Consider the following 56711-nt stretch of genomic DNA (forward strand, 5'->3'; position numbering starts at 1 on the left):
GCTACGCCGGCAAGCTCGTCTACGAGGTCCTCCCCACGGGCTATGTCCAGACCCTGGGCATGGCCGGCTACGCCATCACCGGCACCTCGGGCACCGACCAGACCGGGCTCGACTTCGCCAATTTCCTGCCAGATCCTGAAATCAATCTGACAAAGTTCGTGTTGACCGACGTTTCGGGGGTCTATGTGGATGCCAACGATCCGGATGGCCCGCAGGCCAGCACCAGCACCACTGTCTATTTCAAGGTCAGCCTTGAAAACACCGGCAATACGGCACTGACCGCAATTCACCTGACCGACAGCGTGATCCACACCGTAAACGGGGTTGTCAGTGCGCCTCAGGTCATCGACTACAATGATCCGGCCTTCAACGCGTGGGTCGATCTGGATGGTGATACCATGCAGGATGTCGGGGAAGAGTGGACGACGCTGGATGCAAATCACGATGGTACGCTCGACACGGTCACGCTGGCGGTCGGCAGTTCGCTGAACGTCTATTATTCGCTCAACTCGCTGCTTGGCCAGCACGAAAACACGGCTGTCGTGACCGCGACGGCAGTGCTTGGCGGTGCTTCGGTCGGCGACAATGACGATGCCAATTACTATGTGCTGGCAGAAGACTGCGTTGGTGTGGGCACGCCGGGGTTCTGGTCGAACAACGGATGGGTATTCTGGGACGGAGTATCCGGTAACGAGACCAAGCATGCCGGCCAGGCGGGATTTGCCGATGGCGAGCTGCTCTACGCGATCGATCTGAACAAGAACGGAGTGATCGACAACGGCGAAAAGATCGACAGCAACGGCGACGGCTTTGTCAATCTGTTCGCCAAGGACGGGATCAACGATGGCAAGCCGCTCGACAATGCGGGGGGTGTAGGGCTGCTGATCGGTGACTACAACCGGAACGGGATCACCGATGTAGGTGAAGACACGATCTTCATTTCACTTGCCAATGCAAACAGCCTGATCAACGCATCGAACCGCAATATCAACGGCGGCCAGGCTGACGGAATATGGATGCTGGGCCGCGATGTTGTTGCCACCTGGCTCAATTTCCTGGCCAACAACCAGGAAAATGACGGCGATCCGACATGCATCGGCGGGATCGCCAATGATGGCGCAATCGCGCCTCGCGAGGCGATTGACGCCGCCATCGACTGGTTGCAGCAATTCGCCAGCACGACCAACAGCGCCAATTCCAACACCAACATGACGACCAGTTTCCATGACGGTAACAGCCAGGCGGTGTTCCAGTTCGATGCCAAGATCGCGACCAGCACTGGCGCGTGGAATACAGCGGCAACAATGGGTGAGGACATTCCCTATTCGGGTTCCGTGCTCCATTCTGCCCTGGACCTTTATAACAACACCGGTACGATCGGCGGGATCGAATATTGCTGCGACCGCGACGATGCTGTCGCCATGTTTGCGGTGAACCAGATCGTCTGAGGGGAATTAATGCATTTGACACACAAGCGGCTAAGGTGACACCTCCGCAGATTAACTGAGGGCCTGCTCGTTGCTGTCGTATTCGGAAGTCGAAGTTCCAAAGGGCCGGATAGCCCCGTGGCTGGCCGGCCCGCTTCGCAAGAACCGCGCAATATACACTCGTGTCGCCCTGGCGGCGGTGATGATCAACGTGTTCTCGTTGATGACCTCGCTGTTTACGATGACGGTCTATGACCGCGTTGTCCCTAACAACGCCACGGATTCACTGATCGGGCTCACGGTCGGCCTCGTACTGATCCTGTGCTTTGATTTTGCACTGAAACTGCTGCGGGCTTACTTTGTCGACGTGGCCGGCGCACGGATTGACCGCGATATCGGCAAGTCGATTTTCCAGCAAATCCTTGACATGCGGCTTGACCTTGGGCGCAGTTCGACCGGCGGCCTGGCCGGTCTTGTCCGCGAGATCGAAACGCTGCGTGATTTCTTCGCGTCGGCGACAATGACCGCTCTGGTCGATCTGCCGTTCATTTTCATCACCCTTGCCGTCATTGCGGTCATTGGCGGCAATATCGTGTGGGTGCCGGTGCTGCTGATCCCGCTGGTGGTTGCTACGGCCCTGATTTCGCAGCCTGTCATGCAGCGGCTGTCAGCCGAAACGCTTGGCGAAGCCTTGGGCAAACAGGCCGTACTGGTCGAAACGATCGGCAGCCTTGAAACGGTCAAATCGGCAAACGCCGGCAATATGCTGGCCGATCGCTGGGACAAGGCGGTAATGGGCCATGCCGGGGTATCGCTGCGCCAGCGGCTGATTTCAACGATATCGATCAACATGGCCGGGACCATGCAGACGCTCGCCTATACCGGTGTGGTGATTTTCGGCGTCTACGCCATCCAGGCCCGCACCTTGACCATGGGCGGTCTGATTGCCTGTTCAATCCTGGCTGGGCGCGCGGTCGCCCCGCTGGGGACGATTGCGCAGCTGCTGACCCGGATCAATTCGGCGCGAACTGCCTATCGGCAGATCGACCGGATGATGGCGCAGCCCCCTGAAGGCCCGTCAGGCGAAGGCATTCGGCTGCAGAACGTGTCAGGCGGGATCGAGTTCCGCGACGTGGATTTCCGTTATCCCAATGCGCCCGAACTGGCGCTAACCAAGGTATCGTTCCGCATAGATCCGGGCGAGCATGTTGCCCTGATCGGACCGATCGGGTCCGGAAAATCGACCATCGCGCGCCTGATTATCGGGCTTTATCCGCCCAGCAGTGGTCTGGTGATGATCGACGGGACCGATCTGCGCCAATTCAGCCCCCCGTCGCTGCGGGCCAAGGTGGGGGCGCTGTTCCAGGATAACGTTCTTCTGACAGGGACAATCCGCGATAATATCATCCTTGAGCGTCAGGATATCGACGAGGCCGAGATGCTGCGCGCTGCGCAGGTCAGCGGGGCGCACGATTTCATTGCGCAATTCCCGAACGGTTATGACCTGCGTTTGCACGATCGCGGCGAAGGCCTGTCGGGCGGCCAGCGTCAGTCGATCGCAATGGCGCGTGCGCTGATCGGGCGTCCCCCGATCCTGGTGCTGGACGAACCAACATCATCAGTGGACACCGAAACCGAGGCTAAGTTGATCCAGCGCCTGAAAAGCGAGTTTGCCGGACGCACGCTGATCCTTATCACGCACCGTCCGTCGCTTCTTAACCTGGCGGACCGGATCATCGTGATGGCCCGCGGCCGCGTGGCGATGGATGGTCCGACTGCCGAAGTGATGCAACAGGTCACCCGGCCCCGCACCGCACCCCAGATTGCAAAGGTCTGAGCCATGGCCAACATGCTCGAATACCTGAAAGGCGACGAAGCCGATCTCGACGAACAAGAGTTCAAGGCCCGCCGTTCGGCCAATGTGCTGCTTTACATCATCGGCGGTTTCTTTGTTGTCTTCCTCCTCTGGGCGACCTTCACCAAGCTTGATCGCACGGTCCATTCGATGGGCCGGGTCGTGCCAAGTTCGAAAATGCAGGTGGTTTCCAACCTGGAAGGCGGGGTGATCGAGGAAATCCTGGTCAAGCCCGGTCAGGTTGTAAAACGCGGCGATATTCTGGTGCGGCTGTCACCCACGCTTTCAGGTGCCCAGTTCGGCAGTTCGTCGGCCTCGGTCGCGGCGTTAAGGGCAAAAATCGCGCGGCTGAATGCCGAAGTGCGCGGCACATCGCCCGATTATGGGGCCACAGGCAGCAGCCAGGTTGCGGTTGAACGCTCGCTTCACTCGGCCCGCAGCGCTGAATTGCAAGGCATGCTTGCCGCCGGACAGGCGCGCGCCGCCCAGGCCGAACGATCGGTCAACGAAGCCGAAGCCATGGTCGCGGCGCGGCGGTCCAACCTTGATGCAGCCGAAAACGAGCTGCGGATGATCGAGCCTTTGGCGGCCAAGGAAATCGTCAGCCGGGTCGATCTGATCAAGGCGCAGAATGCAGTTGCGGTCGCCCGAAACGATGTAATCGCCGCTGAGGCTGCGGTATCCCGCGCCCGGTCCGCAGTGGCAGAAGCACGCAGTGCCACAGCGCAAGCGCGCAGCGACTGGATGGGCCGCGCCGGGCTGGAATTGTCGCAGGCGCAGGCCGAGCTTTCGGCGCAGCAGCAGACCCTGCCCGCCCTGTCCGACAAGGTTGACCGTACCACGATCCGCGCGCCGATGAGCGGGCGCATCAACCGCGTGCTGGTTTCGACCGTGGGCGGTACGGTGACCCCGGGATCGCCGATCGCCGAGGTGGTGCCGACCGGCGATTCGCTGTTCATCGAAGCGATGGTCCGCCCTTCCGATATCGCCAACGTACGCATCGCACAAAAAGCGACGGTCGAAATCACTGCATACAATTCCGCGATATTCGGCAAACTGGATGGCAGGGTCGTGTCGATATCCCCCGATGCACTGGTCAACGAAAAGACCGGCGAAAGTTTTTACACGGTCGAGATCGAAACACCGGGACCTATGATGGACGGTGATGGCAACAAGTTGCCGATCGGCCCGGGGATGGTCGCGAACGTTTCGCTGTTGGGCGAAAAGCGTTCGGTCCTGTCCTACATCTTCACGCCGATCACCCGTCTCGCCGAAAACGCGTTCCGCGAATAGGGCGCGGCGCGGATTCCTGCTGGCATATCGCGGAGATGACGCTAGGTTCCCGCCTGCATTGAGCGGGATGGCGACCTTGCCGACCATTCCGCCTGTTATTTTTTGGAGGGACTGAACATGGCAACCGACTGGGCCGCAGACGTCAAGAAATACGCATCGAATGCTGACGACGGGGTCATCGCGGCGATAGTCCGTTACTGCGGCATCGCGCTGCGCAACCGCGATTCGTCGCTGGTCTCATTCAGTGACCCGACTGAACTTGCCCGGGTGCGGACCAATTACTTGCAAAAGAAACTGGGGTTGACCCAGGCCGACAGCGTGCTTGATGCAGCGATCGCCAAGGTCGGCCAGGCAATGAAGGCCGACCGCACCAAGAACCGCGTCACGGTTTACTACCTGCTGGCTGCCGAGTTCGGAAAGCTGGGGCTGTTTGCGCCCAAGGGCAAGGCAGCTGCCGTCGCTGCCGTGCCGGCTGCGAAGGCTCCGGTCGGCAAGGTGCCCGCCAAGAAAGCGGCAGCGGTCAAACCACCGGCAGCAAAGGCAACCCCTGCCAAAACCACAGCCAAGATCGCCGCCCCTGCCACCAAGGCTCCTGCGAAGACGGCGGTCAAACCTGTCAAGGCTGCGGCGGTCAAACCCGCTGCTGCTGCCAAGCCTGCTGGCAAGTCGGCCAAGGTTGCCGGCGCGGCCGTTGCTGGCGGCGCCGGAGTGGCTGCTCTCGCCAGCATGAACGGGGCCAAGACAGCCAAACCTGCCGTCAAGAAGCCGGCGGCCAAGCTGGCCACTACCAAAGCTGCTCCGGTCAAGGTTGCCGCAATCAAGAGCCCGCCGGCCAAGACCGCCCCGGCCAAGGCAGCCCCGGTCAAGGCCATCCCGGCCCCGGTTGCCGCGCCTGCACCGGCTCCCGCTCCGGCCCCTGCTCCGGTCGCCAAGGCGGCGGATATCCCGGTTGCCGCAGCGTCGGTCGCTGCACCCGTTGCGGCTGCAGCCACCATCGCGGCGACTGCGGCCGCTGCAACTGTGGCGCCTAGTGCTGCTGCCAAGCCAGCTGCCCCGGTGCAGCGCGCCGTAGCCAGCACTGACAGCGACGACAGCGGCATGGGCTGGCTATGGTGGGCACTCGCCCTCGCATTGCTTGTTTTCGCTGCGTGGTGGCTACTGGGCCGCGGGCCATCGGATGATGCCGCGGCAACCGCAACGCCGACCGAAGCGGCAAGCGCAGATGCAGCGGCGGCGGCCGCGGCCGAACCGTCCGCCCCGGCAAGTGCCACAACCGATCTGGCCGCCGCTCCTGCCGAAGGAACGGCAACGATCCCCACCGGCGCCGGCGTCACGGCCGAAACCCGTGACGGCAAGCCGGTAGTCAAGGTCTATTTCGACAGCGGAAAAACTGCAGTAGCCCCAGCTTTCACCGCTGCAGCAGCGGGACTGAAGGCATGGCTTGACGCTCATCCCGGTGCGGCACTGCAGGTATCGGGTTATAACGATCCAACTGGCAACGCTGCCCGCAATGCCGCCCTGTCCAAGAACCGCGCCCAGGCTGTGGCCACCGATCTGGTCAAGGCCGGTATCGCAGAAGGATCCATGGCCCTGGTCAAGCCCGAGGCGACCACCGATACCGCAGTGTCCAAGGAAGCGGCTCGCCGGGTTGAAGTGACGGTCAAGTAACCCGTTGCCCATGATAACGCTGGCGGAGCGTCTCGATCACGAGGCGCTCCGCTTTGCAATTTCGTCGTAACGCCTAACTCAGCGCAGCGAAACCACGTTATCAGTGCTGCGAGGATCGCGGCGGTTGCCAAGATACTGGCTGGCCATCGGCTCATCCGTGACATGGACCAGTTCGGCCTGGCCAAACCCGTTGAACGCGGTCTTCATTGCCGCGCCATAAGCGCCAAGCATGCCGATCTCGATATAGTCGCCAGCCTTGATGTCGGCGGGCAGCAGGAACGGACCTTCCATGTAATCGGCATCATCGCAGGTCGGGCCATAAAACGAGAAGCCGGTTTGCGCATCGCCCCGTTCATCGTTGAGGCAGCGCACAGGAAAACGCCAGCCGACATGCGCTGCATCGTACAGCGCACCATAAGCGCCATCATTGATGTAAAGTTCGTCCCCGCGGGTCTTCTCCACCTTGACGATCAGCGAGTTGTATTCGGCGCACAGCGCACGGCCTGGCTCGCACCACAGTTCGGACGAATAGGACACCGGAAGCGATTCCGCCGCGCGGTGAATCGCGCCGAAATAGTCTTCGAGCGGCGGCGGCTCCATCCCCGGATAAATCGAGGGGAAGCCCCCGCCAACGTCAACGATGTCAACGGTAACCGCCGCATCGACCACCGCCGCACGAACGCGTTCCAGCGCCTGGACATAGGCAAACGGGGTCATCGCCTGGCTGCCGACATGGAAACAGATGCCCAGCGCGTCTGCCACCTGGCGGGTCGCCTGCAGCAGCGGTGCAGCATCGGCAAGATCGACACCGAATTTGCTGGACAGGCTCAGCTCTGAAAACTCTGACGAGACGCGTAGCCGCACGCACAGCGACAGGTCGTCTGCACCATCCGTCGCATCGACGATCTTGGCCAGTTCGTCATGGCTGTCGAGGCTGAAGGTGCGCACGCCGTGCTGATGATACGCCTCGGCAATGGCGGCGCGCGCCTTGACCGGGTGCATGAAGCACAGCACCGCCTGCGGCAGAGTTGCACGGACCAGCCGCACTTCAGCGATCGAGGCAACATCGTAATGCGTTACGCCTGCGTCCCACAGGATCCGCAGCAAGTCGGGAGAGGGGTTCGCTTTTACCGCATAGAGCGACTTGCCCGGAAACTTCTGGGTGAAGAACTGGGCAGCGCGCGCCGCGGCGTGCGGGCGGTTGAGGATAACGGGTTCGTCGGGCGAAAGAGCGCGAACTACAGCCGATGCGTCGTTGAAATGGTGCAACTCAAGGGACCCCCAATAGGCCTTTCGGCCAGGTAACACAAAGACGAGGCTGCCTTGCGGTTATTGGAAGTCCCCTTGGGGCAGCGGTTGGGGGCTATAAGGGTACCTAGATTAAGTGCAAATGAATTTTTGTGACAGCAGTGCTGCAGATCGGGACACTGCGATTAACCGTACAAAATCAGGTGGTCAGCCACCGCTTTATAAGCTGGAAGCGACGTTGGATCGAACGCCGAGTTCGCCGCGACAGGATGGGAGCCGAATCGGGCAATAACCATCTCGGCCGCCGGGTCGACATAGATCGCCTGACCATGAATGCCGCGCGCAGAATAGGCGCCGTGATTGCCACCTACAAACCACCATTGGCTGCGGTACGATCCGCCCGCCAGCCAGGCGTAGCCGGCCGGCGCAAACGCATCCTTGCTGCCCCCTGCCCGGATCGCCTCGATCGCCGCAGCATGGATCGCCTGCCCGCCAGATGGCAGCATGCCGCCCAGCCGCATCGCCTCGCCAAAGCGGGCCATGTCGCGCAGCACCGGATTAAGCCCGCCGCCGGCAAAGGGCATGCCGGATGTGTCGATCAGGAAATCGGCATCCTGCTCCATCCCCAGCGGCTGCCAGATCCGCCGTGACAGCACCCGATCAAGCCGCTCACCCTCGGTGCGCGCCACGATCCAGCCCAGCACCTCGGTGTTGCAGGTGCGATAGGTGAAGCGCTGGCCGTGCACGCCGTTCTTGCGGACCGTAGGCAGAAAGGCGAAAACATCGTCGGGACCGGTATAGCCCGGCGGGCGCGGGGTGAGGCCCAGCGCATTGCTCATCGCGCCGATGCCCGAAGCGGGATCGGTGTATTCCTCGCTGAAATCGAGCGCTGTGGTCATGTCCATCACCTGGCGCAGCGTGGCATCGCCAAACCCGCTGTCCGCCAGCTCGGGGATCAGATCGCCCATTGGCGCTTGCGGATCGAGCCGCCCCTCGGCGATCAGCATTTCCGCCAGAGTGCCGACAAAGCTTTTGGTCACCGAAAAGGCAATGTGCGTCGTATCGCGGCGGGTCGCGCCGAAATAGCGTTCATAGACAACCGTGCCGCGGTGAAGGATCAGCACCGCATCGGTGAAGTTGACGTTACGCGCCTGAGCCCAGGTCAGGCTGCGGCCATCGTCAAGCGCCTGGAAACTGACGTCGTCCAGATCATCGCGCAGCGCCGTGGGCAAGTTCCACACCGCCGCAGGATCACGCCCGACCCGCGCGGTCGGCAGAAACTCGCGCATGCGCGAATAGGCATGGCGGTGCGTGGGAAAGCGCATATGCCCCGCATCAGCCCAGCGAATGCGCTTGTCGGGCGGCGGGGGCAGCCCTTCCATCCACCCCATGGTGACAGGATCGCTGCTGTCGCAATCAAGGATCTGGTCAGGCATGGCGCGCCCCTTCAGAACTGGACCGAGGGCACGGCGCCCACAGTTGCGCGCTCATCCACCGCGATCTGGTTAAAGTCGGCTGGCTGGAACCCAAGCGCATTGGCAAAGATCACAGCCGGGAAGCTTTCACGCGCAGCATTATAGCGCGCAGCCGCCGCATTAAGCGCACGGCGGGCCGCCGCCAGCTTGTCCTCGGTATTGGCGAGTTCCCCTTGCAAAGCCTGGAAGTTGGCGCTGGCTTTCAGCTCGGGATAGGCTTCGCCCAGGGCAAGCAGGCCCCCGATGGCTTTGGTCAGATCACGTTCCGCCTCGGGCGAACCTTCTGACGTAGCCCGGGTGCGAGCGGCAATCACCTGGTCGAACGTCGCCTGTTCATGCGCGGCATAGCCCTTTACCGTGGCCACCAGATTGGGCACCAGATCATGGCGTTGGCGCAATTGCGCGTCGATATCGGCCAAACCCTGACGGCAGTTCTGGCGCAAAGAAACCAGGCGGTTATAAATGCCCACTACGATCATCACGATCAGCAGCAGCACACCAAGGATGATGATGACGTTCATGGATCTTCCCCTGCGAATGTTCCGCCCTGATGGCTACCACCTTGCCGCAGAACGGCAAGGGCGATGATCGAACGTCCCGATGCCGACGCGCTGCTGGCGGGTGAGCTTGGCCAATGGCTGATCGCGCAAAACGCCGAACGGGCCGAAGTCAAGCGCAAGGCAGCCCACGCCCGGCGCAACGGCTTGATCGCCGCTGCAGTCCTGTTCGTCGCGCTGGCCCTTGCCGGGAGAATTGACTGGGGCTTCAAGCTGGCTTTCGGCGCGGGCGCCTTGGGCTTTGCCTGGGCGGAATGGTCGAAGCGGCCCATGCTGGCCAAGCTAAAGGGCGGGATCAACGGCGCCATCGCGCGGGCTATCGGCCTGGATTATTCAGCCGAGTGCGAGGCTGGCCAGACCTTTGATCAATCCTGTCTGTTCGGCATGGTTCCCAAGTTCGACAAATCGAACTTTTCCGATCTGTGGTGGGGGTTGGTGGCTGGCCAGCCGTTTACCTTGCACGAAGCCAGGCTGACCGAAACGCGCGGGTCGGGCAAGAACCGCCACACCGTGACTGTGTTCGAAGGGCAGATCCTGTCGATCGGCTTCAATCGCCGGTTCAATTCAACCACCCTGATCGAACCCGACAACGCGCGGCGGCGTTTCTTCGTGGGTGCGGAAAAAGAGCAGGCCACGATTGGCGGACTTGACCTGGGCCGGGTCGATATCACCAACCCGCTGTTTGAAGACCGCTTCACCGTCTGGTCCGACGACCAGGTCGAAGCGCGCTACCTGATCCATCCTGAATATGTCGAACGGCTGCTGGCGGTTGAAAAGGCCTTTGCCGGCGAAGACATCCGCGCATTGTTCCACGGCGGCGATCTGCTGATCACGCTGAAGACCGGCAACCTGTTTGAAAGCGGAACGCTGGATGCGGGCGAAGACCGGGCAATGGTGCAGCTGGCCATCAACCAGTTCACCGCGCTGGCCGACCTGGCCGAGACGCTCAACGAAAAAGCCCGCGCCTCGTTCAGCTGAGCCGGTCGCGAAAATCCTCGTAGGCAAACTTGCGGATCTGTTCGAGCGCATCGCCCTCGCTGTCCCACAGCCAGATCGACGGCAGCGGCACGCCGTTGAACGTGGTGGTCTTGACCATCGAATAATGCGCCTGATCAAGGAAAGCAAAGCGCTGGCCGACCTGCGGACCTTGCGCAAAGCGATAATCGCCGATCACATCGCCTGCCAGGCATGATGGCCCGCCCAGCCGCACCGCCCCGCCCGCGCTTTCATCAACCTGGGTATCTATCGGCGGCAGCTCGCCCAGCATGGCCGGACGATAGGGCGCCTCGATCACGTCGGGCATGTGGCAGGTTGCCGATATGTCGGTGATCGCCACCGGCATGCCGTTGTCCCCGATGTCGAGCACGGTGCCGATCAGAATGCCGGCATCAAGCGCGACAGCCTCACCGGGTTCAAGGTATACCTCGGCCCCGGTATCCTCCTTCAGGTCTTTCAGAAACTCCACCAGTTCGTCGCGCTGGTAATCGGCGCGGGTGATGTGGTGCCCGCCGCCCAGGTTGATCCATTTGAACTGGCCGAACCATGGTTCAAGATAATCGAACGCCACGTCCCAGGTTTCCCGCAGCGGCTCAAAATCCTGTTCGCACAAGGTGTGCATGTGGATCCCGTCAATCAGGTCGATATGCTCGTCGGTCAGCTGGTCGATCGGAAAACCCAGCCGCGAATGCGGGGCACAGGGATCATAGCGCGGCACTTCGCCGGTGGGGTGCTGGGGATTGATGCGCAGGCCGATGTCGAAGCTTTCCCCGCGCGCCTTGGCGGCTTCGATGATCGCGCTGCACCGCAGGATCTGCTGAGGCGAATTGAAGATCACATGGTCCGAAATACGCAGAATCTCGTCCAGATCCTCAGGCTTGTAGGCAGCGCAATAGGTGGCGATCTCGCCGTCGTAGAACTCGCTCGCAAGGCGGGCCTCCCACAGGCCCGATGTACACACCCCGTCGAGGTATTCGCCAATGATCGGCGCGACTTGCCACATCGAAAAGGCCTTGAGCGCAGACAGCAGCTTGATCCCTGCCCGGTCACGAACGTCGGCCAGGATCGCCAGATTGGCCCGCAGCCGCGCCGCATCAACCACAAAGCTGGGGCTGTCGACCCGCGACAAGTCAAATTGCGCAAACGCGCCCGGATCGCCAGCTCTGGTTTCCATCTAAAACGCCACCGGCCCGGGCAGTTCCTTGACCTGCCAAGGCAGTCCCTGGGCGTTGAGCATATCCATGAACGGATCGGGGTTCATCTGCTCCATGTTGAACACCCCTTTCCCGCTCCACGCCCCGGTCAGCATCATCGCCGCACCGATCATCGCGGGAACCCCGGTGGTGTAGCTGATCGCCTGGTTGCCGGTTTCGGCATAGGCATCTTCATGATCGCAGATGTTGTAGATGTAGAAAGTCTTCTCGCCGCTGCCGTCCAGCGCATCGCCGGTCGCGATATCGCCGATATTGGTCTTGCCCTTGGTCGTCGGGCCCAGCGTCTCGGGCTTGGGCAACACGGCAGCGAGAAACTGCAGGGGCACGATTTCCTTGCCCTGATACAGCACCGGGTCGATCCGGGTCATCCCGACATTCTGGAGCACGGTCAGGTGGGTGATATAGGCATCGCCAAAGGTCATCCAGAAACGGGCGCGTTCCAGTTCTGGCAGGAACCGGGCAAGGCTTTCCAGCTCTTCATGGTACATCATGTACATGTTCTTGGGGCCGACTGCTTCGAAATCGAAAGCCACCTTTTTCGACATTGCCGGGCTCTCGACAAACTGCCCGCCTTCCCAATGCCGCGCCGAAGCGGTCACTTCGCGGATGTTGATTTCCGGGTTGAAGTTGGTGGCAAAGGCCTGCCCGTGATCGCCGCCGTTGCAATCGAGGATATCGAGCTGGCGGATAGTCTTCAGCTTGTGCTTCTTGAGCCACATCGCGAACACACTGGTCACCCCGGGATCGAAACCCGAACCCAGCAGCGCCATCAGCCCGGCGTCCTTGAAGCGGTCGTGATAATCCCACTGCCACTTGTATTCGAACTTCGCCTCATCCTTTGGTTCGTAATTCGCGGTGTCGAGGTAAGCGACGCCGGCCGCCAGGCAGGCGTCCATGATCGGAAGGTCCTGGTATGGCAGCGCCAGATTGACCACCAGCCTGGGGCCGATTTGCTGGATCAGCCGGGTCAGCGCAGGCACTTCCTCTGCATCGATTTCATAGGTCGACACGGCCTGACCTGTGCGCTCTTTGACCGAGGCGGCGATCGCATCGCACTTGGTCCGGGTGCGGCTGGCGAGATGTATGTCGCTGAAAACGGACGGATTCATTGCCATCTTGTGGACGCAGACCGAACTGACGCCGCCTGCGCCGATAACCAGAACCTTGCTCACTACCCGAAACTCCTTTGCCGAAGCGCAGCGCGCCATATAGGCTGGCCGCATGACTTCACAACCGATGAGAACGCCCAGCGTTGCCGGTATCGCCCGTGCTGGCACCAAGATAGCCGAACTGCTGCCGCCAACGCCACTGCTGGAATGTGAAATATTCGGCCAGCGGGTCTGGCTGAAAGCAGAAAGCCTGCAGCCGATCGGGTCGTTCAAGATCCGCGGGGCGTGGCACCGGCTGACCGACCTGAGCGAGGACGAGCGCGGGCGCGGCGTGGTTGGCGTGTCCAGCGGCAACCACGCCCAGGGCGTGGCCTGGGCGGCGCAGCAATTGGGGATCGATGCGACCATCGTGATGCCGATCGATGCGCCGCAGGTCAAAATTGCCGCCACCCAAAGCTATGGCGCGCGCACGGTGCTGTATGACCGGCCCGGAGGAGAGGACCGCGATGCGGTGGCCCAGCGCCTGGTCGACCAAAGCGGATCCACCCTAGTTCACGCCTTTGCCGATCCCTGGGTGATCGAAGGGCAAGGCAGCATGGGGCTGGAGATCGCCGCGCAGATGGCGGCGCGCGGAAGTGCCGGGCCGACGCGGATTATCTGCCCTTGCGGCGGGGGCGGGTTGACCGCAGGCCTCTCACTCGCCTGCCCAGAGGCCGACATTGTGCCGGTTGAACCGGAAGGGTGGGACGATGTAAAGCACAGCCTGGCCGCCGGAGAGATCCAGCCAGTCAGCAAGGATGCCCCGCCCACCGCTTGCGACGCGCTCCAGACCCCCAGCACCCGCCCGATCAACTTTGCCGTTTTGAAGGGCCGTGTGCCGTTCGGGCTGGACGTATCCCCTGCCGAAATCCGCACGGCACAGCGCTGGGCATTTTCCAATCTGCATCTGGTGATCGAGCCGGGCGGCGCGGCGGCGCTGGCCGCGGTGCTGGCGGGCAAGACGCCGGTCGATGGCCGTACTGCGGTGATCCTGTCGGGCGGCAACACCGATACCGCCGCCTTTGCCAAGGTCCTGTCGTCCAGCGTTTAGTTGCAATCGGCAATCGTTGTGGCAAACCTTGCTTCCATCGGGTCGCGCCGATTGGGGGGAGAATACAATGCAGGCTCAAATACTGGCGCCGGGGGCAGCGCTGATCCTGTGGTCACTGGTCATGCTGATCTGGACGGCGGCAACGCGTTTTCCGGCAATGGCCAAAACCGGGATGAACGCGAACAACGTATCGGTTGGCGGACGCGGTCAGAACCTGGATGGTGTGCTGCCCGATAGCGTCCAGTGGAAATCGCACAATTATGCGCACCTGATGGAACAGCCGACGATTTTTTATCCGACGCTGGTGATCCTGGCGCTGATGGGGCCCAGCGCCCTGGATATCACGTTCGCCTGGGCCTATGTCGCGCTGCGCGTGATACATTCGATATGGCAGGCCACCGTCAACCGCATTCCGGTGCGATTGTTGCTGTTCCTGTTATCAACGTTGTGCCTTGGCAAGCTGGCAATCCATGCCGCCATGCTGACGATGTTCCCAGTCTGAGAAGGGAGAGAAGACGATGATTGGTATGGAAATACTCAAACCGCTGGCGGTGCTCGCCATGTGGACCATGATCATGTGGATCTGGATGTATGCGGTGCGTATCCCCGCGATCAACAAGCTGCCCAAGCCGACCGAGCCGGGCGGCGACCAGGGGTGGACCAGCGCCATGCTGGAAGGCCTGCTGCCCCGCGAAGTGCAATGGAAGGCCCACAACTACAATCACCTGCACGAAGCGCCGACCGTGTTCTACGCTGTCGCGCTGGCGCTGGCGATGATCGGTGCTGGCGACGGGCTAAATGCCACGATCGCCTGGGCTTATGTCGCCTTGCGGATCGTCCATTCGATTTTCCAGGCGACAGTCAACAAGGTGATGCCGCGCTTCCTGCTGTTCGCGCTGTCTTCGCTGTGCCTGCTGGCCTTGTGCCTGCACTTGCTGATTGCCGTGTTCCACTGACAACGGTCTGGGCGCGCTGGCCGGGAAAACGTCCCGGCCGGTGCGCCTAGAACAGCTTGCGGAAAGTCAGGTTGATCACCCGCCCGCGCGGGTCGAGGTAGTCGGGCTGGTAGGACAGCGGCACCGCCCCGTTGGCATCTGTCACGTTTTGCCGGGCGCCCAGCACATTTTCGACCTGCACGCCCATCCGAGCTCCTTTGAAAAACGGCACGGACTTGGTCAACTTGGACATCCGCCCCAGATCGGCGAACAGATTGACGTTGATCTTGGCCAGGCTCCCAAAGCGCAGGTCGCCGGTTCCCGGTGCGCCGCTGGCCCTGACCGTAGTCGGCGCCGACCACGTACCCTGGATGAATGTTCCGAAACCCTTGTGAAAGGCGCCGCCGTTGAACTCAAGGCTGTGGCGCGGCGTACCGCCATTGCCCGACAGCGCATCGCCGTCCAGCAGGTTGAGCAGCGCAGCCCCCGGCGCGATCAGCACGGTGCTGTCAAACTGGACCGTATGATACAGCCCCAAAGTCCAGCGGCCTTGCCCGCCGAACATCGCGCCCATCATGCCGCCACCACCACCGCCGCCGCCGCCGCGTCCACCACCACCACCAGCGCCGGGACGCGGACCGCCTGGGCCGCGACCGCCCCGGCCACCGCCGCCTATCATCCCCATCATCCCACTATCGCCGGTGGGCTTGCCGATGGTGCCGCCGATGTTCAGGCCCCAACGCAAGCGCGAGCCTTTCTGCTCGGCCAGCGTAACTGGGCGCTGGTCGACCGATGTGATTGCGCCTGATCCGTTCCGCACGACGCGTCCGGGATACGCCGCTTCGATAGCCGGGGTCAGCAGTGGAAAGCCGGACGTCACATCACTTGAGCTGTTACGGAAATATTCAACAAGCAGGCTGGAATTGGACATCCCCGGAATCTGCCAGTTGGCCGACAGTTTGAGATCGCGCTGCTGTTCCTTGACCAGATCGGGGTTGCCGCCGCCGATCACGGTTGCCAGCACGGTCTGACCGCTAGTGAAGTCATAAACCGGCACATTGAATGTCTGGGTCAGCGGCAGGCCCAGTTGCGACAGACTGGGGGCAACCTCGTTGACAATAAAGCTGGCCTGAAGGCCCAGCCGTTCGGTCGGATTCCAGGTCAGTCCGGCGCTCCAGTCAACTACCCCGCCAAAGTCCGAAACATAATCGTACCCGGCGCTGAAATTGAGCGAGAGATCGCCAACTGCGCCAAGGACGGCTTCGCGCCGGCTGGTCAGCGGCACGGCGATATTGAACCCGGCAAACAGCGTGCCGCGTGTCAGGTTGGTGGCAGAATTGCTGCGGGTGTCAAGGCTGTCGATATGGCCCCAGTTATAGCCGGTACGCAGCGTTGCAGTCACTTGCCCTGCGGGCAGGCGCAGCGGGCGTCCCGTCAGCGTGACCAGGCTGGTAAAACGCTTGGTATCGCTGGTCGCGGTATCAAATCCGGCGCCGGAAAAACGGTCGATCAGCGTCTCGTTCTTACCGAAGGTTGCATCGCCAGTAGCAGAAAACTGCCACTGGCCGAAATTGGTATTGAGGCCCGCCCCGCCTGACACTTCAGTCGTGTGGTTGACCCGCTCAAGCGGGGCCAGCAACGTGTCCAGCCCCGATCCGCTGCGGCTGTCAGCGCGAGAGACATTGCCGTTGAGGCTGAATTGCCCGCCCTTGCCATCCTTGCCCAGTCCCCGCGACCAGCTGAAGTTGCCGCCGAAGTTGCGCGAATCGGCAATCAGGGTGCGATACTGCGCCGGATCTGGGCTACCGGCAGCAGGCGGGCTGGCCTGGATCACCCCGCGCTCCGCTTCGGTCAGCGGGCTGGTGTCATCGGTTGACACTGTCACGCTGAGCCGGGTCGGCCCCTGGATCTTTAACAGGGTTCCTTCGAGCGACGACGTCCTGAAACCGCCGGAAGTCGGCAGACCAAGCTTGGTTTCGACCGAGCGGCTGCGGAAATTGTCCTTGAGGATGAAATTGATCACCCGTGCATCAGGCGCAAAGCCATACTTCAACGCGACTTCCTCGGGCAGAACTTCCATCCGCCGGATAGCTTCGGGCGGGAAGTTGCGCATTTCGCGAAAGTTGGTGATGCGCTGGCCGTTGACCAGGATCACCGGTTGCCCGCCGCGCCCCCGCCCCGATCCGGTCTGCGGGCTGACCCGGCCCAGCAGTTCGGTAATCGAACCCGCACCCAGCGCCGCAATTTCCGCCTCGTCATAAGTGGCGACAGGTGGCTGATCGGTTTCGACCTGCCCGCGCAGCCGGGTGGCGACGACCAGGATCTGGTTGCGATCCTTGCCGCCGGCGCCCTCGCCCTCGTCAGACTGCTTGACTCCGTCTTCCTGTGGGGCGGCGGCGACAGTATTGTCCTGCGCCAGCACGGGCCCGGCCAGCAAGACGCTGCCAATCGAAATTGCCGAAGAAGTAAGTCGAAGCATCGGGCTCCCTGTGTGCAGTCGCACCTGAACTGTCTGTGACCTATCGACAAAACGCTGCTGTCAGCGGTCAATCGACTTCGACCGGCCTTTCGCACTCGCAATTTGGATCAACAAGCTGCAGTCGGTAACATATTGTATCGCACTGACCATCCGTGCAGCCGCGTCCCGCACGGCCGCATGCTCTTTCCTTTTGTGCTGCTCGCGGCTATGGGGCGCCGCAATGTTGAAAAATCACGACGGAAATTGAGCGCGGATGGCGAAAGAAGAACTGCTAGAAATGCGTGGGTCGGTGGTCGAACTGCTGCCCAATGCCATGTTCCGCGTCCGGCTGGAAAACGATCACGAGATTCTGGGCCACACCGCGGGCAAGATGCGCAAGAACCGCATCCGCGTGCTGGTGGGCGATGAAGTGCTGGTCGAACTGACCCCCTATGACCTGACCAAAGGACGGATCACCTACCGGTTTATGCCGGGCCGCGGCGGACCGGGCCAGTTCTGAGCCATCCCGTCCGGCTTGTACTGGCGTCATCCTCGCCGCGCCGCCGCGATCTGCTGGCCCGCATCGGCGTAACGCCGGACCGCATCTGCAGCCCCGACATCGATGAAACCCCGCTGAAAGGCGAAGTGCCCCGTGCCTATGCCGTGCGTCTGGCCGAGGCGAAGGCTCGTGCCGTGGACCGCGCTGCGGATGAAGTTGTGCTGGCCGGAGACACCGCTGTGGCGCTTGGCCGCCGCGTTCTGCCCCCTGCGGAAAACGAGCTCGTGCAACGTCAGCTCCTGTCTCTGCTGTCGGGCCGGCGCCACCGCTGCATTTCGGCGATCTGCGCAATTGATGCAGCGGGCACTGCGCGAACGCGTACGGTGGAAACAATCGTAGCCTTCAAACGGCTGAGTGATGCCGAAATCGCTGCCTACATCGCCAGCGGCGAAGGCCTGGGTAAGGCTGGTGGCTATGCCATCCAGGGCCGCGCCGAAGCGCTGATCCGCTTTGTTTCGGGCAGCCATTCGGGCGTGATCGGTCTACCCCTGTTCGAAACGCGCGCGCTGCTTAAGGCATCGGGGATCACCCTTGACTGAATGGCTGGTCGAAGCCGGCATCGGCGAAGAGCGCGCGATCCTGATTGACGGCGGCGCGGTGATCGCGGCCCGGATGCGCTGGTCCAGCGGACTGGAGGCAGGCCTGATCGAAGATGCCCGGCTGATCGCCCGCACCGCCAATTCCAGACGCGGCACTGCCCGGTTTGCCAGCGGCGAGGAAGCGCTGGTTGACGGGTTGCCACATGATGCCTGTGAAGGCGCCATGATGCGCCTGATGGTGACCCGCAGCGCGATGGCCGAACGCGGCCGCTTGAAGCGCGCACAGGCCCGCCCGGCAAAGGAGGCACTGCGATCTGCGCCTACCTTGGCCGAGGATCTGGGCGCGCGGATCGTTCGGCGTTTTCCCGCCGGATTGTGGGAAGACCTGTTCGCCGATGCCTGGACGGGCGAAGCAGCATTTTCCGGCGGCGCGCTGACCATCACGCCAACTCCGGCCATGACCATGATCGACATCGACGGCACGCTGCCCCCGCGCGACCTGGCGCTGGCCGCAGTCGCACCGTTGGCCGATGCGCTGGCGCGGCTTGATCTGGCAGGATCCATCGGGATCGATTTTCCCACCCTGCCCGACAAGGATGATCGCAAAAGGATCGACGGCGCGCTGGAACGCGCACTGGGCGACTGGCCGCACGAGCGCACCTCGATGAACGGTTTTGGCTTCGTGCATCTTGTCGCGCGGCTGACCCGTCCTTCGCTGCTGCACCTGCTGGCGCGCGACCGGGCGGGTGCCGCAGCGCGCCTTTTGCTGCGCTCAGCCGAAGGGGTCGATGCGCCGGGAGCGGTGCTGCTGACCTGCGCGCCGGCGGTTAAGGCTGCCTTGCAGCCCGAATGGTTGGACGATCTGGTGCAGCGCACGGGACGCGAAATTCGCTTTGCGACCGATCACGGCCTTGCCCTGGCCGCCGGTTTCGCGCAGGCGGTGCCGCTATGACCGCCGCCACTCGCCGCTGCCCGATCTGCCGCAAGCCGCGCGTTGCCGAACACGCGCCGTTTTGCTCCACCCGCTGCAAGGACCGCGACCTGGTCCGCTGGCTGGACGATGGCTATGCTCTGCCCGGCCCGCGCGCTGTCGATGAAGACGCCGATAAGGCATAAGCCCCCTTGCCAAGCGCGGGACGGTTCGCCATAGGCGCGCTTCCAATCGCTTTGGCGATGCCCGGATAGCTCAGTTGGTAGAGCAGCGGATTGAAAATCCGCGTGTCGGTGGTTCGAATCCGCCTCCGGGCACCACTCTCCCCCAGATCACCGTTTGATCGCCGCGTAGGCCGCCAGCGCCCGTTCGCGGGCCGCGCGGTGCTCAATCAATTTGGCCGGATAGCCTTTGACCGCACACGGCGGATCATGGATATGATCGTCTCCCAAGTGCGCCAGTTCGGGCACCCATGTACGGATGTATCCTGCTGCATCGAACTTGTCTGACTGGCTTAGCGGGGCCATGATCCGCACGAACATATTGCTGTCCACGCCGGTCCCCGCAGTCCACTGCCAGTTGACTGCATTGCTGGCATAGTCAGCATCGACCAGCGTATCCCAGAACCATTCTTCGCCCCGTCGCCAATCGATCATCAAATGCTTGATCAGGAAGCTGGCGGTGATCATCCTTACCCGGTTGTGCATCCATCCGCTGGTCCAAAGCTGGCGCATTCCGGCATCGACGATGGGATAGCCCGTGCGGCCCTGCTGCCATGCCGCAAGGTCGGCGTCCGCTTCGGCTCCGCTGCGCCAGGACAATGCGTCAAAGGCGTCGCGGGCGTTCCGGCGGCCGTATTCGGGGAATTGAAGTATCACGTTGGCGGCATAGTCGCGCCAGCCGATCTCACCCAGGAAGGTGCCGACAGACCCGCCGGCAGCAGATACGGCATGCCAGACGGCGGCGGGCGAAACCTCGCCAAAGTGCAAGTGCGGGGAGAGCAGCGAGGTGCCCTGGATAGAAGGCATGTTGCGTTCCTGCGCATAACGCCGGGCATGGTCGGCAAAGTCGCCGAGACGTTCACGGGCGCCATCTTCGCCGGGCTTCCATTCGGCACGCATCCCCCCGGCCCAATCGGGCTGGCGGGGCAACAGATCCCACGACTTCAGTTCATCGCTGGCTGGCCAGGCATCCGGCGCAGCAAAACGACTGGGCGGCGGTAGCGGATCGGGCGGCGGCAAGCGCTCCTGCAAGGCGCGCCAGAACGGGGTGTAAATCTTGAACAGAGTTCCGCTACCGGTCCGCACCGATCCCGGCGGGACGAGGTAGTTGCCGTCATGCAATTTCAGGTCAAGCCTGGCGGCCACGGCCTTTTCCGCATTGCGCCACCATGGTTCGTAATGGTGCAGCGCGTGGACGGTGCGTGCACCCGTTTCGCCGGCAATTGCGGCCAGCACATCCGCGGCGCTTCCGCGCCGCAGGATCAGCCGCGAACCCGCCTTGGCCAGCGCTTTGCCCAGCCGATCGAGGGAATGGTGCAGCCACCAGCGCGAAGCGCCGCCCATTTTCCAGTGTCGGGCGCCCTCGTCATCCAGGACATAGACCGGCACCACTGGTGCGCCGCTTTGGCAAGCGGCCGTCAGCGCGGCCTGATCGCGCAGCCGCAAATCGCGGCGCAGCCAGACGATTACCGGGGGGGTTGTACTTATCATCCGCTTATAAACGTAGTCTGAGACATTTGTGTTGCAACCATGCCCCTTTTGCCACGTTGTGCGCATATGGAAACGCCGCGCCCTGCTGAAACGATTACGCTGCCTGCCCGCGGGTGGCAGATCACCCCGTACCATGCCCTGATAGCCGGACTGCTTTGCTGGGCCGGATTTGCGGCTGTGGCCTGGGCTGTCCACTCCGGAACCGCGGCGGGGCCCGACGCTGCGGGTCTGCGCTATTGGCGCAATGGGGCGACGCTGGCCTGGGCGGGCGGTCCCGCATCGCTTGAGGCTGTACGCGACATCACCGCGCTGGGCGGTGTTACTTTGCGCGTCATTTTCAGCATCGGCGCACTGCTGGCGCTCCTGTTCCTGCGCCTGCGGCGCGAGGCCGTGCTGCTGCTGCTGACGCTGGTTTCGGGTCTTCTGGTCGAACTGTCGCTCAAAGCACTGGTCGGGCGCCCGCGCCCGGCGCTGGTGCCGCACCTGGAGTACGCGGGGGGATCAAGTTTTCCCAGTGGTCACAGCTTCAATTCCGCGCTTGGCTTCATCGCCGTGGCCCTTGCCTTTGCCACGCTGAGCAGCCGGCGATCGGTGCGCTGGACGATAATCGGGGCGGCTATGGCGGGATCGCTTGCGGTCGCCTTTTCGCGCGTCATGCTGGGAGTGCACTATCCTACCGACGTGATCGCTGGCTGGCTCGGCGGGGCGGGCTGGGCTTTCCTGGCCGAAGCGGCGCTTTACAGCCCGGCCCGGTCACTCGCCGACATGCATGCCGCCGCGCTCGAATCTGCTACGCCGGGCAGAACCAAGGCAATGTCACACCCCTGACAGCGGGCCCTGGTCCTCGGTAACGGTCCAGGTCTGACCTTTGGCGAGCAACTTTCTGAGATCGGTGCTCTTGCCTTCGCGCGCCTGGGCATCCTGTCCCAGGACGGCATCCTCGTAGGTCGGGCGCGGATCGTCATAAAGCACGCCCAGCGCCATCGGAAACGGCCCAAACGGCATTTCAACCAGCATGTGCGCGACAGAACGGTTGGTGACATCATGGACGATCACGCCCGCCGCCTGCCAATCGCCATCGGCTACGTCGACCACCTTCAGCGTCAGCTTCTGAATGTCCAGCGCAATGCCCTTGACCCCGCCGGTCTTGTCGCTGCCAAACAGCATCGGATCACCGTTCTTGAGCCACAGCTGCCTGTCTTCTGCCCCCTTGGGCGCAGCAAAATCGTCGAATACGTCCTTGTTGTAGACGATACAGTTCTGAAAAATCTCGATAAAGGCAGCACCGCGATGGGCGTGGGCGGCCTTAAGCACGTTAGGCAGATGCCTTGATACGTCAAACCCGCGGCCGATGAAGCGCGCGCCCGATCCCAGGGCAAATGCGGCCGGACTGGCGGGGCGATCAACTGAGCCGAGCGGCGTAGTCGGGCTGGTCGTCCCCTGGCGGCTGGTGGGCGAATATTGCCCCTTGGTCAGGCCGTAGATTTCGTTGTTGAACAGCATGATCTGGCAATTGAGGTTGCGGCGCAGCAGATGCATCGTGTGGTTGCCGCCAATCGACAGCCCATCGCCGTCACCGGTGACCAGCCAGATATCCAGCTCCGGATTGGCCAGTTTGATCCCGGTGGCAAAGGCCGGGGCGCGGCCGTGAATGGTATGAAATCCATAAGCCGCCATGTAGTAGGGGAACCGGCTGGAACAGCCGATCCCGCTGACAAATACGGTCTTGGCTGGGTCCGCGCCGATTTCCGGCATGGTGCGCTGCACTGCCTTAAGGATCGCATAGTCTCCGCAGCCGGGGCACCAGCGGACTTCCTGATCCGATTCCCAGTCTTTCAGCGTGGTGGTGATCGTAGCGATGGCGTTCATGGGTTGGAACTTTCGATGCTGGGCAGCTGCGCAGGATTGGCGTCGATATCGTCGCCCCCCGCATTGCCCGGAACATGGTCGAAATAGGTGGCGATCGCTTCTTCGATTTCGGCGATGGCAAATGGCTGGCCACTGACCTTGGTGAGCGGCTGTGCATCGACCAGATACTGATCGCGCAGCAAGGTCTTGAACTGACCGGTATTCATTTCTGGCACGAGGATCTTGTCGTAAGCCCTTAACAGATCACCAAGATTTTCCGGCAGCGGCCAGATGTGGCGGACATGCACATGGCTGACATCCAGCCCCTTGGCCCGCGCACGGCGCACGGCCTGGTGAATCGGTCCGAATGTGCTGCCCCATCCAACCACCGCGAGCTTGCCCCCGGACTGGCCCAGCGCCACGTCCTGTGCCGGAATGCTTTTCGCAACGCCGTCGACCTTGGCCTTGCGCGCGTCGGTCATCGCCTGGTGAGATCCCGGACTGTAATCAAGGTTACCGGTGCCGGGGTTCTTCTCGATCCCGCCGATCCGGTGCATCAGGCCGGGGGTGCCGGGCTTGATCCACGGGCGGGCGCCCTTGTCGTCGCGGGCATAGGGCAGCAGCGAACCGTCCGGGCCATTGGGAACTTGCAGGAACCTGGCCGGAAACGGCGTGAAGGTGTCAGGATCGGGCACGGCCCACGGTTCAGCCGCGTTGGCGATGTAGCCATCGGTCAGCAGGATGACAGGGGTCATGAACTGGGTCGCGATGCGTACCGCCTCGATCGCGCATTCGAACGCGTCGCCGGGGCTGCAGGCGGCAATCACCGGTATCGGCGTATCGCCGTTGCGGCCATAGACCGCCTGGTAGAGGTCCGACTGCTCGGTCTTGGTGGGCAGTCCGGTCGATGGTCCGCCGCGCTGCGAATTGACGATGACAAGCGGCAGCTCTGTCATCACGGCAAGGCCCATCGCCTCGGTCTTGAGCGCAATTCCAGGCCCCGAGCTGGAGGTAACTCCCAGCTTGCCAGCATAGCTCGCTCCAATCGCGGCAGCGATAGCGGCAATCTCGTCCTCGGCCTGGAAAGTGGTGACGCCGAACTCCTTGAGGCCGACCAGATAATGCAGGATCGAGCTGGCAGGCGTAATGGGATATCCGCCGAAAAACATCGGCAGATCGGCCAGCTGCGCACCCGCGACCAGGCCAAGTGCCACTGCTTCGGCCCCGGTGATCGTGCGGTACAGCCCCGCTGGCGATGGCACCGGATCAAGGTGGACCTTGTGTAGCTGGCCGCCCAGTTCTGCCGTTTCACCGTATGCGTGGCCAGCATTCAGCGCTGCAATATTGGCTTCTGCAAGCGTCGGATTCTTGCGGAACTTGGCGTTGAGCCAGTCAATCAGCGGGGCCCGGTCACGGTCGAACATCCACAGCGCCAGACCAAGCGTCCACATGTTCTTGCAGCGCAGCGCTTCCTTGTTGCCAAGTCCGAACGGCTTCACCGATTCCAGCGTCAGCGCGCTGATATCGAAGGCCAGCACCTTCCATTTGGCCAGGCTGCCATCGTCGATCGGACTGGCATCGTACTTGGCCTTTTCGAGGTTGCGCTTGGTAAACTCGCCCGTGTCGGCGATGATCAGCCCGCCAGGCTTGAGCGCGCCGACATTGGTCTTCAGCGCGGCCGGGTTCATCGCGACCAGAACATCGGGGGCATCGCCGGCAGTTTCGATATCGGTCGATCCGAAGTTAATCTGAAACGCCGACACACCGAACAGCGTGCCCTGCGGCGCGCGAATTTCAGCGGGAAAATCAGGAAAAGTCGCAAAATCATTGCCCGTCAGCGCACTGGAAAGAGTAAATTGCCCACCGGTAAGCTGCATCCCGTCGCCCGAATCGCCCGCGAAACGGACGACTACTGATTCGGGATGGTTTGATGTTGTCGCGGCGCGTTCGGCAAGTTGGGTGGCCATGAAAAGTCCTATTCAGGCGGATGAGACGCCAATCAAACCAGCGCCCTAATCCCCTCCCCACGGTGCGCGCAATCAAGAAAAACTGTCGCATCCGCAATTCGACAAGAGGCCCGACAAGGCGGCTAGTCAAGGGGCTTATCGCGTCTTAACCTGGCGATTAAATACACAGAAATGAGGATGCCGCACCGATGACCGACCAGAACCCCAATTTTCGCGAAGACGTTCAAGCCTTTCTGGCAATGGTCAACAGCCTGCCCGCTCCCGATGCGCTGGTGCCCGAGGAGCAGCGCGAAGGCTACCGCGCGATGAAGCTGATGGTCGAGGCTGATCCGCGCGATTTGGCGGTTATCAAGGACTTGTCCTGCCCCGGTCCGGCCGGCGAGATTCCGCTGCGCTTCTACGACGTCAGGGCCGAACGCGGCCCTTCGCCGGTAATCCTGTTTTTCCACGGCGGCGGTTATGTGATCGGTGATCTTGATACCCACAATTCGCTGTGCACCGAACTGTCGGCCGAACTCGATCTGCCGGTGCTGGCCGTGCATTACCGCCTTGCGCCCGAACATCCCTTCCCCGCAGCGCCCGACGACTGCGAAGCGGCAGCCCGTTGGCTGGCAGGCAGTCCGGCAGAACTGGGCCGGTCCGTTACCGGCCTGGTGACAATCGGTGGCAGCGCTGGCGGCAACCTCGCCACGGTCACCGCGCGCGCCTTATGCGACAAGCCCGCTGCCGCGCCCATGCTGCTGCAGGTCCTGCTTTATCCCGCAACCGACGAATCGCAGGACGGTTCGATGAAGACCTTTGGCGAAAATCACTTGCTGACCAGCGTGGTGATGGATTGGTTTTACGACCTATATAAGCCCGAAAGCGGCAACCAGCGCGCGTTTCCACTCCACGCCAGCGCGGCAGGAATGTGCCCGTCAATCGTTGTCACTGCCGGGCTTGACGTGCTGCAGGACCAGGGCCGGCGCATGGCGGACAAACTGGTCGAAGCCGGGGTCGACACCGTCTATCTTCACATGGCCGGGCTGACCCATGACTTTACAACCACCCGCAAGGCCCTGCCCAGCGCCGCGGCGGCAGTCGCAAAGATCATCGCGGCAATGAAGTTGATGCTGATGAAGGTTTGACTTAGGGGCGCGGGAATGAGCGATCCCTTTTCATCCCTGCCCTATCGTCCCTGTGTCGGCGTGATGCTGGTCAATGCGGGCGGCCACGCCTTTGTTGGCAAGCGGATCGACACGCGCGGCCAGCCCGATGAAGGCGGCATATATTGGCAGATGCCGCAGGGCGGGATCGATGAGGGCGAAGATCTGCACGCTGCGGCCTTGCGAGAGCTTTGGGAAGAAACAGGGGTTGAGGAATGCCACGTCACCCTGCTTGCACAGACCCGGGAAGAGCTTTTCTACGATCTGCCCGATGATCTGATCGGCAAATTGTGGGGCGGACGCTATCGCGGCCAACGCCAGCACTGGGTGCTTGCCCGGTTTGGCGGCGAGGACAGCGATATCCGTCTGGATGCCCATGACCCGGCAGAGTTCGAAGCCTGGCAATGGGTCAGTCCGGCAGAGCTGCCGGACTTGATCGTCCCGTTCAAAAAGCGCGTCTACCGCGCTGTTCTGGATGAGTTTTCGGCGCTGATTTAATTTGCCGAAACTTCCGGCTTCACCGCTACCTGTTCAGCCGTCACAACTTGCGGAGCCGGACCTTTCTGAATCGCGGCGGCGAGTTCCTGGGACGGAGCGCAGCTGTTCCCGCACAGCTGCTGGAGCCGGGCAAGATTGCGGCGAGCCTTTTCAATCGCTCCCTTTTCCACCAGCGCAGCACCTTCGCCGGCGATGGCATAGGTGTTATCGGGATCGCGTTCCAGCGCTTCGCGGTAATAGTGCAACGCTTTGCCCTGCATACCTTCGCGGCGAGTCGCTTCGGCCAGATTGAGATAGATGGCAACATGACCCGGCTGTACAGTCAGCGCTGCCTCGTAAAAATCGACCGCGCGATCGGCCTGACCAGCGGACAACGCAGCGCGGCCTTGCGCAACCAGCGCGGCTGCGCGCGGATCGAGCGGCGCGGGCGGCGCCCCCTGGCCCACGCTTGCGGTGACCGCGACAATCGCGGACAAAGCGAGGGCGGCAGGCATGTAACGCATCAGGTGCTCCTTAAAGCCGGGCATGGCCTGATCTGGTATCATGACGTTTCTAAACGTGCGATGAAAAATCCGTCGGTTGCATCGTGCAGCGGGTCGAGCCGAATGCCTGCACCCCGCTGGTGCCCCGCCTTCAGATCGAGCTCACCAGCCTGCCAGCCGCGATGACGCGCCAGAAAAGCCGCGGCCTGATCCGCACCTTCGGCATCGAGCAGCGAACAGGTAACGAAGATCACACGCCCGCCGGTCCGCACCAGGCTGGCAGCAATGTCGATAAGCCGCGCCTGGACTGCGGTCAGCCGCTCCAGCCCTGCTGCGTCGAGCCGCCAGCGTGCCTCTGGATTGCGGCGCCAGGTGCCGGTGCCCGAACAGGGTGCATCAACCAGCACCGCATCCGCTGTGCCCGCTACATCGGCCAGCGCTGCCGCTTCGTGCCCCGGATCAAGCAGGCGCGTTTCGATCAAGGACGCTCCGGCACGCTCGGCGCGGGGCGTAAGGCGCGACAGGCGCGATCGGTCGGTATCGCAGGCGATCAGCCGCCCGGTGCCGCCCATTGCCGCCGCCAGGGCCAGCGTCTTGCCCCCGGCCCCGGCGCACAGATCGATCACGGTTTCGCCTGGCTGGGCGGCCACCGCCTCGCAGGCGAGCTGCGAGCCGGCATCCTGCACCTCGATCCTGCCGTCCTTGAACGCATCCCACTGTTCAACAGGAGTGCCGTGCGCAAAGCGCAAGCCGTGCGGCGCAGTCAGTGCTTCACCTGGCTGCGGCAACGCAATGGTATCGCGCGCGGACTTCAGCGCATTGACCCGCAGGTCGAGCGGCGCGCGGTTGAGCAAGGCCGCCGCCGCGTCGCCGGCAATCCCGCTGTCAGCTAGCTGCGCTTCCAGCCAGGCCGGGGCGATGCCGCCGCTCGCCGCCGGTTCATCGCTGGCCAGGGGCGCAGGACCGTGGCGCGATCCATCGAACAACGCTGCCAGCGCGGGATCCGTCGCGGCCATCCGCACCATGGCGGACCGCCCGCTGACCGGCACTTCGCCGCAAGCGCGAATCGCGCCATAGGCCAGATCGCGCACCGCGCGGCGATCGCCGCTGCCGGCAAAGCGGCGGGTGCGGAACCATTCGGCGATGATCCGGTCTGCGCTGGCACCATTGCCGCGTGCTGCGGCTATTACCGCATCCAGGATTTCGATCGCCGCTTGAACGCGCGCCGCCGGGGTCACGACTTGTAGTTCGGTGCCTCGCGGGTGATCGTCACGTCATGGACGTGGCTTTCCTTGAGGCCCGCGTTGGTGATGCGCACGAACTGCCCGCGCGTGCGCAGATCCTCGATCGTGGCGCTGCCGGTATAGCCCATGGCTGCCTTGATCCCGCCGACCAGCTGGTGGATCACATCCTTGGCCGGCCCTTTGTAGGCTACCTGGCCCTCTATCCCTTCGGGAACCAGCTTCATCTGGTCCTTGATATCGCCCTGGAAATAGCGGTCGGCGCTGCCGCTGCCCATCGCGCCCAGCGATCCCATCCCGCGGTATGATTTGTAAGCGCGGCCCTGGTACAGAAAGGTTTCCCCTGGGGCTTCCTGCGTGCCTGCCAGCATCGATCCGATCATGATCGTCGATGCGCCAGCTGCCAGCGCCTTGGCCGCATCGCCCGATGTGCGCAGACCGCCATCGGCGATGATCGGAACGCCGGTATCCTGCGCCGCGCGGGCAGCATCCATGATTGCAGTCAATTGCGGCACGCCCACGCCAGCAACGACGCGGGTGGTGCAGATCGAACCCGGCCCGATCCCCACCTTGACCGCATCGGCCCCGGCATCGATCAGCGCACGGGTCGCCTCGTAAGTCGCAACGTTGCCGGCAATGATCTGCGCCGAATTGCTGAGTTTCTTGACCCGTTCGACCGCGCGCGCAACGTCCTTGTTGTGGCCGTGGGCGGTATCGATGATCACCACGTCACATTCCGCCGCAAGCAGCGCTTCGGTCCGTTCGAAGCCCTTGTCGCCCACCGTGGTTGCAGCGGCGACACGCAAGCGACCGGTCGCGTCCTTGGTCGCGGCGGGATAGTTGACCGCCTTTTCGATGTCCTTGACCGTGATCAGCCCGACGCAATGGAACGCATCGTCAACGACCAGCAGCTTTTCGATCCGGCGCTGGTGCAGCAGGCGGCGCGCCTCTTCCTGGCTTACCCCGGCGCGGACCGTGGCCAGATTCTCATGCGTCATCAGTTCACGCACTGGCTGGCGCGGATTGTCGGCAAAGCGCACGTCGCGGTTGGTCAGGATGCCAACCAGGCGGCCCGACGCTTCAACCACCGGGATGCCGGAAATACGGTTGGTGTCCATCAAGGCCTGCGCCTCGCCCAGGGTAGCTTCGGGCGCGATCGTGATCGGATTGACCACCATGCCGCTTTCAAAGCGCTTGACCGCGCGCACTGCGGCGACCTGTTCCCCGACCGTCAGGTTGCGGTGAAGCACGCCGATCCCGCCCAGCTGGGCCATGACGATCGCCATGTCGGCCTCTGTCACGGTATCCATCGCCGAGGACACCACCGGGATGTTCAGCGCGATGTCGCGGCTCAGCCGGGTGCGGGTATCGGCCATCGATGGCACGATTTCGCTTTCACCCGGCCGCAGCAGGACGTCGTCGAAGGTAAGACCAAGGGGGATGTCCATAGATGCCAGCGCAGTCCTCAAAGGGGCGATTCGTGGCGGCTCACGTAACCACAGCGCGCCCATTGCACAAGCGCGGCGCCGGATTTCCTTACTTTCCTGCAGCAGGGACTTTCTTCAGATCGCCGAACCACCGTGCCAGAGCGACGTGAAAATCGACGTCATCAGCCGCTCCGCCCAGTTCAAGATCAGGCTTCACCCGGTCGGTCGGGCGGTGATAATCGCCGTTCATGAAGCGTTCGACCCTGCCCAGGTCCGACCACGACGACGATATCATCACCGCCGGGACATCGTGTTGCATCAGCGCCCAGCCATCTTGCCGTTTGACGAACGCGTTGGCTGCATTGCCGGGCGCGATCTTACGCTTTTGCTGGCGCGCAACCGCGGCGATCTGGACATCAAGCGGGGTCATCCCCGCGCCAATCACCGCAAAGGGTTGACCGGCCGGTGCCAGCGCGACGCTATCGATATTGAACGCAGCGACAATCTGCTTGAGCGGCACGGGCGGGTTTTCGGCAAAGGCCTCAGCCCCCAGCAGGCCAAGTTCCTCGCCCGTGGTCGCCACGAAATAGACGTCGCGGTCAAGCTGCGGGGCGCGGGCCAGACGGCGGGCGATCTCGGTCATCGCGGCCAGGCCGCTGGCATTGTCGATCGCGCCGTTGCAGATCTGGTGATCGGTTGCCTGCGGAGCGCAGCGGCCAAAATGATCCCAATGTGCCATGATCAGCACCGCGCCGGCATCGGGTCGCTTGCCTAGCAGCCGTCCGATCATGTTGTGGGTGTTGATCCGGGTTTCGCGCGTGGTCGCTTCGAACGTCGCGTTAAGATCTACCGGAATCGGTGTAAAATCGTCCCGCTGTGCCGCTTTCTGGAACCCGGCAACCGATTGTCCGGTGCCGGTCAGGGCGCGGTCCAGCGCTGCGGCACTGATAAACGTTTCAAGATCTCCGCCCAGTTCTTCGCCAGCAATACCGTAAGCCAGGCGGCGGCGCTGGCTGACGACGGTATCGATGGTCCGGCTACTGTCGAGCACGGTGAGAACCGCCGAAGCGCCGCCGCCCAGCATCGCATTCTGCCGTTCCGATCCATCGCGTCCGCCGTCCAGCATCAACGCTATGCGGCCAGCCAGTTCAGCCCGCGGCGGAATGGCATCGCCTTTGCCCACGAACAGGATGGGCGCATTTTCCAGCAGGCTGCGCTTGCCCGAGGTCAGCACCAGTACCGCGCTGCCCGGCACCGCGACCCGGCGCCCCTTTCGGGAAAACAGTGCCGCGGAACGGTCCGGCTCGCGCCCGATGAGGGAGACTGGCGTAAACCAGGCATGGCCCGGATCATTAGTGCCCGATTCCAGCCCGATGTCGAACCATTGCCTGCCCAGATAGCGCAGCGTCAGCGTCTCACCCTCGGTGCCCGGCTCACGCCCGTCATAGGCATCGCTGGCCAGCTCGGTGATATGGGCACGCAGGTTGGCGATCAGTACCGAGCGTTCTTTTTCCGCACGCGACGCCGCAACCGCAGGAGCACAGGCAAACGACACCGCAAGCAGCAGCGCGATCACTCGGCCCATCGCTCTCCAGCACCATTTCATCGCGGCAACTCTACCCGAGCCAGTGTCGTCGACAAGCCCATTGATTGGCCAGGCCCCCCTTCGCATGATCGCGTGACAGCAAAGGCACACCAATGCTTGCTGCCGCATGAAACGGATGGTGTTTTAGCACGTTATTGTCCATGTCGGGCATTCAAACCCGGCTGCTGTTGGAGGGATGCCATGCGCCTTGATGATTTTGACCCCAATTCCGTCAACGTCCAGGATCAGCGCGGCGGCGGCGGCTTGCCGATCGGGCGCGGCGGGCAGGTCGGCTGCGGGACGATCGTCATTGCGCTGATCGCCTATTTCGTATTTGGCGTCGATCCGACGCAGATGATCGGCAGCGTGCAGGATGCCGGACCGCAAAGCACGCAGATCGGCGCACCTGCGGGCGGCACGACGACCGCCGAAAGTTGCTCGGTCGATGAAGTAAGCCGCGAAACATGCAACGCGCTGTCCTCGCTCAATAAAACCTGGCAGCCAATCTTTGCTTCGTCCAAAATTGCGTTCAAGCAGCCAACCCTTCAGTTCTATTCGCAGGCGGGCCGATCGGGCTGCGGCACCGCGCAAAGCGCGATGGGGCCATTTTATTGTCCAAACGACCAAGGCATTTACATCGATACCGATTTCTATCGCCAGATGGATCAGCAGCTGGGCGCGGGCGGTGATTTTGCGCGGGCTTATGTGATCGCCCACGAGTACGGCCACCACATCCAGAACCTGGTCGGGCTGGCCGCGCAGATTCAATCAGCACAGCAACAGAACCCGTCTCGCGCCAACAACCTGCAAGTGCGCATGGAACTGCAGGCCGATTGCTATGCGGGGGTATGGGCCGCAAAGAACAAGGACAAGCTGGAAACCGGCGACATGGAAGAAGGCCTGCGCGCGGCCCATCAGATCGGCGACGATGTGCTGATGAAGTCGGCCGGGCGCCGTCCGGTTGAGGCTGCGTTTACCCACGGCAGCGCCGAACAGCGAATGACCTGGCTGCGCAAGGGCTTGGAAACCGGCAATGAGGATGCCTGCGACACCTTTGCCGACTTGAATCGCTAAGCGCTGCGGGAACTTATAGCCGGTCTGGTGCGTAACTGTATCGACACCCGGTTGACGCACAGGCTTGCGCCAGGCCGGTAGGGGACCGCTAATGATCCGTTTTGTTTCCGCAATTTACGCCCTTCCTATAGCTATGCTGGTGATGACGCCGGCCCATGCCCGCGACAAGCAGGACCCCGACAAGAAACCGGTCCCCGTCACTGACCAGAAAGTTGATGCGGGCGATGTTGCGCTGACGCCGTTATCCGACCTCAACATCAAAAAGACCGGTATTCCGCCGCTTTTGATCGCTGCGCAGGACCGCCCCTATTCGATCGACGGAATGCGCACGTGCGCACAGCTCAACGCTGCAGTGACAGATCTGAACACCCTGCTGGGCGAGGATATCGACGTTGCCGATGATGGCGAAGGCGGACCGGACGCAGGGCGCGTGGCCCAATCGGTGGTAGGATCGCTTATTCCGTTCCGCGGCCTGATCCGCGAACTGTCAGGCGCGAACTCGCAGGAACGCAAGCTGCAATCCGCCATTATAGCCGGCAGCACGCGGCGTGGCTTTCTGAAGGGAATTGCCCAGCAGCGGGGGTGCAAGGGCATCGCCCGCCCGGCCACGAATGGCCTCGTCGCCGCTGCTGATCCGGCAAAGACCAAATCCGCGGCTGCTGGCACTGCCATGACCCAGAAACCGGTAGTCCAGGAAACCAAGTGACGGCGGCCTTGGCCGGCTCACCCTGATCGGGTAGGCCCTTCGTCATGCGGCTGAACGACTGTCACAACATCGATGATTTCCGCCTGCTGGCCCGGCAGCGCCTGCCCTGGCCGGTGTTCGATTATATCGACGGCGCGGCGGATGATGAAGTGACCAAGGCGCGCAACACTGCCGCCTATGATGACGTTGACCTGGTGCCGGACGTACTGGCCGGCGTCGAAACTATCGACACTTCGTGCACCCTGCTGGGCCGCAAAAGTGCCCTTCCCCTGATCATGTCACCCACGGCTTTGCAGCGCGTGTTTCACTGGCAGGGCGAACGTGCGGTGGCGCGGGCGGCGGAGAAGTTCGGGCTGTGGTGCGGCATTTCCAGCCTTGCCACTGTCAGCATCGAAGAGATCGGCGCACTGATTTCAAGCCCCAAGATGTTTCAGCTCTATATCCACAAGGACCGCGGCCTCAACGCCTCGATGATCGAGCGGTGCAAGGCGGCGAAGTTTGATGCCATCGCGCTGACGGTCGATACCATTGTTGGTGGCAAGCGCGAGCGGTGCCTGCGCAGCGGGTTTTCCTCGCCTCCCAAGTTCACACCGTCCTCCTTGTTAAGCTATGCGTTGAAGCCGCGTTGGGGGCTGGATTATGTCTTGCGGGAAAAGTTTTCGCTGCCCAACCTTGATACGCACGTGCGTCAGGGCACCAGCGAGCCGGTTTCGATCCAGCGCTATTTCTCCGAGATGCTAGACCAGTCGATGGACTGGAAGATGGTTGAACAGATCCGCGCCGACTGGGGCGGAACCTTCTGCCTCAAGGGTGTGATGAGCAGCGCCGATGCACGCCGTGCCGCCGATATGGGGATTGATGCGATCATGGTATCTAACCACGGCGGTCGGCAATTGGACGGCAGCCGGGCGCCGTTTGATCAGCTGCCCGAAATTGTCGAGGCGGTCGGCGGGCGAATTGAGATCATCTGCGATGGCGGGGTGCGGCGCGGCACGCACGTGCTCAAGGCGCTGTGCAGCGGGGCCGCGGCAGCGTCCGGCGGCCGGCTTTACCTCTATGCCCTTGCTGCTGCCGGGCAGGACGGGGTCGAGCGCGCCTTGACCATTTTGAAGGACGAGATCGCGCGCGGGATGAAGCTGATGGGTGTCACCCGCATCGATCAGCTGACGGCGGAGCGTCTGCGCCGCCGCTGAAACGCCAAACGGCGAGGATTGGGCTATCCTCGCCGCCTGTCGGTGGCCCAGGGACTGGTCGGGCCGCCTTTAGCCCTTTTCGGCGTTGCGCTTGATTTCCTCGTCAAGCTGTTTGAGCACCTTGGCCCGGACATCGTCTGGAATGCCCTTGTCGCGGGCCACTTCATCGCGTGCCTTGCGGATTGCATCGGCGGCCGAAGCCCGCGCCTGATCGGCAGCGCAGATCTTGATGCGGATCTGGTGGACCTTTCCGTCGGCATCGCTGGTTTCGTTGACTTGGGTCGGCTCACCCTTGGCGCAGCCGGCCAGATCGGTTGTTTCGCCGTCGTGCATCATCGTGTGGTTCATGCCTTCGGCACCTATCCTGCGGATGATGATGCGGTGCTGGCCGGGGCCGCCCGGAACGGCAGGCGGCTCGGGCATATCGGCCATGGCCTGTTCTACCTTCCGGTCGATTTCGGCGTCGGTCAGGTTCTTGTCAGTCTTGAAAACGATGGTCTTGCCATCCTTGGTGACGACGCGGGTTTTAAGCTTGTTTTCGTCCTTACCCGGGCCTTCTTTTTCGACGATGACCATTTTCTTCTCGATCTTCATCGGCGCGGCAGGAGCGGCGGGCGGTGCATCCTGCGCGGCATAGGTGATCGACGCGGTCAGCGGCAGGGCCAGGACGCCGGCAGCGATCAGTACGCGTCCGGCCAGACGGCGGCGGGGAGTTGGTTGGGTCATGGTCAGGCTCCTCAAACGGTAGACGATGCTTTTTTCGGACAAGACGGCGCAGGCCAGCGGGTTGGTTGATGCAAGGCCCGGGCCGCGGGCAAAGGCGGTGATCAGGCGGGCATAGGCTTCGCGCGTGGCACTATCGCTTCCGGCCAGCACACGGGCATCGCAGGCCGCTTCCTGATCGCGGCGCAGCGCGCGCCATCCGGCCCAGGCCAGCGGATTGAACCAGTGCAACGCCAGCAACGGCTGCATCGCAAAGTTGACCGCGATATCGCGCCCCGCGTGGTGTTCCAGCTCGTGCGCTATCGCCAGATTGCGGACCTGTGCATCCGCCGATCCGGCAAAGGCGCGCGGCAGGGCCACGACCTTGTCGATCACACCGAAAGCGACCGGCACCGGCACCGCATCGGTTTCGATGACCCGCACGGCGCCGCGCTGTTCGATCAGCGTGGCACCGCGCAGCGCGCGGCGGCGCAGCAGAAAATAGCCGGTCAGCCGCCACGCCAGAAATATAGCGGCTCCCGCCAGCCAGAAGGCCGCGATGAGCGGCCGCGGATCGAATGCCGGATCGGCAGATATGGCGACTTGGGAGATCGACCCGGCCGGAAAGCGGATCGCCTCGGCCGCTGGCGGCGCCGGGACGGTCACCGTCAGCGGCGGCAGCAGCAATCGCAGAACCGGCAGCAGCCACAAGGCATAGGCCATGGACGGGCCAAAGTGACGCGCAACCGGACGGCGCAGTATCAGCACCGCCGCGATCAACGCCCCAGTGGTGACGAGCGTATCGACCAGCCAGCTCACTTCTTGAGCTCCTGCAGCAGCGCCTCGATCTCGGCGATATCGGCGGCGCTCAGCGATTCGGTTTCGGCCAGATGCGCGAACAACGGAGCAGCACGGCCGCCGAACAGCCGTTCGACCAGCCGTTTCGATTCGCCGCCGACATAGGCGTCACGCGCCAGTGCCGGGGAATAGAGGAAGCGTTTGCCATCGGGCTGGGTCAGCACCGCCTGTTTGGCGACCAGACGGGATAGCAGCGTCTTGACCGTAGCCAGCGTCCAGTCACGCGCCGGGGCGACTGCATCAGCCACTTCGTTCGCAGTAAGCGGCGAGGCCGCCCATAGCGCCTCCATCACCGCATGTTCAGCTTCGCTGATCCGCTCTCCGGACTGCACTTGTTCGGGCATTGCTTACCTCACGTTTACACCTGTAATCGACTACAGGCGTAAACGTGAATGGCAGATGAATGAACGTGCAGGCGCTGCAATCGATCTGACCGCGTATCAGCTGTCCTTCTTGGCCGCGTCATCGGCAATTCCCGTAAACTCATTTATCTTGTCGATCTTGAGTTCAGCCGCCTTGGCCAGCAGCGCCGCCTTGTCAGCGCCCGCATCCATTTCCTTGATCAGGGTCGCATAGGGGTTCTTGTCGCCGCCGTGGGCCGTAAAAGCGATCGGCGCCAGCACCATCCGGGACAATTTCAGGTCACCCGCCCGCAGCGCTGCAATTCCGGCCCGAATGCGCAGCGATTGATCGGCCGGGACCAGTACGACCGCCCGGTTAATGCCGGTGATCGCAGCATCCGGCGGCGTTTGTCCGGCAGCCACGAAGCTGTCGTAGTAAAGGGCAAACGGCAGTGCGTAGTTGGGATCCAGTTTGTTTGCTTGCAGGAACCAGCGGCGCGCCTCGCGCCAGCCGTTTGCATCCTTGCTTTCAATTGCCCGCTGTGCGGCAATCCGCCCCTTGTAGACCAATCCCATGATGTTTTTGGGATCGAGGGCCAGCAGGCGATTGGCTGCTGCATCGGCAGCGGCATAATTCTTCGCGTCGTATTCCATTTCCGTAATTGCGCGCTGGACAAAGACATCGTCCGGATAGCGCGCCGCGACCGGCCGCGCCCTCTCGGCCAGCGGGCCGGCCGTTTTGGCCGTGACACCATTGGCGGAGATCATGCGGTACTCGATGATCGCCGCCTCTCCCGGCCCCAGCGTGCGCACAGAAACTTCGGTCGGAGTTTTGACCTTGTCGGAAGACAGTTTCGAGCTGGGGAAGCTGGACCGGCGCACATAGCGTTCCAGTTCCCGGTCGAAGGCGTCAAGATCGCCAAACGCCGCTTCGCCAGCCTTCAGTGGCGGGGCACCGGCATTTATTGCATTGATATACTTGAAGAACTGGCCTGGACGGTTGCCGCTGATCAACAGGTAATGGCACAATAGCCAGCCCCGGCTGTACAGCTCTATCCTCTCTTCGCCTTTGGGCGGGTTGGTGTCGCTTTCCAGAAGACGGCGCACCGTCCACCGGTTCATGCCGCCCATTGCCCAACTTCTATCGGCATTGGGGGCCCCGATGATGACATTGCCTGCAGCGTCGAATTGGGCAGACATGAACAGTTCGGCCAGTCCCTCGGTAGCCCACGATGGAAAAAACTTGCCCATGTTCGAAAGCAGCATGTGGTGCGTATATTCATGGTACATGATCCGCTCGGGTGTCGGTTTCACGCCCTCCATGTCTCGCATCTTGGGTAGCCGCTCAGGGATGATGGCAAGCGAGCCTTGGGCGTCAGGCCGGTAAAAGCCGCCAACATTGGCGCGGCCCGCCAAGCGCGAAACATCGTCCATCGACGGAACGTAGTAAATCGTCGCCTGGTCGTCGGTTTCGACCTTGAACAGCCCGCGCAGCACCGCGTCGAACTTTTCGAGCTTTACGGTACGTTCGCGCAGATCATTTTCCGGCAAATCGGCAAAGACCGTGAAATGGCGTGATTTTGCCTCATGCCATTCGGCATGGGCAGGCGCGGCGAACGCCAACGCAGAGACAGCAAGCGGAACAAATGCGAGCTTTTTACCAATGGACATATAGCGACCCCAAGAAACCTGTTTGTAGTTCACAATAAAGCAGATTTTTCGCGGATGGAAAGTGTTGTCCGTCGAACTGTATCGCCAATCCACCGTATGGACTGCAAGCAGTCACACGCCTGATTGCAGCGCCGGCCGGCACATCGCGGCGCGGCACGGCCGATCGGATAGCGACACCCAATTTTTAGACCGCAGAAGCAATCGTGCGCGACCACATCGTGCGCGACCACTATGGGCCGCGCGGCAACCACGCCTTAATAAACCCGCTTCTTCGGCTTGATGTATTCCACATCGTCGGTCAGCGTATATTCGTGGACCGGGCGGTAATCGAGCCGCACGTCGCCGCCCTTGCCGCCCCAGCCGTCAAACCAGGCGGCGGTGTGCTTCATCCAGTTGGCATCGTCGCGGTCAGGGAAATCCTCGTGCGCGTGGGCGCCGCGGCTTTCCTTGCGAGCGTGGGCGCCGTGGAGGGTGACGCTGGCCTGGCTGATCAGATTGTCGAGCTCCATCGTTTCAACCAGATCCGAGTTCCAGATCAGCCCGCGGTCCGACACATGGATGTCCTGCATCTGCTGGTAAGTCGCGGCCAGCTTGGCCTTGCCTTCGGCCATCAGATCGTCATTGCGGAACACCGCGGCATGGGCTGACATTGCACGCTGCATGTCGGTGCGGATTGCCGCGGTTGGCACAGCGCCATTGGCGTTGCGGAAATGGTCGAGCCGGCCCAGCGCCATGTCTGCGCTGTCCTTGGGCAGTTCGTTGTGGGCAGAGCCGGGCTTGATTATTTCCTTGAGGCGGTGGCCGGTGGCGCGGCCGAACACGACCAGATCGATCAGGCTGTTGGAGCCAAGGCGGTTGGCCCCGTGGACCGAAACACAGGCCGCTTCGCCCACTGCAAACAGGCCGGGAATGACCGTTTCGGGATTGCCGTCGGCGCCGATGGTCACAACCTCGCCGTGGTAATTGCAGGGAATGCCGCCCATGTTGTAGTGGACTGTCGGCACCACGGGAAGCGGCTGGCGGGTCAGATCGACCCCGGCAAAGATTTTTCCGCTTTCGGTGATCCCCGGAAGCCGTTCGGACAGCACACCGGGATCGATGTGATCAAGGTGCAGGAAGATGTGGTCCTTGTGCGGGCCAACGCCGCGCCCTTCGCGGATTTCCAGCGCCATCGAACGGGACACCACGTCACGGCTGGCCAGATCCTTGGCCGAAGGGGCATAGCGTTCCATGAACCGCTCGCCTTCGGAATTGGTGAGGTACCCGCCCTCGCCGCGCGCGCCTTCGGTAATCAGAACGCCCGCGCCGTAAATCCCGGTCGGGTGGAACTGGACAAACTCCATATCCTGGAGCGGAAGCCCTGCACGCAGCACCATGCCGCCGCCATCGCCGGTGCAGGTGTGCGCCGATGTGGCAGTGTAGTACGACCGGCCATAGCCGCCCGTCGCCAGCACGACCGCGTGGCTGCGGAACCGGTGGATCGAGCCATCATCCATGCACAGCGCGATCACGCCGACGCACTTGCCACCGTCCATGATCAGATCGATCGCGAAGTATTCGATGAAGAAGTCAGCCGCGTACTTCAGGCTTTGCTGATAAAGCGCGTGGAGCATGGCGTGGCCGGTGCGGTCAGCCGCGGCGCAGGTGCGCTGCACCGGCGGACCTTCGCCCATGTTCTGCATGTGCCCGCCGAACGGCCGCTGGTATATCGTGCCATCGGGGTTGCGGCTGAACGGAACCCCGGCGTGTTCCAGTTCGTACACCGCCTGCGGGGCTTCGCGGACCATGTATTCGATCGCGTCCTGATCTCCCAGCCAGTCCGATCCCTTGACGGTATCGAACATGTGCCAGGTCCAGTGATCGGGCGAATTGTTTTGCAAGGATGCAGCGATGCCGCCCTGCGCGGCCACGGTGTGGCTGCGGGTGGGAAACACCTTGGTGATGCAGGCGGTGCGCAAACCGGCCTCGGCGCTGCCCATCGTGGCGCGCAGGCCCGATCCTCCGGCGCCGACGACGACGGTATCATAGGTGTGGTCGATAATCTTGTAGGCAGGGGCAGTCATGCTCAGGCTCCGAGCGCGAGGCGGACGACGCACAGCAGGCCAAAAGCGGCCCCGGCGACAGCGGACAGGTTCAGCGCCGCCATGGCGGCAAACTTGTTGGCGGGTTCGTGGACATAGTCTTCCAGCATCACCTGCACCCCCAGCCGGGCGTGCCAGAACGTGGTGATCACGAACAGGCCCAGCGCCGTGGCGGGCAGCGGGGCTGCAAAAAACTCTTTCATCGCACCATAGGAATGATCGCCCATGGTGATCAGCGTCAGCAGCAGCCACAGCCCCAGCACCAGGTTGCCGATCGCGGTAAAGCGCTGGACCAGCCAGTGATGCGTGCCCGAATGTGCCGAGCCAAGGCCCCGCACGCGGCCGATTTCGGTTCCGTTACCCATGTCGTGTCAGCCCTTCAGCGCAGCAGGATCGTGGCCCAGACGGCCAGCGTCAGGACAATGGCAATGATCGGCGTGGCCACCGACCAGAACGCGTTGGATTTAAGTTCATAGCCCGCGCCTATATCCAGCACGAAGTGGCGCAGACCCGATGCCATGTGGTTGAAAAATGCCCAGGTCAGCCCGATCAGCACCACCCGGCCGTACCACGCCCCGGCATGGGTCAGAAACGCATCATAGGCAGCCTGCCCGCTGGCCAGCGATCCAAGCCAGTACAGCAGCACCCCCAGCCCGGCAAAGGCAAGGCCATTGCCCGTTACCCGGTGCAGGATCGACACGGCCATGGCCGGTCCCCAGCGCCAGATCTGCAAGTGCGGTGAAAGCGGGCGATTGTTGGCGGCGGCCATGCAGATGTTCCCTTTGGCGAAACCTGTCGGCGACGGATGCGCCGTTCACGCCTCCCCTTAATCAAAACGCGGGGCGGTGCAAGCGCACGAAAGGGTGCATTCCCTGAATAGACATCTGACCGCCTTGCCTTATTGAGCGATGACATGAGCCCAATAACCGCCCTTGTCACCGGATCATCACGCGGGATCGGCGCGGCAATTGCGGCGCGGCTTCGCGCGCGCGGAGCGACGGTGATCGGCCATGCCCGCAGCGCGGTCGACGCCGATACGATCGCCGCCGACCTGGCCGATCCGACAGCCCCGGCCCAGCTGTGGGAAAATGCGCTGGAACGCAGCGGCGGGCAGATCGACATCCTGATCAACAATGCCGGGCTTTTCGAGGCCAATCCGCTGGCGCTTTCGGACATCGCCTGGCTTGATAACTGGGAAGACACCCTGCGGATCAACCTGACCGCGGCGGCCGAACTGTCGCGCTACGCGGTAAAGGCATGGCTGGACGAAGGCCGCAAGGGGCGCATCGTCCACGTCGCCAGCCGCGCCGGCTATCGCGGCGATTCGCCTGATCACTGGCACTATGCCGCTGCCAAGGGCGGGATGATCGCGATGCACAAGACCATCGCCCGGCAATATGCCGCCAGGGGCGTGATGAGCTATGCGATCTGTCCCGGTTTCACCGATACCGCGATGGCCGGCGATTACCTTGCCAGCCGCGGCGGGCCGGGCTTGCTCGCCGATATCCCGCTGGGACGGGTTGCCGCGCCCGATGAAATCGGCGCCATTGCCGAGTTTTGCGCGCTCGACGCGCCCGAAAGCATGACCGGCACAGTTATCGACGCCAACGGAGCCAGCTATGTCCGCTAAGCCAATTCTTGCCGCGCTCGCGCTGACGGTTGCCGCCTGCTCAGCGATCACCGGCCCGGTGGATGCAGGACCCGCCGCCGTGCTGCCCGGCCCGCAGGCCAATGCCCACTACACCCCGGCCGCCCTGGCAGCCGCATGCCAGGGCAAGGACGGGTGGGCCGATCCCGCCCCGCCCGCGCACATCTACGGCAACACCTGGTATGTCGGTACCTGCGGGATTACCGCACTGCTGGTGACAGGCCCGCAAGGTCATGTGCTGGTTGACGCCGGTGTTCCCGAAGCTGCACCGCTGGTCGCCGCCAATGTCGAAAAGCTGGGCTTTGCGCTGCGTGACGTGCGCTGGATCGTGGGCGGGCATGAGCATTTTGACCACGCTGGCGGGATCGGCGAAATGCAGCGCCTGACCGGTGCCAGGGTCGCCGGCATTGCGCCCTGGGCAAAAGTCATGGCCACCGGCCTGCCTGATGACAGCGATCCGCAGTATGACGATCTTGTCAAACACCCGATGGAGCGGGTGAAGACCGACCGCATCCTGGCGTCCGGGGCCAAGATTGCACTGGGCGGCACATTACTGACAGCCACGGCCACTCCGGCGCATTCGCCCGGGTCGACAAGCTGGACGTGGAAAACCTGCGAAGGTCAGGAATGCCGGACGATTACCTATGCCGACAGTATCTCGACAATTTCATCAGAGAATTACTGGTTCTCACTGCATCAGGATCGGGTCGCTGCTGTTCGCGTAGGCTTGGACCGCGTGGCCAAACTGGACTGCGGCATTCTGCTCACCCCGCATCCATCGGCAAGCGACCTGTTTGCGCGGATGAGCGCGGGTTTGGCACCTGCGCCCACGGCCTGTGCCGCCTACGCACAGGCCGCGTCACAACGATTTGCCGAACGCCTGGCCAAGGACGAGAAACTCAAGGCCGCAACGCAACAGACGATCTTTGAAGCAATCGGTGCCGCCGAAAAGGCCAAAAAGAACCGGTGACCAGCTGGAAGATCACCCTGCTGGCCCCGCGCGGGGTGATCGAGGCGGCCTTGCTGGCGCACGAGGATGCGTTTGACTGGGATCCGGGAATTGTCCTGTCGGGTAGCGAAGTGGCCGAGGACAAACCCGAGGACTGGCAGCTGGAAGCCTGGCTGGGGCGTAAACCGGGCAAGGCGGACAAGGCCGCGATTACCGCGCTCTTCCCCGGCAGGGCGCCGCCGCTGCACGCAGAACAGCTGCCCGATACCGACTGGCTGACGCAAAGCCAGTACGGACTGGAGCCGATCCGTGCCGGACGCTTTCATGTCCATACGGCCCAGCACCCGCCGCTGGCCGAACAGGGCCTGCGCGATTTTGTCATTCCCGCCAGCCAGGCCTTTGGCACCGGCCAGCACGCCACTACCGCGGGATGCCTGGCAATGCTGGACCGGATGAAGCGCGAAGGGGTAGTGGTCCGCAATCTGGCCGACATCGGCACCGGTACCGGACTGCTTGCGTTTGCCGCGCTGCACCTGTGGCCGCGCGCGCTGGCCACCGCGAGCGACATAGACGCGGTGTGCCTGGACGTGGTTGATGACAATGCGCAGGCAAACGGGATTGCCATGGGCGCGCGGCCGGGCGAACTGACCATGCTGGTTGCCGACGGGATGGAACACCCGCTGCTGGGCGCGCGCGGGCCTTATGACCTTATCGTCGCCAACATCCTCGCCGGTCCGCTGATTGATCTGGCGCCCCACTTTGCCAGGGCGCTGGTCCCGGGTGGTCATCTCCTTCTTGCCGGCCTGCTCGAAACGCAGGAGGCCCGTGTGCGCCGCTATTGCCGCCGCGCCGGGCTGCGGCTGGCCCGCCGCATGGTCAATGGCGACTGGTCGATCCTGTGGCTGCGCAAGCGCGCCTTGCGATGAAATCCCGCCATTTGGCCCTGCTGGTGCTGATCTGCCTGATCTGGGCATCGAACAATGTCATGAGCAAAATCATCGTCGGGACGCTGCATGTACCGCCGCTGTTCTTCACCGTGCTGCGCTTTGCTGTGGTTGCCGCGGTAACATTGCCTTGGCTGCTACCCGTCCCGCGACCCGTTTGGCGCATCCTTCTGATCGGGCTGTTCATGGGCGGGGGCAGCTTCGGACTGATGTTCGTCGCGCTGTACTGGGTTTCACCCAGCGAAGCGGCAATCGTGGTCCAGGCCAGCGTGCCGATCACCGCGCTTCTTTCTATCGTCATGCTGGGCGAAACGATCCGCTGGAGGCGCGGCCTGGGCATCGCCCTGGCGCTCGCCGGGGTGCTGCTGGTGGTTTACGAGCCAGGCTTCCGACTGTCCGAGGGAATGGTCTTCCTGATTGCATCGGCAATCTGCGGATCGCTGGGCGCGGTCATGATGAAGCAGATGGACGCGATCGCTCCCTTGCGTTTTCAGGCCTGGGTCGGGCTGGTCGGGCTTATCGTGATCGGCCCGATTTCACTGATTGCCGAACCCGGTGCGTTCGCTCAGGCCGTGGCGGTGGGCTGGCCAATCATCGCCTGCGTGCTCTATGCCGCGCTGGTCACGTCGGTCTTTGCCCACACCGCCTATTACTTCCTGATCGCACGATACGAGGCAAACCTGGTTGCACCGCTTACCCTGCTGACCCCGCTGATTACCATCGGACTGGGCGTGTGGATTACCGGCGATCACATCGATGGCAGAATGATCGCCGGATCGGCTATTGCGCTGACAGGCGTGCTGATCATCGCGCTGCGCAGCCGTTCTGCGCCGCTGGTCCAGGCGCAGGAGCATACCTAGGCAAGTTTTAACCGCTGCCTGCTAGTACCAGCCGATGGGCCTTCACCGACCAATCAAAGCGACCGGCAACCGCCATTTTAACCGTCTTCGGCTAAGTGTGCCAGCGGCTTTGGTCTTGACCCACGGCACGCAAGCCTGCCTGATCGACGACATTTCGTGTACCGGTGTCCGCCTGCGCAGCGAACGCGCGCTGCAAGTGGGACAGACCGCAATGCTGTCGTTCCACGAACTGCGCCTGTTCGCCGCAGTGCGCTGGACCCACGGCGGGGAATGCGGCCTGCGGTTCGATCGCCCGCTCGATCTTGAAGACATGCAGGGTATGCTATGGATCACCGAAAACCGCGCACTGTACCAACGCATGTGCGAAGCCGGCCACGCGATGGACTGGGCTGAGGGGATCGGCGACTGAAATCAGCCTGCGGGCGGCGCGCCTGGCCGCCCGCCTGCCACCCCTTATACCGAACAGCCCGCCGGCGCCGCGGCATCGATCCGGCCGCCGGTGCCCAGAGGCCGCAACTGAACGGCAACCAGCGTGGCGGTGTTGCCATAGGGGTTGCGCACGTAATGCACGCTGTTAGCCGGTTCGATGAACGTATCCCCGACTTGATAGGTTTTGGACTGGCACGCGGCGTCGACCCAATTGATCTGGCCCCCGGTTACCGTCACCACGGTCAGCCCGGTATGGGTGTGCCAGCCGCTGTAACCGCCGGGCTGGACCGTCAGATTATCGACCCCCACCGTCGTCACGTCCTTGGTCTTCAAAGTCACGTCCCAGTGACCCGCTTTGTCTGCCTTGGCCAGTGTTTCGGGCAGACTGCCTACCGCCAGCGGAGCAGGCGCAAAGCCCGAACCCGGCGTGGCCAGTGCCGGCACGCCGATCAGCGATGCCGTGCCGGTTAAACCTGCTGCCGCCAGCAGGGCGGCTTTGACCAGATGACGAACAGGGAATGTGTAAGAAATTGCCATCGTCCGACTCCTTAAGAAAGCGCAGCGCGGCGCACCCGTAACGGGCAGGTCTTGTTGCTGTGCTCAGTATGTTGCGTGAAGCGTCGGAAGAGCCAACAGCGACCCTTGTAGTTATGGTCTGCCAATTCGACTCGAACACGGAACGGCGCGAAACATGCGCCTGCTATTTGACTTGTGCAATACTATTTGTTTGAAACAAAACTCGTCAAACTAATCTTAAGTGAAGCAATAAGTTACGTCGCAGTTTGCGCCATGCTGCCGCTTAGCCGGCCGACTTGACGATCTCTGCCCAGGCCGCCTCATCGATCACCGCGATGCCAAGCGCCGCGGCCTGCTTCAGCTTGCTGCCCGCCCCCGGCCCGGCCACGACCAGATCGGTCTTGGCGCTGACCGATCCGGCGGCCTTGGCGCCAAGCCGTTCGGCCTGAGTCTTGGCCTCGTCACGGCTCATAGTTTCAAGTTTACCGGTGAAGACCACAGTCTTGCCGGCAACAGCGCTGTCCTTGGTTTCGATCACATAAGGCGGCGGGCTGACTTGCGACAGCAGGTCATCCCACACGGCCAGATTGTGCGGCTCGTGGAAAAAGTCGCCCAGTGCCTCGACCACAGCGGGACCGATGCCGTCAATTCCGGTCAGTTCGGCCAGCGCATCTGCATCGCCGTCATGCGCTTGCTGTGCAGCAGCACGCAGCGCAGGCAAAGTAACCAGCCGCTTCAGTAAATCGCGGGCCGTCACCGCTCCGACATGGCGGATCCCAAGGCCGAACAGCAATCGGGCGGCATCTGGCGCGCGCTTCGCCTCAATCGCGGCAAGGAGATTGTCGACCGACTTGTCCTTCCACCCCTCGCGCTCAAGCAGCGCGCTGCGACGGTCCTTGAGCCGGAAGATATCGGCCGGGCTTTCCAGCCAGCCCAAGGCGAAAAACTCGTCAATCGTCTTTTCGCCCAGCCCCTCTATGTCGAGCGCGGCGCGGCTGACGAAATGCTTGAGCCGTTCGGTCCGCTGCGCCGGGCAGATCAGTCCGCCGGTGCAGCGAACATCAACTTCGCCCTCTTCGGCCACGGCTTCGCTGCGGCATTCGGGGCAGTGGGCGGGGAATACATAGGCTGACCGCGGCGCATCGCGGGTCAGGTTTTCGACGACCTGGGGGATGACGTCACCCGCGCGCTGGATCACCACGCGGTCGCCAGGCCGCACACCCAGACGGGCAATCTCGTCCCGGTTGTGCAGCGTGACGTTGGAAACCACCACCCCGCCCACGGTCACCGGGTGGAGCCGCCCGACCGGGGTCAGCTTGCCGGTGCGGCCAACCTGGATGTCGATCGCCTCAATTGTCGTTTCGGCGCGTTCCGCGGGAAACTTGTGCGCCAGCGCCCAACGCGGCGCCTTGGCAACAAAGCCCAATCGACCTTGCCAGTCGAGCCGGTCAACCTTGTAGACCACACCGTCTATGTCATAGGGCAGCTCTGCCCGGGCCTGTTCGATGCTGCGGTAATGCTGCAACATTGCCGCAGCATTGCCGCACCGCACCAGCAGCGACGAAACAGGAATGCCCCAGGCGCCGAGGCGCTGCATCATGGCAAACTGAGTCTCTTCGGGGATGGCGCTGGCCGCTCCCCAGCCATGAGCAAAAAAGCGCAACGGCCGCGCTGCGGTTACACGGGCATCCTTTTGCCGCAAAGACCCCGCTGCGGCATTGCGCGGGTTGGCAAATATCTTGCCCCCGCTCGCTTCCTGCCGGGCGTTAAGGTCGGCAAAGTCGGCCTTGCTCATATAGACCTCGCCGCGCACTTCGAACACGGCGGGGACTTCGCCGGAAAGCTTCTGCGGGATGTCGGCAATGTGCGCCACATTGGCGGTCACGTCCTCGCCCACCTGCCCGTCGCCGCGCGTGGCGGCGCGGATCAGAACCCCGTTCTCGTAACGCAGAGAGCAGGACAGACCATCGATCTTGTCCTCGGCAGTCATTGCGATATCGCAATCTGCAGCAAGGTTGAGGTAGCGCCGGACCCGAACGACGAAGTCCTCGACCTCGTCATCCGCAAAAGCGTTGTCGAGGCTCATCATCCGTACCGCGTGCTGCACCTTTTGCAGCGGCGAGGCATCGGCAGAATGGCCCACCATGCGGCTGGGCGAATCGGCACGAACAAGATGCGGAAATGCGGCTTCAAGCTCTGCGTTGCGGCGCACCAGCGCATCGTATTCGGCGTCCGAAACCTCGGGCGCATCTTCGCCGTGGTACAGCCGGTTGTGATGCGCGATCTGCCGCGCCAGCCGCATCAGTTCATTGGCGACGGCGGCTTGGGAAGGGGTGTCAGGCTCGGTCATCGCTCTCACTCCCCCTCCGGTTCAGTGGAAGGGGCCGGGGGGTGGTGGTCAACCCGCTTCAACCAGTGATCCGGTTGCGCTTCAAGTGGGATCTGCACCTGATTGCCCAAGCTTTCAGCTGCCCGATCAGGTCATAGAGGTCGGCGCCCGCAGAAGGTTTATCCATGTGTACTCCGCATCCTGACAACAGCAGCAAGGCTGCCCCACCACCAATGATGTCACGCCGCGCCCAGATCATACCCGCTCAAGCAACCGGTCGGCCTGCGCCCGCGCTTCGGGCGTCACTTCAGCGCCGGACAGCATCCGGGCGATCTCTTCCTGCCGCCCGCCCGCGTCGAGCAGGTGGACCGAGGTGCGGGTAACGGTGCCTTCGCTCGACTTGGCGATCAAGTAGTGCTGCCCGCCGCGCGCTGCCACCTGCGGGCTGTGCGTGACGGCGAGCAGCTGCCCGCCATCTGCCAGCCGGGCCAGCCGTTCACCGATCGCGCTGGCAACCGCGCCGCCGACCCCGCGATCGATTTCATCGAAGATCACCGTTGCTGCGCCGCCCTGTTCAGCCAGCGCGACTTTTAGCGCCAGGATGAAACGCGACAATTCGCCGCCCGATGCGATCTTGTTGAGCGGGGCAAAATCCGCGCCGGGGTTGGTGCTGATCAGAAACTCGACCGCATCGATTCCGCTGGCGCCCCAGCGCTCTTCGGGCAGGCGGCGCACCGCGGTCTGAAAGCGCGCGGCGTCCAGCTTGAGCGGAGCCAGCTCTGCCGCCACGGCCACGTCCAGCCGGGCGGCGGCCTCGCTGCGCTGCACAGACAGCGCCTCGGCCCCGGCGCGGTACGCATCGCCAGCCTCGCGCGCTGCCACTTCCAGTGCGTCCAGTTCCGCCTCTCCGCCTTCGATCAGGTCAAGCGCGCTGCGCATTTCGCGCATGGCGTGCGGCAAGTCGTCAACCTGGCACTGGTGCTTGCGGGCAGCGGCGCGCAGTTCGAACAGGCGCGTTTCGATCCGGTCGAGCGCAGCGGGATCGTGGCTGAGCGCATCGCCGGCGCGCACCAGCTTGTCCTCGGCCTCACCCGCCTCGATCACTGCCCGGTCGAGCGCGGCCAGCGCTTCGGCCAGCAGGGGATGTTCCGCGGCAATCCGGTCCAGCCTGCGCGCCGCGCTGCGCAAGGATGCCAGCGCCGAATCGGAGCCCGCCCACAGGTGCTGCAGCTCGGCCAGATCGCCGGACAGGCGTTCACCCTTTTGCATTGTGGCGCGGGCCTCGGCCAAGTCCTCTTCCTCGCCCTGCACCGGCTCCAGCGCGGTCAGTTCAGCCAGGTGGGCAAGCAGAAGGTCGCGGTCCGCACCGGCCTGAGCCACGGCGGCCCGCGCCGTATCCAGCGCATCTTCTGCCGCCCGCCAGCAGCGCCAGGCGGCCTCAACCCCGGCGCTGTCTGCCCCGGCATAACGATCAAGCAGCAGGCGGTGGCCGCGCGGATTGACCAGCCCGCGATCATCGTGCTGGCCGTGCAGTTCAACCAGATGCGGTGCCAGTTCGCGCAGCAGCGCAGCACCCACCGGCTGATCGTTGATAAAGGCCTTGGACCCGCCATCGGCCCGCAGTCGGCGCTTGATCAGCAGCGGTTCGCCCGGCTCAACGTCAACCTCAGCCTCGGTCAGAACGCCGCGGATCGGCGGCGGCAGGCGGTCAAACTCAAAACTGGCAGTGACGCTGGCCTGGTCTTCACCGGCGCGAACCAGCCCGCTGTCAGCCCGGTTGCCCAGCACCAGGCCCAGCGCATCGAGCAGGATCGATTTCCCTGCCCCGGTCTCACCCGTCAGCACGCCCAGCCCCGACACGAAATCGAGGTCAAGCGCTTCGATCAGCACGATGTTGCGGATGGCCAGTCTAGTGAGCATATCGGATCAGCATGTTCGCGCGCTGTTCTAGCGAAGCGCGCGCTGCGAGTCACCCGGCTATCGTCGGGGCGCCGCGTGGTCAGACAGCCTCGTGTTCCTCGAACGGCGGTTCCGGCGTAATCGGATCGGCGAGCGTCGTGCGGTCGAGCATGGCCGCCATCTCGTCACGCAGGGTCAGCATCAGTCCGCGCAGGCGGCATTCCGCCTCGGGCAGGCAGTTGGCGCATTTTTCATGGGCATTTCGCGCGGCGCAGGGCACCAGGGCAAGGCTGCCGCGGGTCAGGCGGATGATGTCGCCATAGCGAACGTCAACCGGCGCCAGCGCCAGTTCATAGCCGCCATCGCGCCCCCGATGCGAAACGACCAGCCCTTCGCGGACCATTTCCGACAGGATAACGGTCAGGAACTTGCGCGGAATATTCTGCGCCTCGGCGATCGCATCCAGCCTGACCGGCCCTTGCCGCCAGGTATCGGCAAGATGCTGCAGGGCGCGAATGGTATAGCGGGTCTTCTGGGAAAGCATGGACGCGCAGTATCAGCGCCTGCCTGAACCGAATGTCAACCGGGTGAGTAGAAAACGCCTTTTACCACGGTGCGGCTGATCAGATCGCCTTGGTATCGGGCGCGTGCTTGTTCATCAGGGCAAAGGCTTTCTTGTACCATTCGCTACCTGGATAGTTGCTGCCCAGCACCGCAGCCGATTTCTGCGCTTCTTCCGGAATGCCCAGCGCAAGGTTGGTTTCTACCAGCCGGAACAGCGCCTCGGGCGTGTGGCTGGTGGTCTGGTAACCTTCGATCACGTTGCGGAACCGCGCATTCGCAGCCAGCCACCGGCCGGCCCGCTCGTAATAGCGGCCAATATCCATTTCCTTGCCCGCCAGGTGATCGTTGACCAGGTCCAGCTTGATCCGGGCATCATCGGCATAGCGCGTGGCGGGATAGCGGCGGACCAATTCGGTCAGCGCATCCTTGGCCAGCAGGGTGTTCTTCTGGTCGCGCGCAACGTCGCTGATCTGTTCGTAATAGCTGAGCGCGATCAGGTAATAGGCATAGGGCGCATCGCGGTTGCCGGGATGGATCGACAGGAAGCGCTGCGATGCCTGGATCGACTTGGTGTAATCGCGCGCCGCGTAATAGGAAAACGCGCTCATCAACTGGGCACGGCGGGCCCAGGGCGAATAGGGATGCTGGCGCTCAACCTCGTCGAACAGGGCGGCGGCGGTCTTGGTATCGCCGGCGTCCAGCTTGTTCTTGGCGGCCGTGTAAAGTGTGTCCACGTCGCGCGCGACAAAGGCGGTATCACGCGCCTTGCCGCCCCGCCCGGCACAGCCCGCCGTCAGCACCACGGCCGCTCCTGCGGCGGCAAGCAGGACAAGTTTCAGGGGCGAACGGGCGGTGTTACGGGCGATCATGGGCCAAGCCTATAGCCAGAGGCTTGCTGAACGCCAAGTGAAAGACTGTGGGCAAGTGGGAAGCACGCACGGCCGCGCCCCACTTAACCAAAGTTTCAGCCGATGCTGCCACAAGGCGGCCATGGCGGGGAAATATCTGCAGCGTCTGTGGCGGTTTATCGATCCTGTTGTCGATCCGGCGGTCCATGACGAATACGTCATTTCGGCGGCTCATCAGGTACAACTTCGCTCGCGGCTGCTGTTTGCAGCCCTGTTCCTTACCACGCCGACCGCTGCCCTTGTGGCGAGTCCCGGTGCGTCCATCTTCACCCGGATCGGCGCACCTGCGGTGATGGCGCTGACGTGTCTGGCCGGGTTCATCAGCACGAGCCGCGAAATCCGCCGCCAATCAAGCAGTCGCCGGTCGCTGCACCTGCTCCGCAACGCCACCTGTGCATCCAGCCTGATTGCCGTGATGTGCAGTTCTTGGTGCGTGTACAGCTGGTTTGGCGCCGATTCCGGCGAACGGATATATTATCCGTTGATCGTCGCCATGGGCGCATTTTCAACGGCCTTCTGCCTGTCAGCGATCAAATCGGGAGCCCGCGCAGCGATCCTGATCAACATCGTGCCGATGATAGTGCTGATGGTCGGCTCCGGAAGCCGGCTCGACCTGGCAGCGGCCGTCAGCCTGGGCCTTGCCGCGCTGTTTCAGTTGCACATGATCGGCGAACATCAACGCGACATCGTTCGCCTTCTGACGCTGCAAAACCAGTCGCGGGAACTGGCCCGGATCGATCCCTTGACCGGCCTGCTCAACCGGCGCGCATTGCTTGACCATGCCCTGGCGCTGGGATCGGAAACGCGGCTGCGGCTCATGCTGATCGATATCGACCACTTCAAGGCGATCAACGACGGCCATGGCCATGATACCGGTGATGCGGTGCTGGTCATGGTGGCCGAGCTTTTGGCCCGTCGCGCTGAAATACGTGCCAGCGTTGCCCGGATCGGCGGGGAAGAGTTTGCCATTTTGGGCAGCTGCGCGGAACTTCCTGCAGCCCTTGCCCTGGGTCTGCTCAACGATATCCGGACAGCTGATATGCCCCACGCCAGACAGGTCACGGTCAGTCTGGGCCTGGCCGATGGCCCTTGCACCAGCGAGGCGGATTGGCGAACCTTGTTCAACCTTGCCGACGCTGCGCTTTACAAGGCCAAGCAATCGGGCCGAAACCGGATGGTGCAATCCGTGCCCGATCCCGCCGCGATCGAAGTCGCGGCCTGATCCCGGCACGAACCGCGGCAGATGCGCACAGTAAAGGGGCGGCACCTTGCGGCGCCGCCCCTTCGCTTGTCAGCGGTGGCAGGAAGATCAGAACTTGAAGCTGGCGCCGGCGCGGAACTGACGCCCGATCAGCCCGGCATAGTGCCAGGTGGTCAGGAAGTTCGGTGCGCTGGCATAAGCCGCCGGAGCGATCGGGGCCCGAACATCGAACAGGTTCTTGACGTTGAGCCAGAACTGGAAGTTTTCGTTCGGGCTGATGGTGATGTTCATGTCGTTGTTGATGAACGGACGCACATAACAGAACGCTTCGTATCCGGGAGCGGACGAAGGCACCTTGTAAAGGTTCGCAGTGCAATCGGTCGTGTACGGCGCACCCGGAGGTCCTCCCTGCTGATCGGTCGAAACTTCCTTGATGCGGCCGACGTAATAGGTGGTCAGGCTGACCGCCACTTTGCCCACGTCCAGCGTGTTCTGCCAGTTGCCGCGCCAGTTGGGCGTGCCGTTGCCCGATGAAAGATCGTAAGGCCCAAGCGTACCGGCATACTTCTGCACGCCATTGGAGACGTGAAGGTCGTACTGGATGACGTGGGTGACTTCGATCTTGCTGGTGAAGCGGACACTGTCCGACAGATCCAGCTTGGCCGTGGCCGAAACATCGATGCCTGAAGTGAGCGCGTAGTTGGCATTCACATAGGGCACGTTGATGATCAGCACGCGCGGCAGCGCGTTGGGGAACAGCGGATCGGCACCGTCAACCAGGTTGACCGAATAGCCGGGGCCAACTGCCGCAACCGCAGACTGCGCCGCAACCAGGTTGGTTTGCGAATAGTATGCCGCAACCGCCTGGCTGACCAGCGGACCTGCCACGATCAAGTCCGACTTCTTGACGTTGTAATAGTCCGCCGTGAGGCTGAACCACCGGGTCGGCTGAAAGATCATGCCGGCCGTGAAGCTGCGTGACTTTTCCGGCTTGAGATCGGGGTTGCCCGCCACGCCGCGGCCCAGCGAATACTGGAGGTTGTATGGGTTGCCGCCGCTGACGCAGGCCCCGGTTCCATTGGCCGATCCGCCATGCAGCGCACAGAATGCGCCGGGAGGCGTGGTGGTGACAAAGCCGGCGTACTGGCTGCGCGGACCGCTTTCGGCAAAGGTCGGCGCACGGAAGCCTTGCGAATAAGTGCCGCGCAAGGCCAGTTCGCGGACCGGGGTGAACTTGACCCCGACCTTGGGCGAGAAGTGGCTGAACCCTTCCGAATAGTGATCGTAGCGGCCCGATACGTTGACATCGAGGCTTTCGAGGATCGGTGCATCAAGCTCGGCGAAGGCGGCCGATACGGTGTGGCTGCCAAACGCCGATGCCGTGGTCAGGCCGTAGGTGTCGAGCGCGGCGTTCTGGTTGTTGTTTTCCAGCATCTCGTGACGGATCTGACCGCCAAAGGCGAGCTGCAACGGGCCGCCTGGCAATTGCGCCAGGGTTCCGGCAACCGAAGCGTCCGCGCCGTACATCAGCGAATGCGATGGCGTGCGCTTGTCCGGTGCAAGCGCATCAAGCGTTGCCCGGCTGTTCAGCTGCGGGTTGACGAAATTGTAGGCGCCGGTGTTGATCGTCCGGCTCAGCGCCGCAATGTTCAGCAGGCCGTGCTGGACCAGCGTCAGGTTGTCGCGCGCCCAGACGCCTTCGACGCGCCAGTTCCAGTTGTCGCTCAGCTTGCCGTTAAGCCCGGCAGAGAAGCGGTACACCTCGTTGGTGCGATCGCTGCCGGCCGGAATGTCGGAAAACAGGTAGTAGATGCGCGCCGCGCCGTTGGCCGGATCGGCCGCATAAGCCGCAGCATAGGGGTTGTTCGGATTAAGCCGGCGGTTGGGATCGGTCGCGCAGTTTATGCCGGCGGCGCAGATGTAGACCGGCAGGACGATGCCCGGGTTGCTCGATGCGAGCAGCGGGTTGGCGCCGAACGGCTGGGTCTGGCGGATCGCGGCAGGGATACCCTTGATGCTGACATAGCTGCGGCTGTAGCTGCCCGTCAGATAGCCTTCGATATCATCGCTGACCCGCACGCTGAGCCGGCCGTTGAGCGCATAGCGCTCCTGCAGCGGCTGCAGCTGGCGGTACATGTCGGTGAGGTCGTACTTGCAGCCCGTGCCGGTGCTGACCGTAAAAGTGCCGCGGGTGCAGTTGGCCAGGCCCAGCGCGGTGTACTGCGCCGTTTGCGGGGCGCCGGTCGCTCCGCTGAGCGGGTTGTTGAGGTCGTTCTGGCGAACCCGTCCGACATAGGCGGTCGGCACGTTGGTGGTCAGCGAGCTGTCGGCCGAATTGTTGTCGTTTCCGCCTATCGAGCTCAGGTCCTGGGTGTTGTACGGGAACCCGCGGCTGTTGCTGGAGACACGGCCGTCCCACTGGTATTCGCCGTTAAGGTAGAAGTTGAAGCCTTTTTCCGCATAGTCGCCCAGGCCCACGGTCAGATCGGCGCGGCGGTGGCCCGCATCGCCGCGGCCGGCAACGCCGCCCTCAACCGTGCCGGCAACCCCGGTGAACTGCTTCTTGAGGATCAGGTTGACCACGCCGCCGATCGCATCGGCACCATAGGTCGACGAGGCGCCGTCCTTCAGCACTTCGACCCGCTCAACCAGGCTGAAGGGCAGCGAGTTCAGGTCGACATAGGCGTTGTGCCCGTCATCGTTGATCGGAAAGTTGGTCGACCGCAGCCCGTCGACCAGCACCAGGGTCGAGGACACGCCCAGCCCGCGCAGCGACACGGCCGAGCCGCCGGCCGAAAAGCCCGTCTGGAAGCCCGTGCCGATCGACCCGGCACTGTCGGCCGAGACCGAGCGGATCGCATCGGCCACGGTCGAAATCCCGGCCTTCTGCAGGCTCTCTGCCGTCAGCACGCTGACCGGCGAAGGGGTTTCGGTATCGGTCCGGCGCAGCAGCGATCCGGTCACCACGATCTGCTGCTCACTCTCGGTGGCGGTGTCGTCGGTGCTTGTGCTGGTCGTCGCCGATCCGGCAGTTTGCGCCAGAGCCGGCGTGGCCATGCTGGCCAGCGCAAGAACCGTGCAGGCGGCGCCGCGCCGCATCGCGGCTGCGAATTGAATCGTGTTCATCTGGAAAAAGCCCTCCTGGTGCATCGAACGCGGGCGGTCCCTTCCCCAGGGTGCGGCGCTGAAGCTGCGCGTGTTTTGCCTAGGTAACACGGCTTGTGTAAAGTCCCTTCCGGCGCCCTGCCCATGCCGTTGGTCGAATTGTGTCGCCGCTGTGTCCCAATTGTCGCAGCCTGGCTGCCCCCGCGCCGCGCTGTCCTACAGACCCGGCCCCGTGGCATAACCTTATTCCCCCACCCACTTCCCCACGGATCCGCCTGCCCATGACCATCGACAAACGCCGCGCGGCCCCGCGCCCCGGCCAGCTTCCCGCCTTCACCCCCGTCCCCCGCCAGTGCCAGCGCCATGACGGCTGGACCGCGCAGCGCCAGCGCCAGTTCATCGAGGCACTGGCCGATACCGGCAGTGTCAAGGCCGCCGCCCACCGCGTCAACATGACGCCCGAAGGCGCGTATCACTTGCGCCGCCATCCCCATGGCGCCAGCTTTCGCGCCGCGTGGGAGGCCGCGCTGGCCCTTGGCGTCCAGCAGCTGGAGGATATCGCGATGGAACGCGCGCTCCGCGGCACCGAAGTGCCGGTCTATTCCTATGGCAAGCTGGTCGGCAGCCGTATGGTCCACAACGACCGGCTGCTGATGTTCCTGCTGCGCAACCGCGCCCCCACCCGCTTTGCCGCCGATGGCCGGGTCACGGCCCGGCGCTCGGCGCTGAACGACCCGGCCGAGGCCAACCGCCTCTCGCGCCTCAAGAAACAGTGGCGCCAGGAATGGGACGAGGAGCGCCGCGCCGAGGACGCGCAGCAGGACGCCGATGTCTATGCCGAGATCGACGCCAAGCTGGATGCCATGCGCGCCGGACACCTGGCCGGCATGACCCGCCGCACCCGCGCCCTGTATGATGCCTACTGCGCCGCCCTGGCCGAAGACCGGGCCGCCGGCCGCTGCAGCTGGAACGAGGATGACGACTGCGGCGATGATACCCCGTCCCTTGGCGGGATTACCTACGCGCCAGAAGCAGACCCTTGATCCTGCCCCCGCCCCCCGTGTAAGCAATGCAAAACGGTCGCTTATCTGGAAATAACGGGGGCCGTGCTGTTCATGTCTTTACTGTCGCTTGCCGCGCGCCGACTTGAAGCGTTTCCCGACAGTCCGGCGTGGTTCGAACGGCATCTTGCAGCACGGTGGGCGCAGGCACTTGTCTTGCTGGCACTGGGCCTTGCCCTGCGCATCGCGACCTTTGGCGATCCCAACCTGCACGTGGATGAAGCATGGTATTTCCTGGTCGGCCAGGAAATGCACCACGGCGCAATACCCTATGTGACGATCTGGGACAGGAAGCCGGTCGGCCTGTTCCTGCTCTATTACCTGTTCGCCGGCATTTCGGACAATGTCCTGGCCTACCAGATCCCCGCCTGGCTGTTCGCCAGCGCCACCGCCTGGGTAATCGCCCGCATCGC

At 63.1% G+C, this 56711-nt stretch carries 50 protein-coding genes, 1 tRNA gene and 1 pseudogene; 27 read left to right on the forward strand and 25 right to left on the reverse strand.

Annotated features, from left to right (window positions below):
- The 4 genes from Q0L62_RS08645 to Q0L62_RS08660 all read left to right on the forward strand — a co-directional run.
- On the forward strand, positions 1-1448 hold a 1448-nt coding region (locus Q0L62_RS08645), incomplete at its 5' end, for a hypothetical protein (protein ID WP_296678923.1).
- Between the two features lie 70 nt (positions 1449-1518).
- Positions 1519-3264 carry a type I secretion system permease/ATPase gene (locus Q0L62_RS08650; protein ID WP_296678925.1) on the forward strand — a complete coding sequence of 582 codons (1746 nt, stop codon included), beginning with the start codon at positions 1519-1521 and terminating at the stop codon, positions 3262-3264.
- A gap of 3 nt (positions 3265-3267) precedes the next feature.
- A complete protein-coding gene (locus Q0L62_RS08655; RefSeq protein ID WP_296678927.1) occupies positions 3268-4575 on the forward strand; it encodes an HlyD family type I secretion periplasmic adaptor subunit in 1308 nt (435 codons plus the stop codon).
- Positions 4576-4692: 117 nt separating this feature from the next.
- Positions 4693-6243, forward strand: a complete 1551-nt coding sequence (locus Q0L62_RS08660) for a DUF2853 family protein (RefSeq protein WP_296678929.1) — start codon at positions 4693-4695, stop codon at positions 6241-6243.
- Positions 6244-6321: 78 nt separating this feature from the next.
- Here Q0L62_RS08660 and Q0L62_RS08665 read toward each other — a convergent pair whose 3' ends face one another.
- From Q0L62_RS08665 to Q0L62_RS08675, 3 genes are all read right to left on the reverse strand, one after another.
- The gene (locus Q0L62_RS08665; RefSeq protein WP_296678931.1) at positions 6322-7512 is read right to left on the reverse strand and encodes a type III PLP-dependent enzyme; all 1191 of its coding nucleotides are present in this window, start codon (positions 7510-7512) and stop codon (positions 6322-6324) included.
- A 164-nt stretch (positions 7513-7676) separates the two neighbouring features.
- Complete coding sequence (locus Q0L62_RS08670; protein WP_296678933.1) at positions 7677-8927, reverse strand: serine hydrolase; 1251 nt, start codon at positions 8925-8927, stop codon at positions 7677-7679.
- A gap of 11 nt (positions 8928-8938) precedes the next feature.
- Complete coding sequence (locus tag Q0L62_RS08675; protein WP_296678936.1) at positions 8939-9487, reverse strand: LemA family protein; 549 nt, start codon at positions 9485-9487, stop codon at positions 8939-8941.
- Between the two features lie 63 nt (positions 9488-9550).
- Here Q0L62_RS08675 and Q0L62_RS08680 point away from each other — a divergent pair, with 63 nt between their 5' ends.
- A complete protein-coding gene (locus Q0L62_RS08680; RefSeq protein ID WP_296678938.1) occupies positions 9551-10501 on the forward strand; it encodes a DUF3137 domain-containing protein in 951 nt (316 codons plus the stop codon).
- On the opposite strand, the gene Q0L62_RS08685 is transcribed toward Q0L62_RS08680, so the two are convergent.
- Together Q0L62_RS08685 and Q0L62_RS08690 are read right to left on the reverse strand one after the other, a co-directional pair.
- On the reverse strand, positions 10494-11693 hold the full coding sequence (locus tag Q0L62_RS08685) for a carboxynorspermidine decarboxylase (RefSeq protein WP_296678940.1): 1200 nt from the start codon (positions 11691-11693) through the stop codon (positions 10494-10496). The genes Q0L62_RS08680 and Q0L62_RS08685 overlap by 8 nt on opposite strands.
- The gene (locus tag Q0L62_RS08690; protein WP_296678942.1) at positions 11694-12905 is read right to left on the reverse strand and encodes a saccharopine dehydrogenase family protein; all 1212 of its coding nucleotides are present in this window, start codon (positions 12903-12905) and stop codon (positions 11694-11696) included.
- 49 nt (positions 12906-12954) lie between these two features.
- Here Q0L62_RS08690 and Q0L62_RS08695 point away from each other — a divergent pair, with 49 nt between their 5' ends.
- The 3 genes from Q0L62_RS08695 (at position 12955) to Q0L62_RS08705 (ending at position 14888) form a co-directional block, all read left to right on the forward strand.
- Positions 12955-13932 carry a threonine/serine dehydratase gene (locus Q0L62_RS08695; RefSeq protein ID WP_296678944.1) on the forward strand — a complete coding sequence of 326 codons (978 nt, stop codon included), beginning with the start codon at positions 12955-12957 and terminating at the stop codon, positions 13930-13932.
- Positions 13933-13999: 67 nt separating this feature from the next.
- A complete protein-coding gene (locus Q0L62_RS08700; RefSeq protein WP_296678946.1) occupies positions 14000-14434 on the forward strand; it encodes an MAPEG family protein in 435 nt (144 codons plus the stop codon).
- A 16-nt stretch (positions 14435-14450) separates the two neighbouring features.
- On the forward strand, positions 14451-14888 hold the full coding sequence (locus Q0L62_RS08705; protein WP_296678947.1) for an MAPEG family protein: 438 nt from the start codon (positions 14451-14453) through the stop codon (positions 14886-14888).
- Between the two features lie 46 nt (positions 14889-14934).
- Here Q0L62_RS08705 and Q0L62_RS08710 read toward each other — a convergent pair whose 3' ends face one another.
- Positions 14935-17346: a TonB-dependent receptor gene (locus Q0L62_RS08710; protein WP_296678949.1), complete on the reverse strand. Its 2412-nt coding sequence runs from the start codon at positions 17344-17346 to the stop codon at positions 14935-14937.
- Positions 17347-17599: 253 nt separating this feature from the next.
- Here Q0L62_RS08710 and infA point away from each other — a divergent pair, with 253 nt between their 5' ends.
- The 5 genes from infA to Q0L62_RS08735 all read left to right on the forward strand — a co-directional run bounded on the left by infA (position 17600) and on the right by Q0L62_RS08735 (position 19674).
- Positions 17600-17845: a translation initiation factor IF-1 gene (gene infA, locus Q0L62_RS08715; RefSeq protein ID WP_067620046.1), complete on the forward strand. Its 246-nt coding sequence runs from the start codon at positions 17600-17602 to the stop codon at positions 17843-17845.
- On the forward strand, positions 17842-18423 hold the full coding sequence (locus Q0L62_RS08720; protein WP_296679017.1) for a nucleoside triphosphate pyrophosphatase: 582 nt from the start codon (positions 17842-17844) through the stop codon (positions 18421-18423). The genes infA and Q0L62_RS08720 overlap by 4 nt, the downstream gene beginning before the upstream one ends.
- Positions 18416-19375 (forward strand): ribonuclease, encoded by a 960-nt coding sequence (locus Q0L62_RS08725; protein WP_296678952.1) that lies wholly within the window; start codon positions 18416-18418, stop codon positions 19373-19375. Before Q0L62_RS08720 ends, Q0L62_RS08725 begins: the two co-directional genes overlap by 8 nt.
- Positions 19372-19539 (forward strand): DNA gyrase inhibitor YacG, encoded by a 168-nt coding sequence (gene yacG, locus Q0L62_RS08730; RefSeq protein WP_296678954.1) that lies wholly within the window; start codon positions 19372-19374, stop codon positions 19537-19539. Before Q0L62_RS08725 ends, yacG begins: the two co-directional genes overlap by 4 nt.
- A 59-nt stretch (positions 19540-19598) precedes the next feature.
- Positions 19599-19674, forward strand: a tRNA-Phe gene (locus tag Q0L62_RS08735).
- Between the two features lie 12 nt (positions 19675-19686).
- Here the strand turns inward: Q0L62_RS08735 and Q0L62_RS08740 are convergent.
- Positions 19687-21066: a deoxyribodipyrimidine photo-lyase gene (locus Q0L62_RS08740; RefSeq protein ID WP_296678956.1), complete on the reverse strand. Its 1380-nt coding sequence runs from the start codon at positions 21064-21066 to the stop codon at positions 19687-19689.
- Positions 21067-21132: 66 nt separating this feature from the next.
- Here Q0L62_RS08740 and Q0L62_RS08745 point away from each other — a divergent pair, with 66 nt between their 5' ends.
- Complete coding sequence (locus Q0L62_RS08745) at positions 21133-21894, forward strand: phosphatase PAP2 family protein (RefSeq protein ID WP_296678958.1); 762 nt, start codon at positions 21133-21135, stop codon at positions 21892-21894.
- Here Q0L62_RS08745 and Q0L62_RS08750 read toward each other — a convergent pair.
- Both Q0L62_RS08750 and Q0L62_RS08755 read right to left on the reverse strand, forming a co-directional pair.
- On the reverse strand, positions 21883-22935 hold the full coding sequence (locus Q0L62_RS08750) for a 2-oxoacid:ferredoxin oxidoreductase subunit beta (RefSeq protein WP_296678960.1): 1053 nt from the start codon (positions 22933-22935) through the stop codon (positions 21883-21885). The two genes, Q0L62_RS08745 and Q0L62_RS08750, sit on opposite strands and share 12 nt — an antisense overlap.
- Positions 22932-24881 (reverse strand): 2-oxoacid:acceptor oxidoreductase subunit alpha, encoded by a 1950-nt coding sequence (locus Q0L62_RS08755; protein WP_296678963.1) that lies wholly within the window; start codon positions 24879-24881, stop codon positions 22932-22934. The genes Q0L62_RS08750 and Q0L62_RS08755 overlap by 4 nt, the downstream gene beginning before the upstream one ends.
- Before the next feature lie 188 nt (positions 24882-25069).
- Here Q0L62_RS08755 and Q0L62_RS08760 point away from each other — a divergent pair, with 188 nt between their 5' ends.
- Positions 25070-26008, forward strand: a complete 939-nt coding sequence (locus tag Q0L62_RS08760; RefSeq protein WP_296678964.1) for an alpha/beta hydrolase — start codon at positions 25070-25072, stop codon at positions 26006-26008.
- A gap of 15 nt (positions 26009-26023) precedes the next feature.
- Positions 26024-26524, forward strand: coding sequence for an RNA pyrophosphohydrolase (locus tag Q0L62_RS08765; protein ID WP_296678965.1), 501 nt, complete (start codon positions 26024-26026; stop codon positions 26522-26524).
- Here the strand turns inward: Q0L62_RS08765 and Q0L62_RS08770 are convergent.
- The 4 genes from Q0L62_RS08770 to Q0L62_RS08785 all read right to left on the reverse strand — a co-directional run bounded on the left by Q0L62_RS08770 (position 26521) and on the right by Q0L62_RS08785 (position 31259).
- Complete coding sequence (locus Q0L62_RS08770) at positions 26521-27027, reverse strand: tetratricopeptide repeat protein (RefSeq protein WP_296678966.1); 507 nt, start codon at positions 27025-27027, stop codon at positions 26521-26523. The two genes, Q0L62_RS08765 and Q0L62_RS08770, sit on opposite strands and share 4 nt — an antisense overlap.
- A gap of 38 nt (positions 27028-27065) precedes the next feature.
- On the reverse strand, positions 27066-28244 hold the full coding sequence (locus tag Q0L62_RS08775) for an RsmB/NOP family class I SAM-dependent RNA methyltransferase (RefSeq protein WP_296678967.1): 1179 nt from the start codon (positions 28242-28244) through the stop codon (positions 27066-27068).
- Positions 28241-29695, reverse strand: coding sequence for an IMP dehydrogenase (gene guaB / locus Q0L62_RS08780; RefSeq protein WP_296678968.1), 1455 nt, complete (start codon positions 29693-29695; stop codon positions 28241-28243). Before guaB ends, Q0L62_RS08775 begins: the two co-directional genes overlap by 4 nt.
- A gap of 88 nt (positions 29696-29783) precedes the next feature.
- On the reverse strand, positions 29784-31259 hold the full coding sequence (locus Q0L62_RS08785; protein WP_296678970.1) for a M20/M25/M40 family metallo-hydrolase: 1476 nt from the start codon (positions 31257-31259) through the stop codon (positions 29784-29786).
- 201 nt (positions 31260-31460) lie between these two features.
- Here Q0L62_RS08785 and Q0L62_RS08790 point away from each other — a divergent pair, with 201 nt between their 5' ends.
- The 3 genes from Q0L62_RS08790 (at position 31461) to Q0L62_RS08800 (ending at position 34232) form a co-directional block, all read left to right on the forward strand.
- Positions 31461-32333 (forward strand): neutral zinc metallopeptidase, encoded by an 873-nt coding sequence (locus Q0L62_RS08790; RefSeq protein ID WP_296678972.1) that lies wholly within the window; start codon positions 31461-31463, stop codon positions 32331-32333.
- Positions 32334-32424: 91 nt separating this feature from the next.
- On the forward strand, positions 32425-33039 hold the full coding sequence (locus tag Q0L62_RS08795) for a hypothetical protein (RefSeq protein ID WP_296678974.1): 615 nt from the start codon (positions 32425-32427) through the stop codon (positions 33037-33039).
- Positions 33040-33083: 44 nt separating this feature from the next.
- Positions 33084-34232 (forward strand): alpha-hydroxy acid oxidase, encoded by a 1149-nt coding sequence (locus Q0L62_RS08800; RefSeq protein WP_296678976.1) that lies wholly within the window; start codon positions 33084-33086, stop codon positions 34230-34232.
- A gap of 69 nt (positions 34233-34301) precedes the next feature.
- Here Q0L62_RS08800 and Q0L62_RS08805 read toward each other — a convergent pair whose 3' ends face one another.
- From Q0L62_RS08805 to sdhC, 6 genes are all read right to left on the reverse strand, one after another.
- On the reverse strand, positions 34302-35753 hold the full coding sequence (locus Q0L62_RS08805) for a M56 family metallopeptidase (RefSeq protein ID WP_296678978.1): 1452 nt from the start codon (positions 35751-35753) through the stop codon (positions 34302-34304).
- On the reverse strand, positions 35750-36136 hold the full coding sequence (locus Q0L62_RS08810) for a BlaI/MecI/CopY family transcriptional regulator (RefSeq protein ID WP_296678979.1): 387 nt from the start codon (positions 36134-36136) through the stop codon (positions 35750-35752). Before Q0L62_RS08810 ends, Q0L62_RS08805 begins: the two co-directional genes overlap by 4 nt.
- Positions 36137-36232: 96 nt before the next feature.
- Positions 36233-37804: a hypothetical protein gene (locus Q0L62_RS08815; RefSeq protein WP_296678981.1), complete on the reverse strand. Its 1572-nt coding sequence runs from the start codon at positions 37802-37804 to the stop codon at positions 36233-36235.
- A 254-nt stretch (positions 37805-38058) separates the two neighbouring features.
- Entirely contained in the window at positions 38059-39867 is a 1809-nt protein-coding gene (gene sdhA / locus Q0L62_RS08820) for a succinate dehydrogenase flavoprotein subunit (protein WP_296678986.1), read from the reverse strand.
- A gap of 2 nt (positions 39868-39869) precedes the next feature.
- Entirely contained in the window at positions 39870-40250 is a 381-nt protein-coding gene (gene sdhD / locus Q0L62_RS08825) for a succinate dehydrogenase, hydrophobic membrane anchor protein (protein ID WP_296678988.1), read from the reverse strand.
- A 14-nt stretch (positions 40251-40264) separates the two neighbouring features.
- The gene (gene sdhC / locus Q0L62_RS08830) at positions 40265-40654 is read right to left on the reverse strand and encodes a succinate dehydrogenase, cytochrome b556 subunit (RefSeq protein ID WP_296678990.1); all 390 of its coding nucleotides are present in this window, start codon (positions 40652-40654) and stop codon (positions 40265-40267) included.
- Between the two features lie 144 nt (positions 40655-40798).
- On the opposite strand from sdhC, the gene Q0L62_RS08835 reads away from it, so the two are divergent.
- Genes Q0L62_RS08835 through Q0L62_RS08855 form a run of 5 tightly spaced genes read left to right on the forward strand, consistent with a single transcriptional unit; the run spans position 40799 to position 44695 of the window.
- Entirely contained in the window at positions 40799-41515 is a 717-nt protein-coding gene (locus Q0L62_RS08835; RefSeq protein ID WP_296678991.1) for an SDR family NAD(P)-dependent oxidoreductase, read from the forward strand.
- A complete protein-coding gene (gene bla / locus Q0L62_RS08840) occupies positions 41505-42503 on the forward strand; it encodes a subclass B3 metallo-beta-lactamase (protein ID WP_296678993.1) in 999 nt (332 codons plus the stop codon). Before Q0L62_RS08835 ends, bla begins: the two co-directional genes overlap by 11 nt.
- Entirely contained in the window at positions 42500-43408 is a 909-nt protein-coding gene (locus Q0L62_RS08845) for a 50S ribosomal protein L11 methyltransferase (protein ID WP_296678995.1), read from the forward strand. Before bla ends, Q0L62_RS08845 begins: the two co-directional genes overlap by 4 nt.
- Positions 43405-44286, forward strand: coding sequence for a DMT family transporter (locus tag Q0L62_RS08850; RefSeq protein ID WP_296678997.1), 882 nt, complete (start codon positions 43405-43407; stop codon positions 44284-44286). The genes Q0L62_RS08845 and Q0L62_RS08850 overlap by 4 nt, the downstream gene beginning before the upstream one ends.
- A gap of 34 nt (positions 44287-44320) precedes the next feature.
- Positions 44321-44695, forward strand: a complete 375-nt coding sequence (locus Q0L62_RS08855; protein WP_296678999.1) for a PilZ domain-containing protein — start codon at positions 44321-44323, stop codon at positions 44693-44695.
- A 44-nt stretch (positions 44696-44739) separates the two neighbouring features.
- Here the strand turns inward: Q0L62_RS08855 and Q0L62_RS08860 are convergent, their stop codons facing one another.
- The 5 genes from Q0L62_RS08860 to Q0L62_RS08880 form a co-directional block, all read right to left on the reverse strand.
- Positions 44740-45252 carry a cupin domain-containing protein gene (locus tag Q0L62_RS08860; RefSeq protein ID WP_296679001.1) on the reverse strand — a complete coding sequence of 171 codons (513 nt, stop codon included), beginning with the start codon at positions 45250-45252 and terminating at the stop codon, positions 44740-44742.
- A gap of 262 nt (positions 45253-45514) precedes the next feature.
- The gene (gene ligA, locus Q0L62_RS08865) at positions 45515-47581 is read right to left on the reverse strand and encodes an NAD-dependent DNA ligase LigA (RefSeq protein WP_296679003.1); all 2067 of its coding nucleotides are present in this window, start codon (positions 47579-47581) and stop codon (positions 45515-45517) included.
- Positions 47582-47815: 234 nt separating this feature from the next.
- Entirely contained in the window at positions 47816-49480 is a 1665-nt protein-coding gene (gene recN / locus Q0L62_RS08870; RefSeq protein WP_296679004.1) for a DNA repair protein RecN, read from the reverse strand.
- A 79-nt stretch (positions 49481-49559) separates the two neighbouring features.
- Complete coding sequence (locus tag Q0L62_RS08875) at positions 49560-50003, reverse strand: Rrf2 family transcriptional regulator (protein WP_296679006.1); 444 nt, start codon at positions 50001-50003, stop codon at positions 49560-49562.
- 79 nt (positions 50004-50082) lie between these two features.
- On the reverse strand, positions 50083-50892 hold the full coding sequence (locus tag Q0L62_RS08880; RefSeq protein WP_296679008.1) for an outer membrane protein assembly factor BamD: 810 nt from the start codon (positions 50890-50892) through the stop codon (positions 50083-50085).
- Positions 50893-51013: 121 nt separating this feature from the next.
- On the opposite strand from Q0L62_RS08880, the gene Q0L62_RS08885 reads away from it, so the two are divergent.
- Positions 51014-52153 (forward strand): diguanylate cyclase, encoded by a 1140-nt coding sequence (locus Q0L62_RS08885; RefSeq protein WP_296679011.1) that lies wholly within the window; start codon positions 51014-51016, stop codon positions 52151-52153.
- Positions 52154-52240: 87 nt separating this feature from the next.
- Here Q0L62_RS08885 and Q0L62_RS08890 read toward each other — a convergent pair whose 3' ends face one another.
- Entirely contained in the window at positions 52241-55258 is a 3018-nt protein-coding gene (locus Q0L62_RS08890; protein ID WP_296679013.1) for a TonB-dependent siderophore receptor, read from the reverse strand.
- A 260-nt stretch (positions 55259-55518) separates the two neighbouring features.
- Between Q0L62_RS08890 and Q0L62_RS08895 the strand changes: the two genes are divergently transcribed.
- Together Q0L62_RS08895 and Q0L62_RS08900 are read left to right on the forward strand one after the other, a co-directional pair.
- Positions 55519-56280: a hypothetical protein gene (locus Q0L62_RS08895; protein WP_296679015.1), complete on the forward strand. Its 762-nt coding sequence runs from the start codon at positions 55519-55521 to the stop codon at positions 56278-56280.
- Between the two features lie 72 nt (positions 56281-56352).
- Positions 56353-56711, forward strand: a pseudogene (locus Q0L62_RS08900) (hypothetical protein); the annotation flags it as partial.

The sequence above is a fragment of the Novosphingobium sp. genome (genome assembly GCF_024642085.1).
Classification (GTDB): Bacteria; Pseudomonadota; Alphaproteobacteria; order Sphingomonadales; family Sphingomonadaceae; genus Novosphingobium.

What these genes read in the sequence shown, in the direction of transcription:
- Q0L62_RS08670 (WP_296678933.1), bottom strand. Translation starts at nt 8,927, where the DNA reads ATGCCTGACCAGATCCTTGATTGCGACAGCAGCGATCCTGTCACCATG.
- Q0L62_RS08710 (WP_296678949.1), bottom strand. Translation starts at nt 17,346, where the DNA reads ATGCTTCGACTTACTTCTTCGGCAATTTCGATTGGCAGCGTCTTGCTG.
- Q0L62_RS08750 (WP_296678960.1), bottom strand. Translation starts at nt 22,935, where the DNA reads ATGAACGCCATCGCTACGATCACCACCACGCTGAAAGACTGGGAATCG.
- Q0L62_RS08765 (WP_296678965.1), top strand. Translation starts at nt 26,024, where the DNA reads ATGAGCGATCCCTTTTCATCCCTGCCCTATCGTCCCTGTGTCGGCGTG.
- Q0L62_RS08850 (WP_296678997.1), top strand. Translation starts at nt 43,405, where the DNA reads ATGAAATCCCGCCATTTGGCCCTGCTGGTGCTGATCTGCCTGATCTGG.
- Q0L62_RS08745 (WP_296678958.1), top strand. Translation starts at nt 21,133, where the DNA reads ATGGAAACGCCGCGCCCTGCTGAAACGATTACGCTGCCTGCCCGCGGG.
- Q0L62_RS08655 (WP_296678927.1), top strand. Translation starts at nt 3,268, where the DNA reads ATGGCCAACATGCTCGAATACCTGAAAGGCGACGAAGCCGATCTCGAC.
- Q0L62_RS08875 (WP_296679006.1), bottom strand. Translation starts at nt 50,003, where the DNA reads ATGCTTTCCCAGAAGACCCGCTATACCATTCGCGCCCTGCAGCATCTT.
- Q0L62_RS08835 (WP_296678991.1), top strand. Translation starts at nt 40,799, where the DNA reads ATGAGCCCAATAACCGCCCTTGTCACCGGATCATCACGCGGGATCGGC.
- Q0L62_RS08885 (WP_296679011.1), top strand. Translation starts at nt 51,014, where the DNA reads ATGGCGGGGAAATATCTGCAGCGTCTGTGGCGGTTTATCGATCCTGTT.
- Q0L62_RS08695 (WP_296678944.1), top strand. Translation starts at nt 12,955, where the DNA reads ATGACTTCACAACCGATGAGAACGCCCAGCGTTGCCGGTATCGCCCGT.
- Q0L62_RS08785 (WP_296678970.1), bottom strand. Translation starts at nt 31,259, where the DNA reads ATGGGCCGAGTGATCGCGCTGCTGCTTGCGGTGTCGTTTGCCTGTGCT.
- Q0L62_RS08700 (WP_296678946.1), top strand. Translation starts at nt 14,000, where the DNA reads ATGCAGGCTCAAATACTGGCGCCGGGGGCAGCGCTGATCCTGTGGTCA.
- Q0L62_RS08685 (WP_296678940.1), bottom strand. Translation starts at nt 11,693, where the DNA reads ATGGAAACCAGAGCTGGCGATCCGGGCGCGTTTGCGCAATTTGACTTG.
- Q0L62_RS08815 (WP_296678981.1), bottom strand. Translation starts at nt 37,804, where the DNA reads ATGTCCATTGGTAAAAAGCTCGCATTTGTTCCGCTTGCTGTCTCTGCG.
- Q0L62_RS08740 (WP_296678956.1), bottom strand. Translation starts at nt 21,066, where the DNA reads ATGATAAGTACAACCCCCCCGGTAATCGTCTGGCTGCGCCGCGATTTG.
- Q0L62_RS08895 (WP_296679015.1), top strand. Translation starts at nt 55,519, where the DNA reads ATGACCATCGACAAACGCCGCGCGGCCCCGCGCCCCGGCCAGCTTCCC.
- Q0L62_RS08660 (WP_296678929.1), top strand. Translation starts at nt 4,693, where the DNA reads ATGGCAACCGACTGGGCCGCAGACGTCAAGAAATACGCATCGAATGCT.
- guaB (WP_296678968.1), bottom strand. Translation starts at nt 29,695, where the DNA reads ATGGACATCCCCCTTGGTCTTACCTTCGACGACGTCCTGCTGCGGCCG.
- Q0L62_RS08680 (WP_296678938.1), top strand. Translation starts at nt 9,551, where the DNA reads ATGATCGAACGTCCCGATGCCGACGCGCTGCTGGCGGGTGAGCTTGGC.
- Q0L62_RS08880 (WP_296679008.1), bottom strand. Translation starts at nt 50,892, where the DNA reads ATGATCGCCCGTAACACCGCCCGTTCGCCCCTGAAACTTGTCCTGCTT.
- Q0L62_RS08770 (WP_296678966.1), bottom strand. Translation starts at nt 27,027, where the DNA reads ATGCGTTACATGCCTGCCGCCCTCGCTTTGTCCGCGATTGTCGCGGTC.
- Q0L62_RS08800 (WP_296678976.1), top strand. Translation starts at nt 33,084, where the DNA reads ATGCGGCTGAACGACTGTCACAACATCGATGATTTCCGCCTGCTGGCC.
- Q0L62_RS08810 (WP_296678979.1), bottom strand. Translation starts at nt 36,136, where the DNA reads ATGCCCGAACAAGTGCAGTCCGGAGAGCGGATCAGCGAAGCTGAACAT.
- Q0L62_RS08760 (WP_296678964.1), top strand. Translation starts at nt 25,070, where the DNA reads ATGACCGACCAGAACCCCAATTTTCGCGAAGACGTTCAAGCCTTTCTG.
- sdhC (WP_296678990.1), bottom strand. Translation starts at nt 40,654, where the DNA reads ATGGCCGCCGCCAACAATCGCCCGCTTTCACCGCACTTGCAGATCTGG.
- yacG (WP_296678954.1), top strand. Translation starts at nt 19,372, where the DNA reads ATGACCGCCGCCACTCGCCGCTGCCCGATCTGCCGCAAGCCGCGCGTT.
- Q0L62_RS08860 (WP_296679001.1), bottom strand. Translation starts at nt 45,252, where the DNA reads ATGGCAATTTCTTACACATTCCCTGTTCGTCATCTGGTCAAAGCCGCC.
- bla (WP_296678993.1), top strand. Translation starts at nt 41,505, where the DNA reads ATGTCCGCTAAGCCAATTCTTGCCGCGCTCGCGCTGACGGTTGCCGCC.
- sdhA (WP_296678986.1), bottom strand. Translation starts at nt 39,867, where the DNA reads ATGACTGCCCCTGCCTACAAGATTATCGACCACACCTATGATACCGTC.
- Q0L62_RS08790 (WP_296678972.1), top strand. Translation starts at nt 31,461, where the DNA reads ATGCGCCTTGATGATTTTGACCCCAATTCCGTCAACGTCCAGGATCAG.
- recN (WP_296679004.1), bottom strand. Translation starts at nt 49,480, where the DNA reads ATGCTCACTAGACTGGCCATCCGCAACATCGTGCTGATCGAAGCGCTT.
- sdhD (WP_296678988.1), bottom strand. Translation starts at nt 40,250, where the DNA reads ATGGGTAACGGAACCGAAATCGGCCGCGTGCGGGGCCTTGGCTCGGCA.
- Q0L62_RS08795 (WP_296678974.1), top strand. Translation starts at nt 32,425, where the DNA reads ATGATCCGTTTTGTTTCCGCAATTTACGCCCTTCCTATAGCTATGCTG.
- Q0L62_RS08675 (WP_296678936.1), bottom strand. Translation starts at nt 9,487, where the DNA reads ATGAACGTCATCATCATCCTTGGTGTGCTGCTGCTGATCGTGATGATC.
- Q0L62_RS08755 (WP_296678963.1), bottom strand. Translation starts at nt 24,881, where the DNA reads ATGGCCACCCAACTTGCCGAACGCGCCGCGACAACATCAAACCATCCC.
- infA (WP_067620046.1), top strand. Translation starts at nt 17,600, where the DNA reads ATGGCGAAAGAAGAACTGCTAGAAATGCGTGGGTCGGTGGTCGAACTG.
- ligA (WP_296679003.1), bottom strand. Translation starts at nt 47,581, where the DNA reads ATGACCGAGCCTGACACCCCTTCCCAAGCCGCCGTCGCCAATGAACTG.
- Q0L62_RS08890 (WP_296679013.1), bottom strand. Translation starts at nt 55,258, where the DNA reads ATGAACACGATTCAATTCGCAGCCGCGATGCGGCGCGGCGCCGCCTGC.
- Q0L62_RS08855 (WP_296678999.1), top strand. Translation starts at nt 44,321, where the DNA reads ATGGGCCTTCACCGACCAATCAAAGCGACCGGCAACCGCCATTTTAAC.
- Q0L62_RS08705 (WP_296678947.1), top strand. Translation starts at nt 14,451, where the DNA reads ATGATTGGTATGGAAATACTCAAACCGCTGGCGGTGCTCGCCATGTGG.